The sequence below is a fragment of the Actinacidiphila rubida genome, from assembly GCF_900110255.1.
GTDB classification, from domain to species: domain Bacteria; phylum Actinomycetota; class Actinomycetes; order Streptomycetales; family Streptomycetaceae; genus Actinacidiphila; species Actinacidiphila rubida.
Map to the genome: position 1 here is coordinate 1 of NZ_FODD01000009.1, position 55909 is coordinate 55909.

The 55909-nt window shown below is 73.4% G+C and carries 55 protein-coding genes, 2 rRNA genes and 2 riboswitches (1 of these 59 cut by a window edge); of the genes, 39 read left to right on the forward strand and 18 right to left on the reverse strand.

Annotated elements, in window-relative coordinates:
* From BMW99_RS10915 to BMW99_RS10970, 12 genes are all read left to right on the forward strand, one after another.
* Positions 1-94, forward strand: a 23S ribosomal RNA gene (locus tag BMW99_RS10915); the annotation flags it as partial.
* Positions 95-189: 95 nt separating this feature from the next.
* Positions 190-306 (forward strand): 5S ribosomal RNA (gene rrf / locus BMW99_RS10920).
* A gap of 114 nt (positions 307-420) precedes the next feature.
* Positions 421-1029: a CDP-alcohol phosphatidyltransferase family protein gene (locus BMW99_RS10925; RefSeq protein WP_069465863.1), complete on the forward strand. Its 609-nt coding sequence runs from the start codon at positions 421-423 to the stop codon at positions 1027-1029.
* Positions 1030-1052: 23 nt separating this feature from the next.
* Complete coding sequence (locus BMW99_RS10930) at positions 1053-3548, forward strand: mannose-1-phosphate guanyltransferase (protein ID WP_069465864.1); 2496 nt, start codon at positions 1053-1055, stop codon at positions 3546-3548.
* 83 nt (positions 3549-3631) lie between these two features.
* Complete coding sequence (locus BMW99_RS10935; protein ID WP_075016712.1) at positions 3632-4567, forward strand: DUF881 domain-containing protein; 936 nt, start codon at positions 3632-3634, stop codon at positions 4565-4567.
* Positions 4564-4896, forward strand: coding sequence for a small basic family protein (locus tag BMW99_RS10940; RefSeq protein WP_069465866.1), 333 nt, complete (start codon positions 4564-4566; stop codon positions 4894-4896). Before BMW99_RS10935 ends, BMW99_RS10940 begins: the two co-directional genes overlap by 4 nt.
* Positions 4897-4903: 7 nt before the next feature.
* On the forward strand, positions 4904-5905 hold the full coding sequence (locus BMW99_RS10945) for a DUF881 domain-containing protein (protein WP_245791365.1): 1002 nt from the start codon (positions 4904-4906) through the stop codon (positions 5903-5905).
* Positions 5906-5963: 58 nt separating this feature from the next.
* Positions 5964-6806: an FHA domain-containing protein gene (locus BMW99_RS10950; protein WP_245791366.1), complete on the forward strand. Its 843-nt coding sequence runs from the start codon at positions 5964-5966 to the stop codon at positions 6804-6806.
* A gap of 55 nt (positions 6807-6861) precedes the next feature.
* On the forward strand, positions 6862-7641 hold the full coding sequence (ftsR, locus tag BMW99_RS10955; protein WP_069465868.1) for a transcriptional regulator FtsR: 780 nt from the start codon (positions 6862-6864) through the stop codon (positions 7639-7641).
* A gap of 102 nt (positions 7642-7743) precedes the next feature.
* Positions 7744-8217, forward strand: a complete 474-nt coding sequence (locus BMW99_RS10960; protein WP_031518684.1) for a bifunctional nuclease family protein — start codon at positions 7744-7746, stop codon at positions 8215-8217.
* Between the two features lie 213 nt (positions 8218-8430).
* Positions 8431-9051, forward strand: coding sequence for a MerR family transcriptional regulator (locus tag BMW99_RS10965; RefSeq protein WP_069465869.1), 621 nt, complete (start codon positions 8431-8433; stop codon positions 9049-9051).
* Positions 9052-9128: 77 nt separating this feature from the next.
* Positions 9129-10541 carry a DNA polymerase IV gene (locus tag BMW99_RS10970; protein WP_075016713.1) on the forward strand — a complete coding sequence of 471 codons (1413 nt, stop codon included), beginning with the start codon at positions 9129-9131 and terminating at the stop codon, positions 10539-10541.
* Here BMW99_RS10970 and BMW99_RS10975 read toward each other — a convergent pair.
* On the reverse strand, positions 10457-10834 hold the full coding sequence (locus BMW99_RS10975) for a PRC-barrel domain-containing protein (protein WP_069465407.1): 378 nt from the start codon (positions 10832-10834) through the stop codon (positions 10457-10459). The two genes, BMW99_RS10970 and BMW99_RS10975, sit on opposite strands and share 85 nt — an antisense overlap.
* 152 nt (positions 10835-10986) lie before the next feature.
* Positions 10987-11095: riboswitch (glycine riboswitch) on the forward strand.
* 16 nt (positions 11096-11111) lie between these two features.
* Positions 11112-11220: riboswitch (glycine riboswitch) on the forward strand.
* Positions 11221-11281: 61 nt separating this feature from the next.
* On the opposite strand from BMW99_RS10975, the gene gcvP reads away from it, so the two are divergent.
* Complete coding sequence (gene gcvP, locus BMW99_RS10980) at positions 11282-14170, forward strand: aminomethyl-transferring glycine dehydrogenase (RefSeq protein WP_069465406.1); 2889 nt, start codon at positions 11282-11284, stop codon at positions 14168-14170.
* 122 nt (positions 14171-14292) lie between these two features.
* Here gcvP and BMW99_RS10985 read toward each other — a convergent pair whose 3' ends face one another.
* The gene (locus BMW99_RS10985) at positions 14293-14499 is read right to left on the reverse strand and encodes a DUF5999 family protein (protein ID WP_069465405.1); all 207 of its coding nucleotides are present in this window, start codon (positions 14497-14499) and stop codon (positions 14293-14295) included.
* A 267-nt stretch (positions 14500-14766) separates the two neighbouring features.
* Positions 14767-15354, reverse strand: coding sequence for a hypothetical protein (locus BMW99_RS10990; protein ID WP_069465404.1), 588 nt, complete (start codon positions 15352-15354; stop codon positions 14767-14769).
* A gap of 471 nt (positions 15355-15825) precedes the next feature.
* Here BMW99_RS10990 and BMW99_RS10995 point away from each other — a divergent pair, with 471 nt between their 5' ends.
* Both BMW99_RS10995 and BMW99_RS11000 read left to right on the forward strand, forming a co-directional pair.
* Positions 15826-17316: a glutamate--cysteine ligase family protein gene (locus BMW99_RS10995; RefSeq protein WP_069465403.1), complete on the forward strand. Its 1491-nt coding sequence runs from the start codon at positions 15826-15828 to the stop codon at positions 17314-17316.
* 161 nt (positions 17317-17477) lie between these two features.
* Positions 17478-18263 (forward strand): CPBP family intramembrane glutamic endopeptidase, encoded by a 786-nt coding sequence (locus BMW99_RS11000; protein ID WP_069465402.1) that lies wholly within the window; start codon positions 17478-17480, stop codon positions 18261-18263.
* Positions 18264-18464: 201 nt separating this feature from the next.
* Here the strand turns inward: BMW99_RS11000 and BMW99_RS11005 are convergent, their stop codons facing one another.
* Together BMW99_RS11005 and BMW99_RS11010 are read right to left on the reverse strand one after the other, a co-directional pair.
* Positions 18465-19286 carry a PhzF family phenazine biosynthesis protein gene (locus BMW99_RS11005; RefSeq protein WP_075016714.1) on the reverse strand — a complete coding sequence of 274 codons (822 nt, stop codon included), beginning with the start codon at positions 19284-19286 and terminating at the stop codon, positions 18465-18467.
* Between the two features lie 79 nt (positions 19287-19365).
* Positions 19366-19557 carry a DUF1059 domain-containing protein gene (locus BMW99_RS11010; RefSeq protein ID WP_069467258.1) on the reverse strand — a complete coding sequence of 64 codons (192 nt, stop codon included), beginning with the start codon at positions 19555-19557 and terminating at the stop codon, positions 19366-19368.
* A gap of 253 nt (positions 19558-19810) precedes the next feature.
* Between BMW99_RS11010 and BMW99_RS11015 the strand changes: the two genes are divergently transcribed.
* Together BMW99_RS11015 and BMW99_RS11020 are read left to right on the forward strand one after the other, a co-directional pair.
* Complete coding sequence (locus BMW99_RS11015) at positions 19811-20845, forward strand: class I SAM-dependent methyltransferase (protein WP_069467259.1); 1035 nt, start codon at positions 19811-19813, stop codon at positions 20843-20845.
* 75 nt (positions 20846-20920) lie between these two features.
* Entirely contained in the window at positions 20921-21673 is a 753-nt protein-coding gene (locus tag BMW99_RS11020; RefSeq protein ID WP_069466464.1) for a helix-turn-helix transcriptional regulator, read from the forward strand.
* A 73-nt stretch (positions 21674-21746) separates the two neighbouring features.
* Here the strand turns inward: BMW99_RS11020 and BMW99_RS11025 are convergent, their stop codons facing one another.
* Both BMW99_RS11025 and BMW99_RS11030 read right to left on the reverse strand, forming a co-directional pair.
* Positions 21747-22163: a VOC family protein gene (locus BMW99_RS11025; RefSeq protein WP_069466466.1), complete on the reverse strand. Its 417-nt coding sequence runs from the start codon at positions 22161-22163 to the stop codon at positions 21747-21749.
* 10 nt (positions 22164-22173) lie between these two features.
* Positions 22174-22548, reverse strand: coding sequence for a helix-turn-helix transcriptional regulator (locus BMW99_RS11030; protein WP_069466467.1), 375 nt, complete (start codon positions 22546-22548; stop codon positions 22174-22176).
* 201 nt (positions 22549-22749) lie between these two features.
* On the opposite strand from BMW99_RS11030, the gene BMW99_RS11035 reads away from it, so the two are divergent.
* Positions 22750-23376: a PadR family transcriptional regulator gene (locus BMW99_RS11035; protein ID WP_069466463.1), complete on the forward strand. Its 627-nt coding sequence runs from the start codon at positions 22750-22752 to the stop codon at positions 23374-23376.
* A 71-nt stretch (positions 23377-23447) separates the two neighbouring features.
* Here the strand turns inward: BMW99_RS11035 and BMW99_RS11040 are convergent, their stop codons facing one another.
* Positions 23448-24476: a LacI family DNA-binding transcriptional regulator gene (locus tag BMW99_RS11040; RefSeq protein WP_069466462.1), complete on the reverse strand. Its 1029-nt coding sequence runs from the start codon at positions 24474-24476 to the stop codon at positions 23448-23450.
* 194 nt (positions 24477-24670) lie between these two features.
* Between BMW99_RS11040 and BMW99_RS11045 the strand changes: the two genes are divergently transcribed.
* From BMW99_RS11045 to BMW99_RS11065, 5 genes are all read left to right on the forward strand, one after another.
* Positions 24671-26956: a glycoside hydrolase family 3 N-terminal domain-containing protein gene (locus BMW99_RS11045; protein ID WP_079138902.1), complete on the forward strand. Its 2286-nt coding sequence runs from the start codon at positions 24671-24673 to the stop codon at positions 26954-26956.
* A 121-nt stretch (positions 26957-27077) separates the two neighbouring features.
* Complete coding sequence (locus BMW99_RS11050) at positions 27078-27788, forward strand: pyridoxine/pyridoxamine 5'-phosphate oxidase (RefSeq protein WP_069466460.1); 711 nt, start codon at positions 27078-27080, stop codon at positions 27786-27788.
* A gap of 108 nt (positions 27789-27896) precedes the next feature.
* A complete protein-coding gene (locus BMW99_RS11055; protein WP_407640283.1) occupies positions 27897-28481 on the forward strand; it encodes a peptidase in 585 nt (194 codons plus the stop codon).
* 12 nt (positions 28482-28493) lie between these two features.
* Positions 28494-29552 carry an EamA family transporter gene (locus BMW99_RS11060; RefSeq protein WP_069466459.1) on the forward strand — a complete coding sequence of 353 codons (1059 nt, stop codon included), beginning with the start codon at positions 28494-28496 and terminating at the stop codon, positions 29550-29552.
* Positions 29553-30036: 484 nt separating this feature from the next.
* Positions 30037-31050: a DMT family transporter gene (locus BMW99_RS11065; RefSeq protein ID WP_075016715.1), complete on the forward strand. Its 1014-nt coding sequence runs from the start codon at positions 30037-30039 to the stop codon at positions 31048-31050.
* Between the two features lie 133 nt (positions 31051-31183).
* On the opposite strand, the gene BMW99_RS11070 is transcribed toward BMW99_RS11065, so the two are convergent.
* A complete protein-coding gene (locus tag BMW99_RS11070; RefSeq protein WP_075016716.1) occupies positions 31184-31867 on the reverse strand; it encodes an FMN-binding negative transcriptional regulator in 684 nt (227 codons plus the stop codon).
* Positions 31861-32574: a pyridoxamine 5'-phosphate oxidase family protein gene (locus BMW99_RS11075; protein WP_069464876.1), complete on the reverse strand. Its 714-nt coding sequence runs from the start codon at positions 32572-32574 to the stop codon at positions 31861-31863. Before BMW99_RS11075 ends, BMW99_RS11070 begins: the two co-directional genes overlap by 7 nt.
* Before the next feature lie 39 nt (positions 32575-32613).
* Here BMW99_RS11075 and BMW99_RS11080 point away from each other — a divergent pair, with 39 nt between their 5' ends.
* Complete coding sequence (locus BMW99_RS11080) at positions 32614-33945, forward strand: aminotransferase class I/II-fold pyridoxal phosphate-dependent enzyme (RefSeq protein ID WP_069464877.1); 1332 nt, start codon at positions 32614-32616, stop codon at positions 33943-33945.
* On the opposite strand, the gene BMW99_RS11085 is transcribed toward BMW99_RS11080, so the two are convergent.
* A complete protein-coding gene (locus BMW99_RS11085; RefSeq protein ID WP_075016717.1) occupies positions 33936-34997 on the reverse strand; it encodes a DMT family transporter in 1062 nt (353 codons plus the stop codon). The genes BMW99_RS11080 and BMW99_RS11085 overlap by 10 nt on opposite strands.
* Before the next feature lie 72 nt (positions 34998-35069).
* On the opposite strand from BMW99_RS11085, the gene BMW99_RS11090 reads away from it, so the two are divergent.
* Complete coding sequence (locus tag BMW99_RS11090) at positions 35070-35975, forward strand: LysR family transcriptional regulator (RefSeq protein WP_075016718.1); 906 nt, start codon at positions 35070-35072, stop codon at positions 35973-35975.
* Positions 35976-36002: 27 nt separating this feature from the next.
* Here BMW99_RS11090 and BMW99_RS11095 read toward each other — a convergent pair whose 3' ends face one another.
* Together BMW99_RS11095 and BMW99_RS11100 are read right to left on the reverse strand one after the other, a co-directional pair.
* The gene (locus BMW99_RS11095) at positions 36003-36515 is read right to left on the reverse strand and encodes a Rieske (2Fe-2S) protein (protein WP_069463841.1); all 513 of its coding nucleotides are present in this window, start codon (positions 36513-36515) and stop codon (positions 36003-36005) included.
* 78 nt (positions 36516-36593) lie between these two features.
* On the reverse strand, positions 36594-38717 hold the full coding sequence (locus BMW99_RS11100) for a S9 family peptidase (RefSeq protein WP_407640284.1): 2124 nt from the start codon (positions 38715-38717) through the stop codon (positions 36594-36596).
* Between the two features lie 38 nt (positions 38718-38755).
* On the opposite strand from BMW99_RS11100, the gene BMW99_RS11105 reads away from it, so the two are divergent.
* The 5 genes from BMW99_RS11105 to ung all read left to right on the forward strand — a co-directional run bounded on the left by BMW99_RS11105 (position 38756) and on the right by ung (position 42560).
* Positions 38756-39595 (forward strand): HipA family kinase, encoded by an 840-nt coding sequence (locus tag BMW99_RS11105; RefSeq protein WP_069463839.1) that lies wholly within the window; start codon positions 38756-38758, stop codon positions 39593-39595.
* Complete coding sequence (locus tag BMW99_RS11110; RefSeq protein WP_069463838.1) at positions 39592-39975, forward strand: DUF3037 domain-containing protein; 384 nt, start codon at positions 39592-39594, stop codon at positions 39973-39975. The genes BMW99_RS11105 and BMW99_RS11110 overlap by 4 nt, the downstream gene beginning before the upstream one ends.
* 174 nt (positions 39976-40149) lie before the next feature.
* Positions 40150-40911, forward strand: a complete 762-nt coding sequence (gene fabG / locus BMW99_RS11115; RefSeq protein ID WP_069463837.1) for a 3-oxoacyl-ACP reductase FabG — start codon at positions 40150-40152, stop codon at positions 40909-40911.
* Between the two features lie 20 nt (positions 40912-40931).
* Positions 40932-41714: an SDR family oxidoreductase gene (locus tag BMW99_RS11120; RefSeq protein ID WP_069463836.1), complete on the forward strand. Its 783-nt coding sequence runs from the start codon at positions 40932-40934 to the stop codon at positions 41712-41714.
* 165 nt (positions 41715-41879) lie between these two features.
* The gene (gene ung, locus BMW99_RS11125) at positions 41880-42560 is read left to right on the forward strand and encodes a uracil-DNA glycosylase (protein WP_176735499.1); all 681 of its coding nucleotides are present in this window, start codon (positions 41880-41882) and stop codon (positions 42558-42560) included.
* 11 nt (positions 42561-42571) lie between these two features.
* Here the strand turns inward: ung and BMW99_RS11130 are convergent, their stop codons facing one another.
* Positions 42572-43108 (reverse strand): hypothetical protein, encoded by a 537-nt coding sequence (locus tag BMW99_RS11130; RefSeq protein ID WP_075016719.1) that lies wholly within the window; start codon positions 43106-43108, stop codon positions 42572-42574.
* Positions 43109-43356: 248 nt separating this feature from the next.
* Between BMW99_RS11130 and BMW99_RS11135 the strand changes: the two genes are divergently transcribed.
* Entirely contained in the window at positions 43357-44268 is a 912-nt protein-coding gene (locus tag BMW99_RS11135) for a Gfo/Idh/MocA family protein (RefSeq protein WP_069466183.1), read from the forward strand.
* On the opposite strand, the gene lnt is transcribed toward BMW99_RS11135, so the two are convergent.
* Both lnt and BMW99_RS11145 read right to left on the reverse strand, forming a co-directional pair.
* Positions 44228-45763 (reverse strand): apolipoprotein N-acyltransferase, encoded by a 1536-nt coding sequence (lnt, locus tag BMW99_RS11140; protein ID WP_069466181.1) that lies wholly within the window; start codon positions 45761-45763, stop codon positions 44228-44230. The two genes, BMW99_RS11135 and lnt, sit on opposite strands and share 41 nt — an antisense overlap.
* A gap of 263 nt (positions 45764-46026) precedes the next feature.
* Positions 46027-46623, reverse strand: coding sequence for a histidine phosphatase family protein (locus BMW99_RS11145; protein WP_069466182.1), 597 nt, complete (start codon positions 46621-46623; stop codon positions 46027-46029).
* A gap of 253 nt (positions 46624-46876) precedes the next feature.
* Between BMW99_RS11145 and BMW99_RS11150 the strand changes: the two genes are divergently transcribed.
* On the forward strand, positions 46877-48316 hold the full coding sequence (locus BMW99_RS11150; RefSeq protein ID WP_075016720.1) for a dihydrolipoyl dehydrogenase family protein: 1440 nt from the start codon (positions 46877-46879) through the stop codon (positions 48314-48316).
* An 84-nt stretch (positions 48317-48400) separates the two neighbouring features.
* Here BMW99_RS11150 and BMW99_RS11155 read toward each other — a convergent pair whose 3' ends face one another.
* Complete coding sequence (locus BMW99_RS11155) at positions 48401-49084, reverse strand: SDR family oxidoreductase (RefSeq protein WP_069466995.1); 684 nt, start codon at positions 49082-49084, stop codon at positions 48401-48403.
* A 95-nt stretch (positions 49085-49179) separates the two neighbouring features.
* Between BMW99_RS11155 and BMW99_RS11160 the strand changes: the two genes are divergently transcribed.
* Positions 49180-49758, forward strand: coding sequence for a TetR/AcrR family transcriptional regulator (locus BMW99_RS11160; protein ID WP_069466994.1), 579 nt, complete (start codon positions 49180-49182; stop codon positions 49756-49758).
* Here the strand turns inward: BMW99_RS11160 and BMW99_RS11165 are convergent.
* Positions 49748-50380, reverse strand: coding sequence for a pyridoxamine 5'-phosphate oxidase family protein (locus tag BMW99_RS11165; RefSeq protein ID WP_075016721.1), 633 nt, complete (start codon positions 50378-50380; stop codon positions 49748-49750). The genes BMW99_RS11160 and BMW99_RS11165 overlap by 11 nt on opposite strands.
* 383 nt (positions 50381-50763) lie before the next feature.
* Between BMW99_RS11165 and BMW99_RS11170 the strand changes: the two genes are divergently transcribed.
* The 6 genes from BMW99_RS11170 to BMW99_RS11195 form a co-directional block, all read left to right on the forward strand.
* Positions 50764-52035 carry an ROK family transcriptional regulator gene (locus tag BMW99_RS11170; RefSeq protein WP_079176016.1) on the forward strand — a complete coding sequence of 424 codons (1272 nt, stop codon included), beginning with the start codon at positions 50764-50766 and terminating at the stop codon, positions 52033-52035.
* A 520-nt stretch (positions 52036-52555) separates the two neighbouring features.
* The gene (locus BMW99_RS11175) at positions 52556-53071 is read left to right on the forward strand and encodes a flavin reductase family protein (RefSeq protein ID WP_079176011.1); all 516 of its coding nucleotides are present in this window, start codon (positions 52556-52558) and stop codon (positions 53069-53071) included.
* Positions 53072-53106: 35 nt separating this feature from the next.
* The gene (locus tag BMW99_RS11180) at positions 53107-54213 is read left to right on the forward strand and encodes an ABC transporter substrate-binding protein (RefSeq protein ID WP_069461969.1); all 1107 of its coding nucleotides are present in this window, start codon (positions 53107-53109) and stop codon (positions 54211-54213) included.
* Positions 54210-55019 carry an ABC transporter permease gene (locus BMW99_RS11185; RefSeq protein ID WP_069461970.1) on the forward strand — a complete coding sequence of 270 codons (810 nt, stop codon included), beginning with the start codon at positions 54210-54212 and terminating at the stop codon, positions 55017-55019. Before BMW99_RS11180 ends, BMW99_RS11185 begins: the two co-directional genes overlap by 4 nt.
* Complete coding sequence (locus tag BMW99_RS11190; RefSeq protein WP_079138175.1) at positions 54995-55903, forward strand: ABC transporter ATP-binding protein; 909 nt, start codon at positions 54995-54997, stop codon at positions 55901-55903. Before BMW99_RS11185 ends, BMW99_RS11190 begins: the two co-directional genes overlap by 25 nt.
* On the forward strand, positions 55887-55909 hold the 5' end (the start) of the coding sequence (locus BMW99_RS11195; protein ID WP_069461971.1) for an LLM class flavin-dependent oxidoreductase. Its footprint extends 1363 nt past the window's final position; 23 of the gene's 1386 nt are visible here — the first part of the coding sequence; it begins with the start codon at positions 55887-55889; the stop codon falls past the right edge of the window. Before BMW99_RS11190 ends, BMW99_RS11195 begins: the two co-directional genes overlap by 17 nt.

The window sequence follows — 55909 nt, forward strand, 5'->3', positions numbered from 1 at the left end:
AGGCTCCCAGTAGACGACTGGGTTGATAGGCCGGATGTGGAAGCACCGTAAGGTGTGGAGCTGACCGGTACTAATAGGCCGAGGGCTTGTCCATGTATGCTCGCGTTCACTGTGTGGTTCTGAAACAACCAGCAACCACCCACCCCACCAGTAGTGGTGGGTTGTTGGGTGGGTGGTGTTTCATAGAGTTTCGGTGGTCATAGCGTTAGGGAAACGCCCGGTTACATTCCGAACCCGGAAGCTAAGCCTTTCAGCGCCGATGGTACTGCAGGGGGGACCCTGTGGGAGAGTAGGACACCGCCGAACAATTCTTGATAAATGGCCTGACCCCGGATCATCGATCCGGGGTCAGGCCATTTCTGCGTCTGGGGTAGAGTCGGCGCGCAACGTCCACGGTTCGTACTGGCAGGAGGGGCCCCGGTGGAGGTCCAGGAGACACGGGTGCAAACGGATCGGATCTTCACGATCCCCAACATCCTGAGTATGGCGCGCCTCGTGGGCGTTCCGGTGTTCCTGTGGCTGATTCTCTGGCCGGAGTTCGGCGGGCCCAAGCTGGACGGCTGGGCCCTCCTGCTGCTCGCCTTCAGCGGCGTGAGCGACTACCTGGACGGCAAGCTCGCCCGTCGGTGGAACCAGGTCAGCAGTCTCGGCCGGATCCTGGACCCCGCCGCGGACCGGCTCTACGTCCTCTCCACTCTGGTGGGCCTCACCTGGCGGGACATCCTGCCGCTCTGGATCACCGTGCTGCTGCTGGCGCGTGAGGCCATGATGGCCGTGATGCTGCTGATTCTGCGGAGACACCGCTACGGCCCACCCCAGGTGAACTTCATCGGGAAAGCGGCTACCTTCAACCTCATGTACGCCTTTCCGCTGCTGCTCCTGAGCGACAGCAGCGGATGGCTTGCGACCCTGGCGTCAGTTTTCGGCTGGGCGTTCGCCGGTTGGGGTACAACCCTGTACTGGTGGGCAGGGATCCTCTATGTGGTGCAGGTCCGGCGACTTGTCAGGGCGGATACCACGGCTGACTGAGTCACGAGGAGGACGTTTTCGTCATGAAGGCAGTAGTGATGGCCGGCGGCGAAGGGACCCGCCTTCGCCCGATGACCTCAAGCATGCCCAAGCCCCTGCTGCCTGTGGTTAATCGCCCGATTATGCAGCATGTGCTGACACTGCTCAAGCGGCATGGACTCACTGAGACGGTGGTCACAGTCCAGTTCCTCGCCTCCCTGGTGAAGAATTATTTCGGGGACGGCGAGGACTTCGGAATGGAGCTCACCTACGCCAACGAGGAAAAGCCGCTGGGGACGGCCGGAAGTGTCAAGAACGCCGAAGAGGCGTTGAAGGACGAAGCGTTCCTCGTGATCTCCGGTGACGCGCTCACCGATTTCGACCTGAGTGATCTGATCGCTTTCCACAAGGCCAAGGGCGCGCTCGTCACCGTCTGCCTGACCCGGGTGCCGAACCCTCTGGAGTTCGGCATCACGATCGTCGACGACGAGGGCAAGGTCGAGCGTTTCCTGGAGAAGCCGACCTGGGGCCAGGTCTTCTCCGACACGGTGAACACGGGCATCTACGTCATGGAGCCCGAGGTCTTCAACTACGTCGAGCCCGATGTGCCCGTCGACTGGTCGGGGGACGTCTTCCCGCAGTTGATGAAGGAGGGCAAGCCCATCTACGGCTATGTCGCCGAGGGCTACTGGGAGGACGTCGGTACCCACGAGAGCTATGTGAAGGCCCAGGCCGACGTCCTCGAGGGCAAGGTGGACGTCGACATCGACGGGTTCGAGATCTCGCCCGGCGTGTGGGTCGCGGAAGGCGCCGACGTCCACCCGGACGCGGTGCTGCGCGGCCCCCTGTACATCGGCGACTACGCCAAGGTCGAGTCCGGGGCGGAGATCCGCGAACACAGCGTCATCGGGTCCAACGTGGTCGTGAAGTCCGGTGCGTTCCTGCACAAGGCCGTCATCGCCGACAACGTCTACGTGGGCCCGCAGACCAACCTGCGCGGCTGCGTGATCGGCAAGAACACTGACGTGATGCGGGCCGCGCGGATCGACGAGGGCGCGGTCATCGGCGACGAGTGCCTGATCGGCGAGGAATCGATCATCTCGGGCAACGTCCGGGTGTACCCGTTCAAGACCGTCGAGGCCGGCGCGTTCGTCAACACGTCGGTCATCTGGGAGTCCCGCGGCCAGGAGCACCTGTTCGGCGCCCGCGGCGTGACCGGCATCCTCAACGTGGAGATCACGCCGGAGCTCGCGGTGCGGCTGGCGGGTGCGTACGCCACCACTCTCAAGAAGGGCGCGACCGTCACCACGGCCCGCGACCACTCCCGCGGTGCCCGTGCCCTCAAGCGCGCCGTGATCTCGGCGCTGCAGACGAGTGCCATCGAGGTCCGCGACCTGGAGAACGTGCCGATGCCGGTGGCCCGGCAGCAGACCGCGCGCGGCAGCGCCGGCGGCATCATGATCAGGACGACGCCCGGACGCCCGGACTCGCTCGACATCATGTTCTTCGACGAGCGGGGCGCCGACCTGTCCGCGGCCGGCCAGCGCAAGCTGGACCGCGTCTTCGCGCGCCAGGAGTACCGCAGGGCGTTCCCCGGCGAGATCGGCGACCTGCGGTTCCCCGCCACGGTCTTCGACTCGTACACCGGCGCCCTCCTGCGGGCCGTCGACATCTCGGGCATCGCCGACTCCGGGCTGAAGGTGGTCGTGGACGCGGCCAACGGCAGTGCCGGCCTGGTGCTGCCCAGCCTGCTCGGCCGGCTCGGCGTCGACGCGCTGACCGTCAATCCCGGCCTGGACGAGGCGCGGCCGACCGAGACCGAGGAGAGCCGCAGGGCCGGCCTGGTGCGGCTCGGGGAGATGGTCTCCTCGGCGCGTGCCGCTTTCGGTGTGCGCTTCGACCCGGTCGGCGAGCGGATGTCCCTCGTGGACGAGCTGGGCCGGATCGTCGAGGACGACCGGGCGCTGCTGGTGCTGCTCGACCTGGTGGCCGCGGAGCGGCGCAGCGGGCGCGTGGCGCTGCCGGTGACCACCACCCGCATCGCCGAGCAGGTCGGGGCCTACCACGGCACCCAGGTGGCCTGGACGACGACGTCCATGGACGACCTGACGCGTGTCGGCCGCGAGGAGGGCACGATCTTCGGCGGCGACGCCCGCGGCGGCTTCATCATCCCGGAGTTCAGCAGCGTCTTCGACGGCTCGGCCGCGTTCGTGCGGCTGATCGGCCTGGTCGCCAGGACGCAGCTGACGCTCAGCCAGATCGACGCCCGGATCCCGCGGGCGCACGTCCTCAAGCGGGACGTGCCGACGCCGTGGGCGGTGAAGGGCTCGGTGATGCGCCGGGTCGTCGAGCAGGCCGGGGAGCGGTCCGTGGACACCACGGACGGCGTGCGCGTGGTGGAGTCCGACGGGCGCTGGGTCATGGTGCTGCCCGACCCCGCGGAGGCCGTCACGCACCTGTGGGCCGAGGGCCCGGACGACGAGTCGGCACAGGCCCTCCTGGAGGAGTGGGCGCAGGTCGTGGAGGGTGCCGGCCGCTGACCGGACCATGCTCCGAGGCCTGATCGGCGCCCCTTGAGGGGGCCATTCGAGTGAGACGGCCGCGACGTGCGACGATGTGCGGCATGCCGCAGCAGCAACCCGATCGGAGCAGCCCCGTGCCCGGGGCTGCTCCGCGGCGCCCGGACGCGTCGATGTCGCTGCTCACCAATGTCATGGAGCACAGCCTCGACGACGGCTACGCGGAGGCCGCGGCCCGTCGCGGGGCCGTCGGGTCGTCCCGGCTGCCGACGTCCCTGAGCGGGCGTCTGTGGCTGGCCGCCGGGCTGGTGCTCGCGGCGCTCGTGGTGACGCTGGGAGCGGCGCAGGCGCAGTTCTCGGCGCCGACCGTGGCCAAGGAGCGGCAGAACCTCATCGACCGCATCCAGGCGGAGACCAAGAGCGCGGACAGCCTGCAGAAGAACGTGGACGCGTTGCGCGACACCGTCTCCGGCGAGCAGCAGGCGGCCCTGCGCGACCACGGCGGGGCGCAGAGCGCCGCGCTGCTGGAGCTGCTGGCGGGCGCGACGCCCGTCACCGGTCCCGGGGTGCGCCTCGTCGTGGACGACGCCAAGGAGGCCTCTCAGGGGTCCACCGGCGGCCCGCGGGAGAGCAGCAGCTTCTCGGACACCGGGCGGGTCAGGGACCGCGACATGCAGCGCGTGGTGAACGGCCTGTGGGCCTCCGGCGCCGAGGCGATCTCGATCAACGGGCAGCGCCTCACCGCACTGTCGGCCATTCGGGCGGCGGGGGAGGCCATACTGGTCGACAACAAGCCGCTGGTGCCGCCGTACACGGTGCTGGCGATCGGGGACGGGAAGCGGTTGAGCAGCACATTCCAGGACAGCGCGGACGGCCAGTACCTGCAGGTACTCAAGGACGACTACGGCATCCGCGCCGGCATCGACGTCCAGGACAAGCTCGACCTGCCCGCGGCGCCGAGCATCGTCGTGCGCTACGCGACGCCGGTCCCCGGCAACCAGAAGGCCGACAGCGCCGGTAACGGGAAGGGTTCGAAGTGATCGCCGTACTGGGCCTCGTCGTGGGCATCGTGGTCGGCCTCGTGGTGCACCCCGTGGTGCCCTCCGGGGTCGAGCCGTACCTGCCCATCGCCGTGGTCGCCGCGCTGGACGCCGTGTTCGGCGGTCTGCGGGCCATGCTCGACGGGATCTTCGACGACAAGGTGTTCGTCGTGTCCTTCCTGTCCAACGTCGTCGTCGCCGCCCTGATCGTCTTCCTCGGCGACAAGCTCGGCGTGGGCTCCCAGCTGTCCACCGGCGTCGTGGTCGTCCTCGGCATCCGGATCTTCTCCAACGCGGCCGCGATCCGCCGGCACGTCTTCCGGGCGTGACGCGGACATGAGCGACGAGCACACCCCCCACGAGCCGGACGAGCGTCCCCGCCGGCCCGGCGAGCGCCCGCCCGCGGCGGACGCGCGGTCCGCGGCCGGCGACGAGCGCGCGGGCCAGGAGGAACGTTCCGCGGCCGCGGAGCGCCCCGGGCGGGACGAGCCGGCGGCCGGCGACGGCGCGGGTGCGGACGGCGCTGACGGCTCCCCTCGTGGGGCCGGCGGCGGCGCTGCGGGCGGCGGCGACGGAGACGGCGGGTCCGCACGCGACGGCGGGAACGGCGGGGACACGACCCGCAACGGCCGGCGGCGCCTGGCCGACGGCCTGTGGCCGCCGCGGCTGTCGCGGGCCCAGCTGATCGTCGCGCTCCTGCTGTTCGTCCTCGGCCTCGGCCTGGCCATCCAGGTCCGCACCACGAGCGACAACGGAGCCCTGCGCGGCGCCCGCCAGGAGGACCTGGTGCGCATCCTGACCGAGCTGGACAACCGCAGCCAGCGGCTGGAGGACGAGAAGCGGGGGCTGGACAGCCAGCGCTCGCAACTGGAGTCCAGCTCCAACCAGGCGGCCGAGGCGCTCAAGCAGACGCAGCAGAAGGAGGCCGAGCTGGGCGTGCTGGCCGGCACCGTGCAGGCCCAGGGGCCGGGGATCACGCTGACGATCACCGACCCGCACGGCAGCGTCCAGGCAGACTCCCTGCTGGACACGCTGCAGGAGCTGCGTGCCGCGGGCGCCGAGGCCATCCAGATCGACAACGTGCGCGTCGTCGCGGACACCTACTTCACCCAGGGTGCCGACGGGGTCCTGATCGACGGGCACAAACTGTCACAGCCTTACGTCTTCAAAGTGATCGGCAATCCGCAGGACCTGGAACCGGCGCTGAACATCCCGGGAGGGGTGGTGCAGACGCTGGAGAAGGAGCAGGCCACGGCAGATGTGGTGCGTTCGCAGAAGATCGTCGTGGACGCCTTGCGGCCGTCGAAGCAGCCTGACTACGCTCGGTCATCCCAGTGAGCCAGGGGGTCCGGGCATCAGTGGGGTGCTGAGTGGTGGAAACTGTGAGTAGCGAGGGTTGGTCCTGCCCCACGGGCGGGTCTGCTTCTTTCAAGGGGAATCGCCCGTGAAGTTGTTTGGGAAGTTGTTCGGCAGGAACGCGCGGCAGTCGGCAGACCCGACGCCGACGGCGCGCCATCGTGCTCCGCGGCACGTGGCCGACGAGGGTCTGGGCGGTCCCGGGGACCGTCCGCTCTTCAGGAACGACGTGCCGGGAGGCGGCGGGGACTTTTCCGGCGCGCACGGCGTGGCGCCTGTTGACCCCGCTTCTGCCGGACGCATAGGTTTCGGTGATCCAGCGACGTCAGCCACGGGCGGAGGGGTCGGCTTGCCGGTATGCAGCAGGTGCGGTCACACCAACGCGGAGGCGAGCCGCTTCTGCTCGAACTGCGGTGCGCCGCTGAGGACCGGAGGCGTGCCCTACGAGCGCGCCTCGGAGACCACGTCCACCATCTCGATCTCCGGTATCGAGGCGTACGAGGCGGAGGCCACCGGCCAGACGCCGGTGCCGTCGCTGTCGCCCGAGGCGCAGGCCGCGGTCGCCGCGCTGCCCCCGGGGTCGGCGCTGCTGATCGTGCGCCGCGGCCCGAACTCCGGCAGCCGGTTCCTGCTCGACGGTGAGCTCACCACGGCCGGCCGCCACCCGCAGAGCGACATCTTCCTGGACGACGTCACCGTCTCGCGGCGGCACGTGGAGTTCCGGCGCGGTGGGGACGGCGGGTTCACCGTCTCCGACGTGGGCAGCCTGAACGGCACCTACGTCAACCGGGAGCGGATCGACTCGGTGCCGCTGTCCAACGGCGACGAGGTGCAGATCGGCAAGTACCGGTTGGTCTTCTACGCGAGCCAGCGGGGCATCTGACCCCGCCCGGCTCACCGCCGGGTCCTTCCCGGCGAGCCCCCGAGGGAAGGTGTGCATGCCGAGAACGCCAGGCGGTGCCGGAGACGGCACCGCCCTGCCGGCCGCGGAGGGCACGCTGCTGAGCATCGGAGCGGTGCTCAGCCGGCTGCAGGACGAGTTCCCCGAGGTCACCATCTCCAAGATCCGCTTCCTGGAGGCGGAGGGCCTGGTGGAGCCGCAGCGCACCCCCTCGGGGTACCGGAAGTTCGGCTCGCGGGACGTGGAGCGGCTGGCGTACGTGCTGCGGGTGCAGCGCGACCACTACCTGCCGCTGCGGGTGATCAGGGAGCACCTGGACGCCCTGGACCGCGGCGAGCCGGTGCCGACGCTGGCCGCGGTCGCCGAGGGACGTGCCAGTGCCGCCCTGCCCGGCCCCGCCGGTCCGCCGGACGCGCTGGGCGAGGCGGTGCCCGAGGAGGGTTCCGGGGAGCTCCGGGTGGGCCGGGACGAGCTGCTGGCCGTCACCGGCGCCGACGCGGCCGAGCTGGCCGAGTGGGAGTCCTACGGCCTCGTCGCGGCAGGCCGGGACGGCGGGTACGACGCCGAGACGGTGAACATCGCGCGGCTGATCGTGGCACTGGGCAGGTTCGGCCTCGAGCCGCGCCATCTGCGGGCCGTGAAGGCCGCCGCGGACCGCGAGGCGGGGCTCGTGGAGCAGGTCGTGGCACCGCTGCGCCGGCACCGCAACCCGCAGACCCGCACCCATGCCGAGACCACGGCCAGGGAACTGGCCTCGCTGTCCGTTCGGCTGCATGCCGCGATGGTCCAGTCGGCTTTGCGCGTAAGGCTTCACTGACCCGCAATTCCGGGCCTGTCGGGGCCTGAGCGGGGTGCCGGGAGGCCTCGCCACGGGGTGCCCGACTACCCAAACCCGGCGGGCACGGCCTAGGGTTGCTGTGTGAACGAGCTCGACGTTGTGGGTGTCCGGGTCGAAATGCCCTCCAACCAACCGATCGTGCTCCTGCGTGAAGTGGGAGGCGACCGGTACCTGCCCATCTGGATCGGGCCGGGGGAGGCCACGGCCATCGCCTTCGCGCAGCAGGGCATGACCCCTGCGCGACCGCTCACCCACGACCTCTTCAAGGACGTGCTGGAGGCGGTCGGCCAGACCCTGACCGAGGTGCGCATCACCGACCTGCGGGAAGGTGTCTTCTATGCGGAGCTGGTGTTCGCCAGCGGGGTCGAGGTCAGCGCCCGTCCGTCCGACGCGATAGCGCTGGCGCTGCGCACCGGGACGCCGATCTACGGCAGTGACGGGGTGCTGGACGACGCGGGGATCGCCATCCCGGACGAGCAGGAGGACGAGGTCGAGAAGTTCCGCGAGTTCCTCGACCAGATCTCGCCCGAGGACTTCGGTACCAGCAACCAGTAGCCGGCGGTCACGCAGGGCAAGGTTGCTCCGCCGTACGGGCATTCGGGGAGTCGTTCCCGGTGTGCGGTCGGATGAAACCACTCGTGGGGTGAATATCACTCGGCGTGCCGAGTGTGGCGATCGTTGACGCACCCCGGGGGACTGCCTACCGTCAAGGTGGAAAGTCTCGTGGCACATGCGCGCTGCCGCGAGGCGCTAAGGACGGAGGGCGGCGTGAGAAGCACCGGCGACGGTTGGGTGCCCGGCGGTCCGCTGGCTCTCCACGGGCCCCTGGCCCGCACTGCTCCGGGCGACTGCGACGGTTCCGGCGGGGCGGGCGGCTCCGACCCCGAGACCACGGGAGAGCAGATCGGCTACCGCGGGCCCACGGCCTGCGCGGCGACCGGGATCACCTACCGCCAGCTGGACTACTGGGCCCGCACCGGCCTGGTCGAGCCCAGCGTGCGGCCCGCCTACGGCTCCGGCACCCAGCGGCTGTACGGCTTCCGCGACGTGGTCGTGCTGAAGATCGTCAAGCGCCTGCTGGACACCGGCGTCTCGCTGCAGAACATCCGCACGGCCGTGCAGCACCTGCGGTCGGTGGGTCCGTCCGAGCTGGCCCGGATGACGCTGATGAGCGACGGCGCGACGGTCTACGAGTGCACCTCGCCCGACGAGGTCGTCGAGCTGCTGCAGGGCGGCCAGGGCATCTTCGGCATCGCGGTCGGCGTGGTCTGGCGGGACGTGGAGAGCGCCCTGTCGCAGATGCACGGCGAGCGCGTCGACACCGGCGAGACCCTCGTCGGCCACAATCCCGAGGACGAGCTGGCCAGGCGGCGCAACCGGGCGGTCTGAGCACCGCGAGCGGCGCGCCGGCGGCACACCGTACACGTGTACGGCCGATGTCGGCGGGGTGCGGGACGATCGATGGTGTGAGAAGTGCGCCGACGATCCTCCATCTGGACATGGACGCGTTCTTCGCCGCGGTCGAGCAGGCGGCCAAGCCGAGCCTGCGGGGCAAGCCGGTCGTGGTCGGCGGCCTGGGCAACCGCGGCGTGGTGGCGACCGCGTCCTACGAGGCACGGGTGCACGGCGTCCACTCCGCGATGGCCACGGCCCACGCCCGCAGGCTCTGCCCCAACGCCGCCTACCTCATCCCGCGCTTCGGCGTCTACCGGCAGATCAGCGAGATCGTGATGGCGCTGCTCGCCGAGGTGTCCCCGCTGATAGAGCCGCTGAGCCTGGACGAGGCGTTCGTCGACCTGGAGGCCGGCGAGCTGGCCGGCGACCCGCGGGCGGTCGCCGTGGGCCTGCGCTCCCGCATCCGCGCCGCCACCGGCCTGACCGCCTCGGTGGGCCTGGCCGGGTCCAAGCTGCTCGCCAAGATCGCCTCCGAGCAGGCCAAGCCGGACGGCCTCGTGGTGGTCCGCCCCGGCAGCGAGCGGGCCCTGCTCGACCCGCTGCCGGTGCGCACCCTGTGGGGCGTGGGACCCGCCACCGCCGAGCATCTGCGCAAGGCCGGCATCCTGACCGTCGCGGAGATCGCGCAGGCCGGCGAGGCCGAGCTGGTGCGGCTGCTGGGCAAGGCGCACGGCACCTCGCTGCACGCCATGGCCGCCGGGCTCGACAACCGGCCGGTGGTCGCCGACCGGGACGTGAAGTCCATCTCGGTGGAGGACACCTTCGACAGCGACCTCCACGACCGCGCCCACGTCCGCTACGAGATCGACCGGCTCGCCGACCGCTGCGTCCAGCGGCTGCGCGGCGCGGGGCGCTCGGGGCGGACCGTGGTCGTCAAGGTGCGGCGCTACGACTTCTCGACGCTGACCCGCTCCGAGACGCTGCGGGCGCCCACCGACGACCTGTCCGTCGTCCGGGAGACCGCGCGCCGGCTCCTGGAGGCGGTGGACACCACCGGCGGGGTGCGGCTGCTCGGCGTCGGCGTCGCGGGACTCGCCGACTTCACGCAGGAGGACCTGTTCGCCCAGCACGCCGGCGCCCAGGAACCGGGGGAGGAGATCGTGCCCGAGCTGCCCGCCGCGCCCCCGCCGCAGCCGGAGCAGGTCCACCGCTGGCTGCCGGGGCAGGACGTGGTGCACGAGGAGTTCGGGGCCGGGTGGGTCCAGGGCAGCGGGGTGGGCCGCGTCACCGTCCGGTTCGAGGTGCCCTCGGACACCGCGCCCGGCCGGGTGCGCACCTTCCCCGTCGACGATCCGGCGCTGGCGCACGCCGAACCGCTCCCACTGGTGCCGCCCGGCGGTCAGTCGCCGCCGGCCACCTCGCCGAAGTCGTGGTCCGGCGGCTCGTCCGGGCCGGGGCCGGAGCGCGGCACGTCCATGTCGTAGTGGTGGTAGAGCTGCAGTTCCTGTTCCGGCGACAGGTGGCGCCCCACGCCGAAGTCGGGGGCGTCCCGGATCAGGGCCCTGCGGTAGGGCACTCGCAGCACGTCGTTCACGAGTTCGCTGGGCTCGAGCGGCACGAAGGCGTCACGGGTGAACAGGCCCGTGCGCACTGCCGCCCACTCCGGCGACCCGGTCGCGTCGTCGAGGTACACCTCGTCCACCGTGCCGATCTTCGCGCCGTCGCTGTCCAGGGCGCGGCGTCCGATCAGGCTGCGCGGGTCGATGTCGCTCTGCACGGGACCTCCAGCCAGCCGAGGACTCGAATACTGCTCGATACCAATCAAAGCCACATCGGAGGCGCTGTCGACTCGGGACGGCACGCCGTGCTGAGCAGCGGTCGCGCCCCCCGGAGGTGCGCCGGCGCGCTGGTAGGCTGGTGAACGGCTGCAGACCCCTTGCGGGAGAGCTTCCGGATCGTGCCGTCATGGGCGTCGCGGGAGCGCCGAAGGAGCAACCCCTCCCCGGAATCTCTCAGGCACCCGTACCGCATGGACGAGGTCACTCTGGAAAGCAGGGCACGCCTCGGGAGCGACGCAGCCTCCGGGACACGGTCCTCACCGACGGTGAAAGCCGCCCCTCACCGGGCGGTGAAGCTCTCAGGTCCGATGACAGAGGGGGAGGCCGTACGGGTGTTCGCTCCGCAGCACCCCCGAAGGTCGTCGCAGACCAGGAGGCCTCCTCACATGACTGACCGCCGCACCCCCCTCGCCGAGCTGGAAGCCGGCGTGCCGTTCGCGCGCCGCCACATCGGCCCCGACGCCGAGGCGCAGGCCAAGATGCTCGCCCAGGTCGGCTTCGGCTCGCTCGACGAGCTGACGGCCGCGGCCGTGCCGGACACCATCAGGAGCGCCGAGGCGCTCGGCCTGCCCGCCGCCCTCACCGAGGCCGAGGTGGTCGCGGAGCTGCGCGCGCTGGCCGACCGCAACCAGGTGCTCGCGCCGATGATCGGCCTGGGCTACTACGGGACCTTCACCCCGCCGGTGATCCTGCGGAACGTCATGGAGAACCCCTCCTGGTACACGGCCTACACCCCGTACCAGCCGGAGATCTCGCAGGGCCGCCTGGAGGCGCTGCTCAACTTCCAGACCATGGTCGCCGACCTCACCGGGCTGCCGACCTCCGGCGCCTCGCTGCTGGACGAGGGCACCGCGGCCGCCGAGGCGATGGCGCTGTCGCGCCGCGTCGGCAAGGTCAAGGACGGCGTGTTCCTGATCGACGCCGACGCCTTCCCGCAGACCATCGCGGTCATCGAGACCCGCGCCGAGCCCACCGGCGTCGAGGTCGTCGTCGCCGACCTGAGTGACGGCATCCCCGCCGAGGTGGCCGAGCGCGGCGTCTTCGGCGTGCTGCTGCAGTACCCGGGTGCCTCCGGCGCCGTCCGCGACCTGCGCCCGGTCATCGAGCAGGCGCACGGCATCGGCGCGGTCGTCACCGTCGCCGCCGACCTCCTGGCGCTGACCCTGCTCACCTCGCCCGGCGCCCTCGGCGCCGACATCGCCGTCGGCACCACCCAGCGCTTCGGCGTGCCCATGGGCTTCGGCGGCCCGCACGCCGGCTACATGGCCGTTCGCGACGCCTACGCCCGCAACCTGCCCGGCCGTCTCGTCGGCGTCTCGGTGGACGCGGACGGCGACAAGGCGTACCGCCTGGCCCTGCAGACCCGCGAGCAGCACATCCGCCGCGAGAAGGCCACCAGCAACATCTGCACCGCGCAGGTGCTCCTCGCCGTCATGGCGGGCATGTACGCGGTCTACCACGGCCCCGACGGCCTGGCCTCGATCGCCCGCCGCACGCACCGCTACACCGCGCTGCTGGCCGCAGCCCTGCGCTCCGCGGGCCTGGAGACCGAGCACGCCGGGTTCTTCGACACCCTCACCGTGCGGGTGCCGGACCGGGCCGCCGAGGTCGTCGAGGCCGCCCGCGCGGCCGGCGTCAACCTGCGGCTGACGGACGCCGACCGCGTCGGTGTCGCCTGCGACGAGACCACCAACCGCGCGCAGCTCGCCTCGGTGCTCGCCGCCTTCGGCGCGCCCGCCGCCGACCTGGACGCCCTCGACGCGGCGACCGGGGACGCGCTGCCGGCCGCGCTGGCCCGCACCGAGCCATACCTGACCCACCCGGTCTTCCACCAGCACCGCAGCGAGACCGCGATGCTGCGCTACCTGCGCCGGCTGGCCGACCGCGACTACGCGCTGGACCGCGGCATGATCCCGCTGGGCTCCTGCACGATGAAGCTCAACGCCACCACCGAGATGGAGCCGGTGACCTGGCCCGAGTTCGGCGCGCTGCACCCCTTCGCGCCCGCCGAGCAGGCCGCCGGCTACCTGGAGCTCATCCACGGCCTGGAGGACCAGCTCGCCGAGGTCACCGGCTACGACAAGGTCAGCCTGCAGCCCAACGCCGGCTCGCAGGGCGAGCTGGCCGGCCTGCTCGCGGTCCGCGCCTACCACCGTGCCAACGGCGACACCGGCCGCACCGTCTGCCTCATCCCGTCCTCCGCGCACGGCACCAACGCAGCCAGCGCCGTGATGGCCGGCATGAAGGTCGTCGTCGTGCGGACCGGCGAGAACGGCGACGTGGACGTCGACGACCTGCACGCCAAGATCGACCAGCACCGCGACACCCTCGCCGTGCTCATGGTGACCTACCCCTCCACGCACGGCGTGTTCGAGGACAACATCACCGACATCTGCGCGGCCGTGCACGACGCCGGCGGCCAGGTGTACGTCGACGGCGCCAACCTCAACGCGCTGGTGGGTCTGGCCCGCCCCGGCCGGTTCGGCGCGGACGTGTCGCACCTGAACCTGCACAAGACGTTCTGCATCCCGCACGGCGGCGGCGGCCCGGGCGTCGGCCCGGTCGCGGTCCGCGCCCACCTCGCGCCGTACCTGCCGAACCACCCGCTGCAGCCCACCGCGGGTCCGGAGACGGGCGTGGGGCCGGTCTCGGCGGCTCCCTGGGGCTCCGCGGGCATACTGCCGATCTCCTGGACCTATGTGCGCCTCATGGGCGCCGAGGGGCTCAAGCAGGCCACGCAGATGGCCGTGCTCGGCGCCAACTACGTCGCCAAGCGCCTCGAGCCGCACTTCCCGGTGCTCTACACCGGCCCCGGCGGCCTGGTCGCGCACGAGTGCATCATCGACCTGCGCCCGCTGAGCAAGGACACGGGCGTCAGCGTCGACGACATCGCCAAGCGGCTCATCGACTACGGCTTCCACGCCCCGACCATGTCGTTCCCGGTCGCCGGCACCCTGATGATCGAGCCCACGGAGTCCGAGGACCTCGCGGAGCTGGACCGCTTCTGCGACGCGATGATCGCCATCCGCGGCGAGATCGACCGGGTAGTGGCCGGCGAGTGGCCCGCGGACGACAACCCGCTGCACAACGCGCCGCACACCGCGGCGGCCCTCGGCGGCGAGTGGACGCACGCCTACAGCCGGCAGGAGGCCGTGTTCCCGGCCGGTGTGTCGGCGGCGGACAAGTACTGGCCGCCGGTGCGGCGCATCGACGGCGCCTTCGGCGACCGGAACCTGGTGTGCTCCTGCCCGCCCCTGGACGCCTACGGCGACTGAGGCGCGTCCCGGGCCGCCGGCGGCCGCCCGCCGCCGGGCATGGCAGAGCCGGTTCCTCCAGGAGCGGGGAACCGGCTCGGGTGTGCGACCGCGCTGCGTGCGCGGGGGGAGGCCCGGGGGCCTCAGGCCGCCTTGGTGATCCGGCCGCTGTCCAGCGGGCGGTGCGGCGCGATGATCCGGCCGTCGGGGAGCAGCTCCCCGGTGTCGTCGAAGAGCAGTACTCCGTTGCACAACAGGCTCCAGCCCTGCTCGGGGTGGTGGGCCACGGTGCGGGCCGCCTCCCGGTCGGAGCAGTCGGCGGCGGGGCACTGCGGTTGGTGCTGGCACATGGTCGTCGGTGTCTTTTCGTGTGAGTGGTGAGTGGTGCGTTCGGTCGCGCTGCCTGCCTCGTTCACGTCCGTCCCCCCGATCGTGCGCGGCGGTCCCAGTGTTGTCCTGCCGGGGTGATTCCGCAGGGATTTCCCCGAGCCGGTCCTCATTGGAGGATGACGCGTCACTCGCGCGGGCGGTTGCGCGCCGCCACGCGGTACTGTGCCCCCTCGCCGGATCGGCGAGGGGGCACAGTACCGCGTTCGGGGGCGCGGGCCCCGCGCCGGTCAGGCCGGAGAGCCGGCCAGCGGCGGCGGTGCCAGCCGTACGTTGAGTACCGGCGCCAGCTCCACCAGGCGGTACACCCGGTGGGAGGCGATCCCGGGCGGTGCCGGCGCCAGCGGGATGAGCAGGTCCGCGGGGTCGGGCTGGGCGGTGGCCGCGTCGGCGCGCGGCACCGCGTGCAGCCACAGCGCCAGCATGTACAGGCCGGGCACCGACAGCAGGTGCGGCTGGTACGTGGCCGGCAGGGCGTCCGCCTGCCGCAGCGCCCGCTCCGTGGACACCAGGTACGGGCCCTCGGAGAAGCGTGAGAACACCCATCCGTCCGGTGTCGCCACCGTCTCGCCCGCCGCGGCGACCCGCGCCCCCACCCGGATATGGAACCGCCAGCCGGTCAGCCGCGCCTGGGGAAGGGCACCGGGAACCGATGCCGGTTCGAACACATGGACAGGCAGCGGGTGTTCGGCGTCCAGCGGCCCCTCCGCGGTACGCAGGGCCGGGGTACGCGCCTCCAGGACCGCGGTGGGCGAACTGAGCGCCGCGAGGACGCTCAGGAGGGCAGGAGCGGGTGCAGGGGGGACAAGCAGCGGCATGATGTCGCCTCTCACTCTGGAGACACAACGGGAGACACAGGTGGTGCGGGGTGGGGATGCGGACGGCGCCGTGGGTCCTGGGGGGATGTCCGGCACGGGCACGTCCGGCGAGGGCGGAGTCTTTGCCTTGTGCGCGGAGTTTATACGACGCGTGTTCGCTCCGTGTTTCGTCTAGTCGCTGCCAGTATTACGCGCAAGGCGAGAATTCGCCTTCTTTGACAGGCGGCTCCCCGGCATTCCCGCAGGGTATGGGGCGACCGGTGCATTTTTCTGCCTGTCACGGTCGGCCGGAACCCGTCGGTCGATTTCGACGGGGTTTACGCAGGTCTCCCGCGCCTGAATGTGCCGCTGTCAGGTGCCGCGTGGTGCTGCACAGAGCAAGCGTAGCGTGCAGGACCGATCGGGTGTGGCGTTATCGATCATTTGGGTGGGCATCCTCCGTGGGGGACCGCTAGCGGGAGGGAAGCTCCGATGGGGGAGAAGGTCGTGGCCGGTGCGTTCGACCTGGCCGACCGCCGGATGTACCGGCGCAAGCTGCAGCAGTGTCTGCTGGGGCTGGAGCGGCTGTTGGACGAACGGCGATTCGAACGGCCACGCAATCTCATGGGCCTGGAGATCGAATTGAATCTCGCCGATTCCGCCGGGCTGCCCCGCATGATGAACGAAGAGGTGCTGGAGCGCATCGCGAGCCACGATTTCCAGACCGAGCTGGCACAGTTCAATATTGAAGTGAACATCGCGCCCCACCCGCTATCGGGCCGGGTCCTCGACCGGCTGGCGGAGGAACTGCGTACCGGTCTGGGCTACGCCGACCGGATGGCGCGTGAAGTGGGTGCACACATCGTGATGGTGGGAATTCTGCCGACTCTTGAGGCGCAGGACCTCGTCTCGGCGAACCTGTCCAGGGCCGACCGGTACACCCTGCTCAACGACCGCATCCTGGCTATGCGGGGCGAGGACATCACCGTCGACATCGAAGGTGTCGAGCACCTCGTCTACACCTCCTCGTCCATCGCGCCCGAGGCCGCCTGCACCTCCACCCAGCTGCACCTGCAGGTCACGCCGGGCCGCTTCGCCGCCGTGTGGAACGCCGCACAGGCGGTGTCCGGCCCGCAGATCGCCGCCGCGGCCAACTCCCCGTTCCTGTTCGGCCGCGAGCTGTGGCGCGAGACGCGGCCGCTGCTGTTCCAGCAGGCGACCGACACCCGCCCGTTGGAGCTGCGGGCCCAGGGCGTGCGGCCGCTCACCTGGTTCGGGGAGCGGTGGATCGACTCGGTGTCCGACCTCTTCGAGGAGAACGTGCGCTACTTCCCCTCGCTGCTGCCGATCTGCGACGAGGAGGACCCGCTGAAGGTGCTCGACGACGGCGGCATCCCGCGGCTGCGCGAGCTGACCCTGCACAACGGGACCATCTACCGCTGGAACCGGCCGGTCTACCAGGTCGTCGACGGGGTGCCGCACCTGCGGGTGGAGAACCGCGTGCTGCCCGCCGGGCCGACCGTCGCCGACGTCCTGGCCAACGCCGCGTTCTACTACGGCCTGGTGCGGGCCCTGGCCGAGGCGCCCCGCCCGCTGTGGCAGCGCATGCCGTTCGACGCCGCCGCGGCCAACTTCGACGCGGCCTGCCGGGACGGCATCGGCGCCGTGCTGCACTGGCCGCGCGGGCGCGGCAGCGCGCTCGCCGAGGTGCCGGCCGCCGACCTGATCCGCGACGAGCTGCTGCCGCTGGCCGCCGCGGGCCTGGACGCCTGGGGCATCGACCCGGTGGACCGCGACCGCTACCTGGGCATCATCGAGGAGCGGTGCCGGCGCCGTACCAACGGCGCCGAGTGGCAGGCCGAGGTCTTCCACCGCCTGCTGGAGCGCGGCGCCGACCGCCGGACCGCCCTGGCCACCATGACCCAGCGCTACCGCGACCTGACGGAGGCGGGAGAGCCGGTCCACACCTGGCCCACCGGCTGAACCGCCCTCCCGTGTCACCGTCCCCGCGCCGCTCCCGGCCCGACGGCACCGCCTGAGGTGGGGGGTGGCTCCGCCCGGCGGAGCGGGATCTTCGTATCTTTTGCGGAGACCCTTTTCGCGTGCGGACGGCGCGCAGGCGGGACGACGACACTGGAGGGCCCGTGCACGCTGAGTCATACGAGCTGGAGACGCGGCTGGAACCGCGGACGCTGCGCAGCGAGACGCTGATCGTGCTCGGCCTGTCGCTGGGCGCCAGCGGGGTCTCCGCGCTCATCAGCTTCATCGGCTCGGTGACCCGCCCCGGCGCGCTGAAGAACCAGTCGGCCACCCTCGTCAGCTCCGCGGCCCCGGGCCGTCCCTGGCTCGACCTCGCCTGGCAGCTCTTCGGCATCGCCAGCGCCCTGGTGCCGGTGGCGCTGGTGGCCCACCTGCTGGCCCGCGAGCGCGTCGGGATGCCGGTGATGGGCTTCGACCGGACCCAGCCGCGCCGCGACCTGCTGCGCGGCACGGTCGTCGCGGCCGTCATCGGCGGGATCGGGCTGGCCTTCTACCTCGGCGTGCGGGCGGCCGGCTTCAACCTGACCGTCGTGCCGGAGTCACTGCCGAACGTGTGGTGGAAGATCCCCGTGCTGGTGCTGTCCGCCGTGCAGAACGCCGTGCTCGAGGAGACCATCGTCGTCGGCTACCTGCTGCGCAGGCTGGGGCAGTTGGGCTGGACGCCGGCCGGCGCGCTGGCCGCCAGCGCGGTGCTCCGCGGCTCGTACCACCTCTACCAGGGGCTCGGCGGCTTCTTCGGGAACATGGCGATGGGTGTGGTCTTCGTCCTGCTGTACCGGCGCTGGGGCCGGGTGGGTCCCCTGGTCGCCGCGCACTCGCTCATCGACACGGTGGCCTTCGTCGGCTACGCGCTGCTGGCCGGGAAGGTCGGCTGGCTGCCCACGGGCTGAGCCGCGCCCGGGCGCCTGCCTGACACATCCCGCCTGCCCCGCGGGGCCTGGCGCGCACGCTGTCCCCCCGCCTGGCGGCCGGGAGGTGCCCCCACCTTCCGCCTGGCGATCGCACCACCAGGCCCCCCGGGCCTCGCCCTGCGGGCGGATGGCGCTGTGTGTCGGACAGCCCCGGGCGCCGGGTGCGGGCGGTGCTGCCGGTCAGGGCACCGCGTGCAGCTCGCCGTCCACGACGGTGACCGCGGAGCCCGTCAGCAGCACGCGGTCGCCGAGCAGGCGGGTGGCGACCAGCCCGGACCGCGCCGACGCCTGGAGGCCGGTCAGCACGTCGCTCCCCAGCCGCGCGGACCAGAACGGGGCCAGCGCGGTGTGGGCGCTGCCGGTGACCGGGTCCTCGTCGATGCCTACGGCGGGGAAGAAGCCGCGCGAGACGAAGTCGTAGCCGCGGCTCCGGTCGTCCGCCGCCGCCGTGGCGATGATCCCGCGCTCCGAGAGCCGGGCCAGCGCCGCGAAGTCCGGGGTCAGCGCGCGCACCGTCGCCTCGTCGGCGACCTCGACGAGCAGGTCGCCGCAGTCGGGTCCGGTGTCGAGCACGCGCAGGGGCTGCGCGCCGAGTGCCGTGGCGAGGCCGTCGGGGGCGGTGGTGGGAGTCAGCGGGGCGGCGGGGAAGTCCAGGGTGATCGTGCCGTCACCGCCGGTCTCCGCGGACAGCACGCCGGCCCGGGTGCGGAAGCGGATCGTGCCGCCGTCGGCTCCCGTGGTCCGCAGCACGTGGGCGGTGGCCAGGGTGGCGTGGCCGCACAGGCCGACCTCGGTCACCGGGGTGAACCAGCGCAACGCCCACCCGGCGTCCGGTGCGCCGGTCAGGGGGTGGGCGAAGGCGGTCTCGGAGAGGTTCATCTCCGCCGCCACCTGCTGCATCCACGCCTCGGGCGGGAACTCGTCCGAGCCGACCAGAAGCACCCCCGCGGGGTTGCCGCCGAAGGGCCGGTCGGTGAACGCGTCGACGATTCTGATCCGCATGCGGCGACTCTAGGGGCTGGGAACGGCCGTCGCCGCCCGTTCGCGGGCGGCGACGTGGGGAAGATCCCTTGCCCGTGGTTCAGGCGTGCTGCGGGACCTCGTCCTTGAGCGTGGCCCTGATCTGCTCGCGCAGTTCCGGCCCGTCGGTGTGGCCGTGCACGGACACCGCGTGCTCGCTGGCGGCACGCATCACCTCGTCCTCCTCACCGGCGATGGTGAGGCTGCAGTTCGACTCGCTGGGGTATTCACGGCAGTCGGCGACTTTGCGCATGACGCACCTCCTCCTTGCCCTCGAGTCTAGGCCGACGAGTCCGCCCGCACCTGTGCAGAGCATCGTCGATCGTGACGAAAGCCCTCTGGTACGGACAAGTCCGTATTGTGCGGCGGTCGCGGCCTCTGCTGGAGTGGAGGACGAGGAGGTGGGCGTCATGACCGCCACCGCAGGAAACGGGCAGGGCGCGGCAGCCGCGGACCAGGACGCGCGGCGGGGAGCGCAGGCCCAACAGCCCACGGAAGAACAGGTGATGGAGTTCCTGGAACAGGTCATCACCGACGGCGCCGCCGCGATGGCCGGCCTGTGCACGTCGCTCGGCGACCGCCTGGGTCTGTACACGGCGATGGCCGGGGCGGGACCGCTGACCTCCGCCCAACTCGCCGACCGCACCGGCCTGTCCGAGCGGTACGTCCGCGAGTGGCTCGCCGCCCAGGTCGCCGGCTCCTACGTCGACCACGACCACGCGAACGACACGTACGAACTCCCCCCGGCGCACGCGGCGGTGCTGGCCGACCCCGACGTCCCGACGTACGCGGCGGGCATGTTCACCATGCTCCAGGCCCTCTACGGCACGGAGGACGTGCTGATGGACGCCTTCCGCACCGGTGAGGGCGTGGGCTGGGGCGAGCACGCCCCGGCCCTGTTCGAGGGCACCGCGAAGTTCTTCCGGCCCGGCTACGCGGCCTCGCTCGTCCCCGAGTGGCTGGCATCGATGGACGGTGTGGTCGAGAAGCTGCGCGGCGGCGCCAAGGTCGCCGACGTCGGCTGCGGCTTCGGGCACTCGACGATGCTGATGGCGAAGGCGTTCCCGCGCTCGCACTTCCACGGCTTCGACTTCCACCGCCCCTCGATCGAGGCGGCCCGCGGTCTCGCCGCCGAGCAGGGCGTCAGCGACCGCGTCGAGTTCGACGTGGCCACGGCCCAGGACTTCCCCGGCGACGGCTTCGACCTGATCACCTTCTTCGACTGCCTGCACGACATGAGCGACCCCGGCGCCGCCCTGCGGCAGGCCGAGCACGCGCTGGCCGACGGCGGGCAGTGCATGCTCGTCGAGCCGAACGCCTCCGCGGACGTGGAGGAGAACGTGCACCCCATCGGCCGCGGCCTGACCTCGGCCTCGGTGGCGGTCTGCCTGCCGTCCGCACTCGCCCAGCACGGCCCGCAGGCGCTGGGCAACCACGCGGGCGAGGAGCCGATGCGGCGGATCGCCGACTCGGCCGGTCTGCACCACTGGACGCTGACCGCCGAGAGCCCGGTCAACCGCGTCTACGCGCTGGCCCGCTGAGCGCCGCGGCGCCGGCGGCCACCACGCGCCCGGTCCCGCCTTGACCGGGCCCTGCCCGCTGGTCACGCTGGAGGTATGACCACGGCCGGGGAGGCCGCGCTGCGGCGGGTGCTCGCCGTCTTCGACCTCCTGATCGACGCGGTCGACGAGGACACGCTGGTCCCGGCGCTCCTCCCGCTGCTGCTGCGCGCCGTTCCGGGCGACAGCATCGTCTGGGCGCCGCACCCGGTCCGCGCCGGCCCGGTGAGCCTGCCCGCGGACCTCCTCGACGCCCCGCTGCTGGCCGCGTTCGAGCGCGGCGCCGGCGCCGACCCGCTGGTCGCCCACACCACCAGGGGCCCCGGTTTCCCTGTGCGCCGCTCCGACCTGCAGAGCCGCGCCGACGTCACGGCGATGGCCGTCTACGACGAGGTGTACCGGCCGCTGGGCGCCGAGCACCAGCTGGCGATGTCGTTCCCGGGCGGCCGCAGCGGAGGGGTGCCGCGCACGGTGTGCCTGGCCGTCAGCCGGCGGCACGGGGACTTCACCGACGCGGACCTGGCGACCGCGGCGATGCTGCGCGACCGGCTCGGCCGGGCGATGGGCCGGCTGGCGCACGCGTCCGGGCCGGCGGACGCGCGGTCCGCCCCCGCCGGGGTCCGCGCGCTGGTGACCCGGCGCGAGGCGGCGGTGCTGACCCTGCTGGCGCACGGTCTCACCAACGAGCAGATCGCGCACCGCCTGGCGATCTCCCCGCGCACCGTCGACAAGCACCTGGAGCACGCGTACCCGAAGCTGCGGGTGTGCGGCCGGGTCGAGGCGGCGAACCTGTGGCGGGCCGGCGCCTGACGGGCGGGCCCGCGACGGACCGGCGCCTGACGGAACGGGCCCACGTCGGACCGGGAAGCGCCAGGTGCGGTGCCTACCGGGCGCGCGGCTGGTGGAAGCGCACCTGGTTCCCCGCGGGGTCGCGGAACGCGCAGTCGCGGACGCCCCACATCTGGTCCATCGGTTCCTGCATCACCTCCGCGCCGGCGGCGCGGACCCTCTCGAACGTCGCGTCGACGTCGTCGGTCCTGAAGATGACGCCGCGCAGCAGGCCCTTGGCGAGCAGATCGGCGGCGGCCTCGCGGTCGGCCTCGGGGGCGTTGGGATCGGCGACCGACGGTTCGAGCACGATCTCCACGCCGGGCTGGGAGGGGGAGCCGACGGTCACCCACCGCATCCCCCCGAACCCGACGTCGTTGCGGACCTCCAGTCCGAGGGTGTCGCGGTAGAAGGCGACGGCCTGGTCGTGGTCGTCGACGGCGATGAAGCACTGAGCAAGCGAGATGTCCATGCCCCTCACGCTACGAAGCGCCGGACGGCCTGGCTTCTCCGTTCCTGACCGGCCTGGTGTGGATCTTGGCGATGCAGGCCGGGACGGCCGCGCCCTCGCTGTGGTCGCGGGCCCGGTAGGCGCTCGGGGTCTCGCCGACCAGCTCGGTGAAGCGCGAGCTGAACGACCCGAGCGAGGTGCACCCGACCGCCATGCACACCTCGGTGACGCTCTGGTCGCCGCGCCGCAGCAGCGCCTTCGCGCGCTCGATCCTGCGCGTCATGAGGTAGCTGTACGGCGTCTCGCCGAAGGCCGCGCGGAAGCTGCGCTGGAAGTGGCCGGGCGACATCAGGGCGAACCGCGCCAGTGCCGGCACGTCCAGGGGCTCCGCGTAGTCGCGGTCCATCAGATCGCGGGCCCGGCGCAGGCGCACGAGATCGGAGAGGTCCTGCTGCACACCGGCCACCGTACCCGGATTCCGGCGGACCGCGGGTTCGCGCAGGCCAGGAGGGATGCCCCGGCCGGCCGCCGAGGGGTGTTGCCTTCCGACAGGTTCCGATATATCGTTGACGTGTCGCGAACGATCAACGATGGAAGGAGCGACATCATGCGTACCCAAGGACATGAACACGATCACCACCACGGGCACTGCGGCCCCGGCCATCACGGGTGGGGCGAGCGCGAGGCCCGCAGGGCGGCCTTCGGGCCGTTCGGACCTCCCTTCGGCGGCGGGCCCTTCGGCCCGGGAGGCCGGGGCAGGGGCGGGCACCGCGGCGGCGGCAGGGCGAGGCGCGGCGACGTCCGCGCGTCGATCCTGGCGCTGCTCAAGGACCGGCCGATGCACGGCTACGAGATGATCCAGGAGATCGCCGAACGCAGCGGCGGCGCGTGGAAGCCGAGCCCCGGCTCGGTCTACCCGACGCTTCAGCTGCTGGAGGACGAGGGCCTGATCACCAGCGCGAGCGAGGGCGGCAAGAAGCTGTTCACGCTCACCGAGGCCGGCCGCACCGAGGCCGACTCCGGTCCCGAGGCCCCGTGGGAGGAGCCCGGCCGCGGCGTCGACTGGGACGCCCTCAACGAGATAAGGAAGGCCGGCGGCGGACTCGTCGAGGCGTTCCGCCAGGTGTGGGCCACCGGCACGCCCGAGCAGCGCGACAAGGCGCTGGTCGTGGTGAACGAGGCCCGCAAGCGGCTGTACCTCATCCTCGCGGACGAGGACACCGAGCAGGACTGACCCGTGAACGGCCCGCGGTGCGGCACGGCCGTCCCGCGGGCCCCGCAGACCGGTCGAGCCGGTCCGGAGCGCTACGCCCCGGACCGGCTCGATCCGCGTATCACCAGCCTGGTGGGCACGATCCGCGCCTGCGCCGGCTGCGCGCCCGCGCCCGGCTCCGCGTCCAGCAGCCCGCGCAGCGCCGCGACCGCGGCCTCGCCCAGGGCCCGCTGGTCCTGCGCAACGGTGGTGAGCGCGGGCCGCACCAGGGATGCGGCGTCGATGTCGTCGAAGCCCACCACCGCCAGGTCCCGCGGTACCGCGAGGCCCGCGTCGGCGGCCGCGTGCAGCGCGCCGATGGCCATCTGGTCGCCCGCCGCGAAGATCGCGGTCGGCCGCTCGGCGACCTCCAGCAGCCGGCGCGCCGCCGCCTGCCCGCTGGCCAGGAAAAAGTCCCCCTCGGCCACGTACGCCTCGGGCACGCCGAGCCCCAGCCGGGCGCACGCCCTGCGGTAGCCGGCCAGCCGCTCGGCCGCCGGGGGCAGGTGCAGCGGCCCCGTGATGGTGGCGATCCGCCGGTGCCCGAGCGCGTACAGGTGCTCCACCGCCGCCTCCGCGCCCGCCGCGTTGTCCGAACTGACGCGGACCGTGCGGGGCCCGGTGAACGCGGTGTCGATGCCCGCACACGGCACCGTCGAAGCCGCGAGCAGCCGCAGGAAGCGGTCGTCCGGAGGCGTGGTCAGCACGATCACGCCCTCCAGGTTGTGCCGCCTGACCGCCTGCAGATGCGTGCCCTCGGGGTCCTCGGGGGCGGGCGTGGTCAGCAGCATCAGGTGGTAGTCGGCCTCCGAGAGCGCGGTGCGCACCGCGCTCAACAGGCCCAGCAGGAAGGGGTTGTGGAGTCCCTGCGCCTCCTGACCGCTGTCCCAGACCAGGCCGATGGTGTCCGAGCGGCGCCGCACCAGGGTGCGGGCCGGCTCGTTGGGCGCGTAGCCCAACTCCGTCGCCAGCCGCCGGATCCGCTCGCGGGTGGCCTCGCTGACCTCGGCCCGGTCGTTGAGCGCCCGCGAGACGGTGGCGGTCGAGACACCGCTGCGGCGGGCGAGTTCACGGATGTTCACGAAGTACCCGTTCTGCGTGAGTGGACAGGTGGCCGACCTGCGGGGAGGCGTCGCATCCAGCGTGAACGAAAACACCTCCTGCGTACAGTCTTGACGATCAGTGAGCACGAGGACAGACTGCCGCCCGTTTGGAAACGTTTACGGCACACAGGTCCCGGCCTGCCGGGACCCCTACGCGGAACGGGACTCCTGACATGCCAGCAAAACCACGAAGACTGCGGGCCCAAGGACTGCTCACGCTCGCCACCGCCGCCGCGTGCGTGGCGGCCGTCGCCTCGGTTCCCGCCCAGGCCGGCGACAACCCGACCTACACCAACCCGAACGCGCCGATCGACGTGCGCGTCAACGACCTGCTCCACCGCATGACGCTGGCCGAGAAGATCGGTCAGATGGACCAGATCTCCGTCGTCCGCATGCAGGGCGACTGCCAGTGGAGCGGCGGCGACTTCACCGACTCCTGCATGAAGAGCGTGCTCGTCGACAACGCGGCCGGCTCCGTGCTCTCCGGCGGCGGCGCGGGTCCCGCGGTCAACACGCCCGAGAACTGGGCGAAGATGGTCAACGCGGTGCAGAAGTACGCCGTCACGAACTCGCGGCTGCACATCCCCGTGCTGTACGGCGTGGACGCCGTGCACGGGCACAACAACGTCCTGGGTGCCACGATCTTCCCGCAGGAGATCGGCATGGGCTCGACCTGGGACGCCTCGCTGGCCGGCGCCGCGGGTGCCGCCACCGCCCGAGCGGTCGCCGCCACCGGCATCGACTGGAACTTCGCGCCGGTCACCGACATCGCCCGCGACCAGCGCTGGGGCCGCTACTACGAGACCTACGGCGAGGACCCGCTGCTGTCGGGCACGCTGGCCGCCTCCGCCGTCAAGGGCATCCAGGGCGCCGACGGCGCCAAGAAGGTCGCCGCGACCGTCAAGCACTTCGCCGGCTACGGCGAGCCCGGCAACGGCCACGACCGCGTGCCCGGCGACGTCTCGATCCGCTACCTGCAGGACACCCTGCTGCCGTCGTACAAGCAGGCCATCGACGCCGGCGCGAAGACCGTGATGGTCAACTCCGGTGCCATCAACGGCGTTCCGGCCACCGGCTCGCGCTACCTGCTGACCACCGTGCTGCGCAAGCAGTTCGGCTTCCAGGGCGTCGTCGTCAGCGACTGGCAGGACGTCCGCGCGCTGCAGACCTCCTACCACGTCGCCGCCGACTACCCCGAGGCGATCGCCAAGGCCGTCAACGCGGGCCTGGACATGGCGATGGAGCCCTACGACGCGCAGGGCTGGAGCGACGGCCTGAAGACCGCCGTCGACCGCGGCCTGGTCTCCGTCCAGCGGATCGACCAGTCCGTCGCGCGCATCCTCACGCTCAAGTTCCAGCTCGGGCTCTTCGAACACCCCTACGTGGACGCCTCGAAGGCCGACGCCGCCGTCCTGGGCGCCGACACCACGCTCGCCCGCCAGGCTGCCGACGAGTCCCAGGTGCTGCTGCGCAACGACGGCAACGTGCTGCCCGTCTCCTCGTCCGCCAAGAAGATCGTCGTCGCCGGCTCCTACGCCGACGACATCAACGACCAGCTCGGCGGCTGGACGGTCGGCTGGCAGGGCGTGCCCGACGGTGTGCAGGCGCCCGGCACCACGGTGCTGCAGGGCATCAAGGCCGCCGCGCCGTCCGGCACCCAGGTCGTCCAGGCCAAGACGGCGGACGACGCGGTCGCCCAGGCCAAGGACGCGGACCTGACGGTCGTCGTGGTCGGCGAGAAGGCCGCCGCCGAAGGCGCCGCCGACAGCCCGCGGCCCGAACTCAGCGCCGACCAGCAGGCGTTGGTCAAGTCACTCAAGGCCACCGGCAAGCCGGTCGTCACCGTGGTCATCGCCGGCCGCCCGCTGGTGCTCGGCGACGCCGACGGCACGCAGGGCCTGCTGATGTCGTGGCTGCCCGGCAGCGAGGGCGGCAAGGCCGTGGCCGACGTGCTGTTCGGCGCGGTCAATCCCAGCGGCCGGCTCAGCGCGTCCTGGCCGAAGGACATCGGCAACGAGCCGCTGTACTACCAGCAGCTGCCCGGGACCAACGGCGGCCCCGAGTCCTCGTACGACGCCGCCTACCCGTTCGGCGCGGGACTGTCCTACACCACCTACACCTTCGCCTCGATCAAGGCCGCTTCGGCGACCGCCCGGGCCAAGGACACCATCCACCTGTCGGTCGGCGTGTCCAACTCCGGCTCCCGCGCGGGCGACCTGGTGGTGCCGGTCTACGTCTCGCAGCCGTCCAGCGACGTGCTGTCGCCGTCCCGCAAGCTCGTGGCCTTCGCCCGGGTGCACCTGGACGCCGGGCAGTCCCGCACGGTCGCCCTCGACGTGCCGCCCAGCAGGCTGGCGGTCACCCCGGGCGACATCGACGGCAGCGCACCGCAGGCCGTCGCGAGCGGGGACTACGTCTTCACCGCCGGCACCCAGACCACGACGGTGACGGTGCACTGATCCCGTGCCGGGCCCCGGCCCGGCCGGACACCCACCCGGCGCGCCGGGCCGGAGGCGGAACGTCCCGCCACCGGCCCGGCGCGTGGTGTGTGATGGTCCTCCGGCACCGAAGGGAGGCCCGATGGACGGCGAGGAACCCGGGGACGGCGGCGGCCGCGACACGGCAGCCGACGACGAGGCGCTGCTGGCCCGGATGCGCGCCGCCCCCGTCCTGGCCGGGCCGCTGCCGCGGTTCGCCCCCGAGGACGCCCCGAACACACCGGGACCGCTGTTCGCCCGCTGGCTCGACCGGGCCCTGGCCGAGGGCGTGCCCGAACCGCACGTCGTGACGCTCAGCACCGCGAGCCGCGACGGCGTGCCCAGCGCGCGCGTACTGATGCTGCGCGGCGTCGACACCGCCGACTGCGCCTGCCTGTTCGCCTCCGACGCAGAGAGCCCCAAGGGCCGGGACCTGGCCGCCAACCCCCGCGCGGCGCTGACCTGGTACTGGCCCGCGCACGGCCGGCAGATCCGGATGACCGGAACCGTCGGCACGCTCGGCGAGGACGCGGCCCGGCGCGACTACCTCGGCCGTTCCGCCGCCTCCCGCGCCGCCGGGTTCACCGGCCGGACGAGCCTGCCGCTCAGCGGCCCCGGCGAGTACGACCGCGCCCGGCGAGCCGCACAGGACCTCATCGCCGCGGAACCCGGCCGCGTGCCGGACGGCCACACCCTGTACCGGTTGCGGGCCCAGGAGGCCGAGTTCTTCCAGGCCGACCCCGCGCGCTTCCACCTGCGCGTGCGGTACACGCGCTCCGGGGACGGCTGGACCCGCACCTTGCTGTGGCCATGACTCATCCCCGCGAAGGAGGCGACACGCCCTCCGGCCCTCCTCCGGGGTGGGGAGGGATGGCCCGTTGAGGCGATGTGCCCGGCGGGCGGGCCTGATGGAGTGGAGGCCGTGTACAGCAGCCACGGACCGCCCCTCGACTTCGCCCGGCTCGCCGACGACAGGCGCCTGACGCCCGGCGTGCGCGCGGTGGCGGCCGGTGCGCGGCGCCGGGCGACACGGGACGGCGACCGGCTGGTCGACACCGCCCATCTGCTGCACTCGCTGCTGGAGGGCGACCCTGCCGCGCGCGAGGCGTGCGACGGCGGCACCGGGCGGATGCCGCGGGTGCTCGGCTATCTGGTGCAGCGCAGCATCGGCTACGGGCTGCGGTGGAGCGGCGCCGTGGAGGAGACGGGTGCCGTTCCGGCACTGGTGCCGGTTCCGGTGCCGCTGCCCGGGCCGGTTGCGGTGCCCCGACCGGCCGGGTGCGTGGCCGGGTCCGGCGCGGTGGAGGAGGGCGGCTGGAGCCCGGCCGCCGCGGCGGCGGTGCGCCGGGCCGTGCACCTCGCCCGGCGGCGTGGAAGGACCCGGGCCACGGGGCTCGACCTCTTGGACGCCCTCGCGGCCGACCCCGCGTGCCGGGCGCGCGAGGTGCTGCGTGCGGCCGGACTGGATGTCAGCCGCTACCGGGGTGACGGTCCTGTCGCGAGCTGACATCATGACCCGATGCACGTATCTCAGGGGAGGAGCGGGGGCCTTGGCCTCGCCCTGCTGTCGGCCGTCGCGTTCGGCGGCTCGGGCGTGGCGGCCAAGCCGCTGATCGAGGCGGGGTTCGACCCGCTGCACGTGGTGTGGCTGCGGGTCGCCGGCGCGGCGCTCATCCTGCTGCCCGTCGCCGTCCGGCACCGGGCGCTGCTGCCGCGCAGGCCCGGGCTGCTGCTCGGGTTCGGCCTGCTCGGCGTCGCCGGCTGCCAGGCGCTGTACTTCGTGGCGATCTCCCGGATCCCGGTCGGCGTCGCCATCCTCGTCGAGTACCTCGGCCCGGCGCTGCTGCTCGGCTGGGTGCGGTTCGTCCAGCGCCGCCCCGTGCACCGGGCCGCGGCGGCCGGCGTGCTGCTCGCGGTCGCCGGCATGGCGGGCGTCGTCGAGATCTGGTCCGGCCTCGCCTTCGACGCGCTGGGCCTGCTGTGCGCGTTCGGCGCGGCCTGCTGCCAGGTCGCCTACTTCGTCCTCGCCGACGCGCGTTCCGTGGACGGCGAGACGCCCGACCCCGTCGCTGTCATCGCCCACGGCCTGATCATCGGCACCGTCGTGCTCGCCGCCTTCGCCCGGCCCTGGGAGATCCCCTACTCCGGCCTGTCCCGGCGCGTGGCTCTGGGCACCCACGACGTTCCCGCGGTGCTGCTCATCGCGTGGATCGTGCTCGTCGCCACGGTCGTGGCGTACCTGACCGGAGTGATGGCGGTCCGCCGGCTGAGCCCGCAGGTCGCCGGCGTGGTCGCCTGCATCGAGGCCGTCGTCGGCACGGTCCTCGCGTGGGTGCTGCTCGGCGAGCACCTCGGCACGATCCAGGTCCTCGGCGGCGCCCTCGTCCTGTGCGGGGCGTTCGTCGCCCAGACCTCGGCGTCCGCGGCCACCCCACCCCACGACGACGTGCCGCTCGGTGCGGTGCCGGACCTCGGCTCCCTGCCGGCGTCCACCTCCGCGTCCGCCTCCGCCTCCGCGCCGGCATCGGCATCGGCCCCCGCGTCCGCCGAAGGCGAGGTCGAGGTGGCGGGCGCGTGACGCGCCGACCGGCGCGCGGAGTCGAGCCGGTGGGCGCGCGGGCGGTCCGGCCGCCGCCCCGGGCAGCGCGTGGTCGTGGGGTGCCGCTTGCGTCACGGAGGACCGCGGACCAGCCGCCCGGGTGAGGTGTCCCGCCGTGCCGGGCAGTGCCTCACCGGGTCACCGCCCGCATCGCAGGGGAGCTCCGGCCATCGGGAGCCGGCGACATGAAGTCGCCCGCCGGGGCCGGCCGTTGAGCTCGGCCTGTGCGTGCGTACCGTCCGCACGGCCTCAAGGTGCTGCTGGGGGATAGGGTGACGGCGTGCACTCCACTGTTCTTCCGCCGCCTGCCCGCTGAGCGCGGGCACGCTGCCACCACCGAAGATTCCGCCTGTCCCTGACCGGTCGGCGCACGACGTGCGACGGTCCCGGTCCGGCAGGCGAGTGAGTGCTGCCCGCAGACGGTGACGCCTTCACCCACCCCTTTCCCTGCGGGAGAACTCTCGTGTCCCTCACGCCTGTCCGGGCCGCACTGCCGGCCCGTCGCGCGCTCCTCTTCGTCGTCTTCGCCGCCACCGCCTGGGGCACCGCGGGCGCGGCCGCCGCGCTGCTCTACGACGGCAGCGGCCTCGGCCCGATCGGGCTGACCTTCTGGCGGGCGGCCGGGGGCTTCGTGCTGCTGCTCGGCGCCCGCGCCGCCCGCCGCCCGCGGGCGGCGGCACCCGCCGACCTCGCCGCGACCGCGGTCGACGCACCCCGGCGGCTCCGCGGCGCCGTGCGGATCGTCACCACCGGCGCGGGTCTGACGCTCTTCCAGGTGGCGTACTTCTGCGCGGTGAAGGCCACCGGCCTCGCCGTCGCGACGGTGGTCACGCTCGGCTCGGGGCCGGTGCTGATCGCCGTGACCGCGCGGCTGACGATGGGGGAGCGCCTCGGGCGCGGCGGCGCCTGCGCGGTCGCCGGGGCGCTGGGCGGGCTCGCGGTCCTCGTCCTCGGCGGCGGGAGCGCGGCGGTGCGGCCGGCCGGTGTCGCCCTCGCGGTGCTCTCCGCGGCCGGCTACGGCGCGATCACGCTTCTCACCCGGTGGTACGGCCGCCTGGGGACCGCGGCCGACCCGCTGGACACGTCCCTGTGGTCGTTCGGACTGTGCGCCGTCGTGCTGCTGCCCGCCGCCGCGGCCGAGGGGCTGCTGCCGCAGGCGGCGGATCTCACCCGGACTCTGCTGCTCCTCGGCTACCTGGCATCGGTGCCGACCGCCCTCGCCTACGCCCTGTACTTCGCGGGCGCCGCCGTGCTGCGCGCGGCCACCGTCTCGGTGATCGCCCTGATCGAACCGGTCTCGGCCGCGGCGATCGCGGTCGCCCTGCTCGGCGAACACCTCACGGCCGCCACGCTCGCGGGCACGGTGGTGCTGCTCGCCGCGGTCACGGTGCTGGCCTGGGAGGAGGCGCGCACCCCGGTGCCGGTCCCGGCGGTGGCCATGTCCTCCGAGCCCGTTGCGGAGGGCGGTGCCGCCTGACGTCGGGCGTCCGGCACGTGCGCCGTCCGTGCTCACGGCCGCCACGCGGGTGGGCGGGGTGCGGGCGGTGCGGGCCCTGGGCGGGGCCCGCACTCCGGTGGCCGTTCCGCGGCGGAGTGGCGGTGCCTCGCGCTCAGCGCTCGGTGCGCGCGGGGTCCGTCTCCGGCGCGTGCGGTTGCGGTGTGACGCGGCGGAGTTGGTGGGTGCGGGCGGCCGCGTCCCCGGGGGCGCCGCGTTCGGCCAGCAGGCCGGTGATCCGGTGACGGACCGACTCCGGCTTGTTGCCGCCGAACTTGAACTTGGCCCGGACCGCGGTGACGTCCAGCCGCACCACGCGCAGGCCCGGCAGCAGGCGGCCGAAGGGCGCTTCGCCGGCCGTCACGGGCGCGGTGCCGCCCTCGGGCTGGAAGTGCGCCGTCTGCCGTCGCAGCAGCTCCGCCTTCTCCCGCGGATCGTCCACGACGTGGGCCACGGCGAGGAGTTGGACGGCCGCGTAGTAGCTCGTCGGGGTGCCGTGGTCGGTGGGCTGGTCGGGGAGCGCGGTCCAGTGGCCGGGGACGAAGACGTAGTCGTCCACCACGCTCAGGGTCACGTGCGGGCTCGCGTCGAGGGCGGCCCACAGCGGGTTCGGGCGGGCCAGGTGGAGGACGGCCTCGCCGTGGTCGCCCGGCGCGGGGTCGTAGAGGAAGTGGACGGGCTGGACGAACGGCGGTGCGCCGTCGAGGCCGTTGACGGCGAGCTGCCCGAAGTCGTGGGAGGCCAGCCAGGTCCGCCACTCGTCGTCGTCCAGGGGCTCGTCCCAGGGGTGGATCAGCACGGGGCCTCCTCCGTCCGGGCCGTGCCGCGCGGGCCGCCCGGCGCGAGGTAGCCGGGGAGGCCGATCGAGGGGTCGAGGTCGTCGGCGGGGACCGGCGTACCGTACGAAGGACGCACCGGCACCACGCCCGTCCAGTACGGCAGTCCGGCGTCCTCCGGCTCGTCGCTCGGGCCGCCGGTGCGGACCTTGGCGGAGACCTCGCCGAGGTCCAGGCGCAGCACGGCGGTCGAGGCCAGTTCCTTGGCGTTGGCGCGGCGGGAGTCCGCCGACCTGCCGGGCACCGCCTGGTCGACGATCGCGTCGAGCGCGAGCGAGCGCTCCCCGGGGTCGGTGACCTGGTGGGCCGTGCCGTGCACCACGACCGAGCGGTAGTTCATCGAGTGGTGGAACGCGGACCGGGCGAGCACCAGGCCGTCGACGTGGGTGACGGTCAGGCACACCGCCAGCCCCGCCTCGACGGCTGCCGCCCGCAGCGGGCGCGCGCCCGTGGAGCCGTGCACGTACAGCCGTTCGCCGTGCCGCGCGTAGAGCGTGGGCAGCACGACCGGCGCCCCGTCGCGGACGAAGCCGAGGTGGCACAGGTAGCCGGCGTCGAGGATGCCGTGCACCAGCGCGCGGTCGTAGGCGGCGCGTTCGCGCAGACGCGTGGGTGTGGTGCGGGCGGTGGGAGGGTAGTCGGCGGCAGGCGGCGCTGGGTCCCGGGTCATGACTAGCGAAGTCCTTTGCACTAGTGCATAATGTCGTTTGTGCTAGGAGAGTATCGGATCACCGGCCGGGGCGCATCGGCTATCGCCGCCAGCATCGAGAGTGCCGTCGGGTCGGGTGCGCTGCCGCCCGGCGAGACCCTGCCGCCGCTGCGCGAGCTGGCCCGCGCGCTGGACGTCAACCCCAACACGGTCGCCGCCGCGTACCGGCTGCTGCGCGACCGCGGGGTGATCGAGACCGCCGGGCGGCGCGGCAGCCGGGTGCGGTCGCGGCCCGCGACCGCGCCTCGCGACGAGATCAGGATCGATGTGCCCGCGCGGGCCCGGGACATCTCCACCGGCAACCCCGACACCGCCCTGCTGCCCCCGCTGGCCGACGCCCTGGCCGCCGCCGCCGTGCACCACGCGCAGGCGCCGGTCCTCTACGGTTCGGCACCCGTCGACGCCGAACTGGGCGCCCTGGCCCGCGCCGCCTTCGACGCCGACGGCGTGCCCGACGGCCCGATCAGCCTCACCTCCGGGTCGCTGGACGCCATCGAGCGGGTGCTGGCCGCACACCTGCGCCCGGGCGACGCGGTGGCCGTCGAGGATCCGGGATGGGGGAGCGTGCTCGACCTGGTGCCGGCGATGGGCCTGCGTGCCGTCCCGGTCGGCGTCGACGACGAGGGGCCGCTCGTCGCGGACGTGGCCCGGGCCCTGGCCGGCGGCGCGCGGGCGCTGGTCGTCACCGACCGCGGCCAGAATCCGACCGGCGCCGCACTGTCCGCCGAACGGGCGGCCGAGCTGCGGGAGTTGCTGGCCGCCCACCGGGACGTCCTGGTCATCGACGACGACCACGTGCACGGGCTGACCGACCTGCCGCTGCACTGTCTGGCCGGTGCCACCGAGCACTGGGCCCTGGTGCGCTCGACCGCCAAGGCCTACGGGCCGGACCTGCGGCTCGCCGTCTCCACCGGGGACGCGCTGACCGTCGACCGGGTGCGCGGCCGGTACCGGCTCGGCGCGGGCTGGGTCAGCCACCTGCTGCAGCGCACGGTCGTCCACCTGTGGCGGAACGACGCCGTGGACGTGGACGCCACCGCCCGCTCCTACACCGCCCGGCGCGAGGCGCTGCTGCGGGCGCTCGCCGACCGGGGCGTCGCCGCCCACGGCCGCAGCGGCATGAACATCTGGGTGCCGGTCTCCGACGAGACCGGCGCGGTGGCCGGGCTGCTGCAGCACGGCTGGGCCGTCGCGCCCGGCGCCCGCTTCCGCGCCCGCTCGGCACCGGGGATCCGGCTGACCGTCTCACCGCTGGCGCACGAGGACATCGAGCCGCTGGCCGACGCCGTCGCCGCCGTGCTGCGCCCGGCCGGGGCGAGCCGCTACGCCTGACTCCGGAGCGCCTTGGGCCGCCGCTGCGTGAGGGCCGCGCCGATCAGGATGACCACCGCGCCGACCGGCTCGTTCCAGCTCAGCGACTCGCCGAGCAGGAGCACGCCGGCCGCGGTGGCCACGATCGGTATGAGGTAGGTGACCATCGCGCCGATCGTCGGCCCCTTCTCCGCGACCAGGCCGTACTGCACGAGGAACGCGATCCCGGTGCCGAGCGCGCCCAGTGCCAGCACCGACAGCACCGACTTCGCCGGATAGGACGTGGGCAGCGAGGTGAAGAACGGTGTCACCACGACGAGTTGCAGGGTGCCCAGCATCAACTGACTGGCGGACATGGCCAGGTTGGAGGCACCCGAGTTGGTCAGGGTCCGCCGCACGTACGCCCAGCCGACCGCGTAGCTGACGGCCGCGGTCAGCGCCATGACCGTGCCCTTGGGATCCTCGCCGGAGAACCCCTGCCAGGCGCCGAGCACGGTCAGCACCCCGGCGAAGCCCAGCCCCACGCCGGCGAAGCGCTGCCGCGACGGCCGGTCCTCCGAGAGCGCGACGACCGACACCAGCATCGAGAAGAGCGGCGTCGCCGCGTTGCAGATGCCGGCCAGCATCGACGGGATCGTCTGCTCGGCCGTCGCGAAGAGCGTGAACGGCAGCGAGTTGAGGAAGAAGGACGCGACGAGCAGGTGCAGCCACACGCGCCGTCCGCGCGGCAGCCGCTCCCGCTTGACCGCCACCGCGGTGGCGAGCACCGCGGTGCCGAACACCATCCGGCCCAGGGTGACCTGCAGGGGCGCGAACGCCTCGTTGCCCACCTTCATGAACAGGAAGCTGAAGCCCCACACCAGGCCGAGCGCGGCGAAGCGCACCCGCCAGTCGGTGAAGCCCCGCAGGACGCGCACGGCGGAGAGCGCCGAAGGAGCCGGGGCGGCGGAGGCGGCGGAGGGAGCGGAGGGAGCCGGCGCGGTCGACGCGGCCGGGGGCGGGGGTGCGGTGGGTGCCGTCGCGGGTGCGGGGGCTGCGGGCGCAGTGCTCGGGGTCTCGGCCGGTGCGGTCATGGCACCACGATGACGTGAGCGACGTCGTAGAACAAGCGAGAATTCGTACACAGACACCGTAGGATCGCTTACATGTTGAGCCTGGAGCGCCTCCGCATCCTGCACGCGATCGACACCTACGGGTCGGTGAGCGCCGCCGCGGACGTGCTGAGCGTCACCACCTCCGCCGTGTCGCAGCAGATGGCCAAGCTGGAGCGGGAGACCGGCCAGTCGCTGCTCGCCAAGAACGGCCGCGGGGTGCGCCTGACGGACGCCGGGCGCCTGCTGTCCGGGCACGCCGAACGGATACTCTCCCTCGTCGAGCTGGCCCACTCCGACCTGGAGGCGCACCGGGGCGCGGCGGTCGGCGAGCTGCGGGCCGGCGCGTTCCCCACGGCCGTGCGCGGGCTGTTCCCCGCCGCGCTGACCGAGCTGCGCCGCGCCCACCCCCAGCTGCGCACCGTCGTCCACGAGCTGGAGCCGCAGGACCAGCTGGCCCGGCTGGTCCGCGGCGACATCGACCTGGCGGTCGTCCTCGACTGGTACAACAAGCCGCTGTCGCTGCCCGGCGGCCTCGCCAAGGCCCCGCTGTTCGACGACATCGCGGACGTGGCGGTGCCGGTCGGTCACCGCCTTGACGGCAGGCCGCAGATCGAGCTGGACGAGCTGGCCGACGAGGAGTGGATCGCCTGGCCGGACGGCGGGTTCTGCCACGAGTGGCTGCTGTTCACGCTGCGCGGCAAGGGCATCGAGCCGCTCATCTCGCACCACGCGGAGGAGCACGCCACCGTGCTGGCGCTGGTCGCCGCCGGACTCGGCGTCGCCGTCATGCCGCGGCTGGGCCGCGACCCGATGCCCGAGGGCGTGCGGATCGTGCCGGTCCACTCGACCATGTGCCGCCACGTCTACGCGGTCTGGCGGGCGGACGGCGACCGCCGCCCCGCGATCCGGGTGGCGGTCGACGCGCTGCGGCGGTCGGCCGACCGGTACACCCGCTGACGGGGACCGGCCGGACCACCGCCGCGGTCAGGCCAGCGAGATCTCGCCGCCGGAGACCGTGACCTGCTGGGCCGCCAGTGGCGCCTGCGCCGGGCCGTTGGCCACGCTGCCGTCGGCGACGTGGAACTTGCTGCCGTGGCACGGGCAGTTGATGGTGCCGCCGGACACGCCGGCGACCGTGCAGCCCTGGTGGGTGCAGATCGCCGTGAAGCACTTGAACTGTCCCGCGGCCGGCTGCGTCACGACGACCTTCTGGTCGGCGAAGACCTTGCCGCCGCCCACCGGGATCTCGGAGGTCTTGGCAAGGGGGGTGCCGCCGCCGGAGCCGGAGGAGGAAGAAGGGGCAGCGGATCCGGACGGCGCCGCGGAGCCGGTGTCGGAGGAGTCCGTGGACGCCGCGCTCCCGCTGGGGCTGGCGTCGGAACCGGAGTCCGAGGAGGAGCCGCACGCGGTGAGCACGGCGGCGAGCCCCGCGCCTCCGGCCGCCGCGACGATGGTGCGGCGGGTGGGGGACTCGGGGATTCCTGGGGTTTCGGCCATGAGCTGCTTCCTGTCCACTGGTCGGGCCCGGCGGGCCGGCACGGAGCCGGCCCGCCGCGTCGTGTCACGCGTGACCGTTCATACGGCCTGCGGCGGCGAAACGTTCAGCGACGCGCGCAGGAAGTTCAACTGGTGCCGCAACAGCCCCTCCACCACCACCGGATCGGTGGGCCCGTGGGTGACGTCGGACATCGGAAGCACCTGGTGCGGACGGTGCGCGGCCAGCAGCGCCGCCGACATCCGCAACGTGTGCGCGGCGACCACGTTGTCGTCGGCCATCCCGTGCACCAGCAGCAGCGGCCGCCGCAGCGCCGCCGCCTCGTTGATCGGCGACGAGCGCTCGTAGGCCTCCGGGTGCTCGTCGGGGTGGCCGAGGAAACGCTCGCGCCAGTGCGTGTCGTACAGGCGCTGGTCGCTGGGCCCGGCGCCGCAGACCGCGGCGTGGAAGACGTCGGGACGGCGCAGCACCGCGGCCGCGGCGAGGGTGCCGCCGTAGGACCAGCCACGGATGCCGACCCGTTCCAGGTCGAGGTCGGGGCAGTGCGCGGCGGCCGCGTGCAGCGCGGTCACCTGGTCGTCGAGCGGGGCGGCGAGCGTGTCGAGGTGCACGCTCTTCTCCCACCGCGGGCCGCGCCCCGGCGTGCCCCGGCCGTCCGCGACGATCACCGCGAAGCCCTCCTCGGCGAACCACTGCGCCTCGCACAGCGGCCAGTTCCGGCCGCGCAGCACCAACCGCTGGGCGGGGCCGGCATAGGGCGCGAGCAGCACGGGCAGCGGTGCCGCGCCCGGCCGGTGCCACGAGGGCAGCAGCAGCGCGGTGCGGATCTCCGTGTCGCCGGCCCGCAGCCAGGTGACGCGCGGCGGGGTGACCGGCTCGGCCGCCAGGCACGCGATCGGCCGCGGGGCACCCTCGCCGGAGAGCAGCCGGAACCGCGGCCCGTCGTCGGTGCGCGAGGCGAGCAGGAGGGTGCCGGCCGCGCGCTGCCCGGTGTGCAGGCCCGGTTCCGGGCTCAGCCGCAGCGGTGCCTCCTGCGGGGTGTACGACCACAGGTGCGACTCGGTCGGCTCGTCGACGGCGGTGAACAGCACGGACTCGCCCGCGACCTGCTCGACGGACTGGATCTGCAGCCCCTCGGGCGTGACCGGCCGGCCGTCGACGGTGAGCCGGCGGGTTCCGCCGTCGTCGATGGTGTGCACCAGGGCGCCGGACGCCGTCCTGGCCGGTGTGCCCGGGACCAGCTGCACCCACGCGGGGTCCGTCCGTTCATGCAGCAACCGGGTGGCGCCGGTCCCGGGATCCGCCGCGAGCACCTGGACGGTGCGCTGGTCGCGGCTCTGCACGCTCAGCAGCGGACCGTGGGCGTCCCAGCCGGCGGTGGCGAGGTACTCGAACGCGGCCCGGTCCCAGACGACCTCGGTCCGGGTCCCGTCCAGCCCGAACACGGCCAGCGACACGTCCGCGTTGGTGGTGCCCGCGGCCGGGTACGCCGTCTCGCGCGGCGGCCGCGACGGGTTCGCGGCGTCGGCGATCCACCAGCGCTGCACCCGGGCCTCGTCCACCCGTGCGACCAGCAGCCGCTGCCCGTCCGGCGCCCACCAGTAGCCGCGGTGGCGGCCCATGGACTCGGCCGCGACGTGCTCGGCGAGCCCGTACCTCACGTCCGCGCGTTCGGGGACGGCCAGTTCGCGGCCCGGCCCGCCGTCGAGGTCCGCGACGTGCAGGGCGCCGCCGCTGACGTAGGCGACACCGCGCCCGCGCGGGGCGAGCCGCGGCTCCGTCACCGGGCCCGCGGTGGGCACCGGCCGCGGGCTCCCGTCCCGTGCCGGCTCCAGGCACCACAGGGCGCCGTCGAGCGCGAACACGACCGTGTCCAGGTCCGGGGAGGCGTCGTAGGCGACGATGCCCCGGGCGCGCTCGCGGGCGCGCTCCCTGCGGACGCGCTCGGCCTCCGGCACCTCGCCGGTGCCCGCGGCGAGCGCGGCCGGGTCCACCAGCAGCCGTTCCCGGTCGCCGTCGAACAGCCACAGGCAGCTGACGCGGTCCTCGGGACCGCGGGTGCGCAGGAAGAGGACGGCCGAGCCGTCGGCGGAGAGCGTGAACGCCCCGGGCACGCCGAGCGAGTAACGCTGCGTGCGGGCGACCTGCGCCGGGTACGCGGCGGCGGCCGGGGAGGAGGAGGGTGCGTCGGCAGAAGTGATCATGTCCATAACGGGGATCCTCCCCGCATTAGCCTGGGGGGATGTTGAGAGAAGTGACGGGCATCCGCTATGTGACGCCGCTGCGTGAAGGCGGCTCGGTGCCCGGTGTGGTCGAGGCCGACGACCTCGGTACCTACGTGGTGAAGTTCAGCGGCGCGGCCCAGGGCCGCAAGGCGCTGGTGGCCGAGGTGATCGCCGGTGAACTCGGCAGGCGGCTGGGCCTGCGCGTGCCCGAACTCGTGCGGTTCGACTTCGACCCGGTGATCGGGCTGGGCGAACCCGACCAGGAGATCCAGGACCTGCTGAAGGCGAGCGGCGGGCTCAACCTCGGGATGGACTTCCTGCCCGGCTCCCTCGGGTTCGATCCCCTGGTGTTCACCGTGGATCCCGCGGAGGCGAGCCGCATCGTCTGGTTCGACGCCCTCATCGGCAACGTCGACCGGTCGTGGCGGAATCCTAACATGCTGGTCTGGCACAGGGACTTGTGGCTCATCGACCACGGCGCCTCCCTCATCTGGCACCACAACTGGCGTTCCGCCGAGTCCGCGACGGCGCGCCCGTACGACGCGTCCGACCACGCCCTGTCCCGCTTCGACCCCGAACCCGCCGCGGTGGCGGGCGAGTTGGGCGCCCTGGTGACCGAGGACCTGCTCGCCGGGGTGACCGGACTCGTCCCCGACGAGTGGCTGGTCGACGAGCCCGGGTTCGACACCCCCGACGACGTGCGACGTGCCTACGCCCGGATCCTCGGCGCCCGTGCCCAGGACGTCCACCTGCGGATCACCACCGCGCCCGGGCGCCGCGAGAAGCAGCCGCCGCCCGAGTGGCTGAGGCCGTGGGTCGAAGGACACGCCGACAAGAAGAGCGGGGGCGCCGAGTGAACGGGCGGGACGTCTTCGAGTACGCGCTGGTGCGCGTGGTGCCGCGGATCGAGCGCGGCGAGATGATCAATGCCGGTGTCCTGGTGTACTGCAGGGCGCAGAGCTACGTCGGCGCGCGCGTGCACCTCGACGAGGCGCGGCTGCGCTGCCTCGATCCGGACGTGGACGTGGACGGCGTGCGGGCGGCGCTGCGCGGCTACCAGGGCATCTGTGCGGGCGGCGCCCGCGCGGGGCAGGCGGCCGAGGACGATCCGGGCCGCCGCTTCCGCTGGCTGACCGCGCCGCGCAGCACGATCGTCCAGCCCGGGCCCATCCACACCGGGCTGACCTCCGACGCGAACCACGAGGCGGACCGGCTGCTGGAACTGCTGGTGCGCTGAAGGCCGGTGCGGGGCGTGCCGCCCGCGGTTCGCCCGTGCCTTCGCACACATCCGCCGTGGTGGCGTTGACACTGGGTCACGGCACTCCTACGGTTTCGCGTACGGGACCTACTAAGCGGTCGCTCATGTGTCAGAGTGCATGGGCGGCCGCCTCACCGGGCTGAGGAGACACAGATGTCCACCACCGAGCAGCGCGTCGCGATCGTCACCGGCGCCGCCCGCGGCATCGGCGCCGCCACCGCGGTGCGGCTGGCCGCGGAAGGCCGCGCCGTCGCCGTACTCGACCTCGACGAGGGGGCGTGCAAGGAGACCGTCGAGGCGATCACCGCGGCCGGCGGTCGGGCGATCGCGGTCGGCGCCGACGTGTCCGACGAGGCCCAGGTCGAGGCCGCCGTGGCCCGCGTCGCCGAGGAGCTGGGCGCGCCCACCATCCTGGTCAACAACGCCGGCGTGCTCCGCGACAACCTGCTGTTCAAGATGACCGCCTCCGACTGGGACACGGTCATGGGCGTCCACCTGCGCGGCGCGTTCCTGATGACCCGCGCGGTGCAGAAGTACATGGTCGACGCCAAGTTCGGCCGCGTCGTCAACCTCTCCTCGTCCTCCGCGCTCGGCAACCGGGGGCAGGTCAACTACTCCGCCGCCAAGGCCGGTATGCAGGGCTTCACCAAGACCCTGGCGATCGAGCTGGGCAAGTTCGGCGTCACCGCCAACGCGGTCGCCCCGGGCTTCATCGCCACCGACATGACCGCGGCGACCGCGGCCCGGGTCGGCATGGGCTTCGAGGAGTTCCAGGCCGCCGCCGCCACCCAGATCCCCGTCCAGCGCGTCGGGCGCCCCGACGACGTCGCCAACGCGATCGCCTTCTTCACCGGCGACGCGGCCGGCTTCGTCTCCGGCCAGGTCATGTACGTGGCCGGCGGTCCCCTCAACTGACGCGCACGAAGGCCAACGACATGACTCAGCCCACTTCCGGATCCGGCCGTGCCGCCCTCGTCACCGGCGCCAGCCGGGGCATCGGCTACGGCATCGCCGAAGCACTCGTCGCCCGCGGCGACCGCGTCTGCATCACCGGACGCAACGAGGACGCCCTCAAGGAGGCCGTCGAACGGCTCAGCGCCGCCGCGCCCGGCGGCTCGGCGGAGCCGCGGGTCATCGGCGTCGCCGGCAAGGCGCACGACGAGGCCCACCAGGCGATCGCCGTCGAGCGCACCATGGAGGCGTTCGGCCGGATCGACTACCTCGCCAACAACGCCGGCACCAACCCGGTGTACGGCCTGCTGGCCGACCTCGACCTCGGCGTGGCCCGCAAGGTCTACGAGACCAACGTGATCTCCGCGCTCGGCTTCGCGCAGCAGACGTGGAAGGCGTGGCAGAAGGAGAACGGCGGCGCGATCGTCAACATCGCGTCCATCGCCGGTCTCGCGCCCTCCCCGTTCATCGGCGCGTACGGCATGAGCAAGGCCGCCATGGTCAACCTCACCGTGCAGCTGGCCGCCGAGATGGCGCCGGGCGTGCGGGTCAACTCCATCGCCCCGGCGGTGGTGAAGACGAAGTTCGCGGCCGCCCTGTACGAGGGCCGTGAGGAGGAGGCCGCGGCCGGCTACCCGCTGGGCCGGCTCGGCGTGCCCGAGGACATCGGCGGTGCCGCCGCGTTCCTGCTCTCCGAGCAGGCCGCCTGGGTCACCGGGCAGAACCTGGTCGTGGACGGCGGCCTGTTCCTGAAGGCCGGCGCCTGACGGGCGCCTGACCGCCCCGTGACGGGCGCCTGACGGGCGACGTCACGGGTCCGCCCGCGCACCGCAGTGCCCGCCCGCCGACCGCGGGCGGGCACTGTCGGTGGGTGGGGCTATGTTCGGGGACAGCAAACGGATCACCGACCGGAGGTTCCCGACGTGCCCATGATGCTGCCCGACTCCTGGCAGGCCGCCCTCGGCGGGGAGTTGGACAAGTCCTACTTCCAGGAGCTCACCCAGTTCGTCGCCGACGAGCGGTACGGGCACCGTGTCTTCCCGCCCGAGGAGCAGGTGTTCGCCGCGCTGGAGGCGACCCCGTTCGACCGCGTGAAGGTGCTGATCCTCGGCCAGGACCCGTACCACGGTGAGGGCCAGGGGCACGGCCTGTGCTTCTCCGTCCGCCCCGGTGTGAAGACCCCGCCCTCGCTGCGGAACATCTTCAAGGAGCTGCGGGACGAACTCGGCCACCCGATCCCCGACAACGGCTACCTGATGCCGTGGGCCGAGCAGGGCGTGCTGCTGCTCAACGCGGTGCTCACGGTGCGGGAGGGCGAGGCCAACTCGCACAAGGGCCGGGGCTGGGAGAAGTTCACCGACGCGGTGATCTCGGCCGTCTCGGCGCGGCCCGACCCCGCGGTGTTCGTGCTGTGGGGCAACTACGCGAAGAAGAAGCTCCCGCTGATCGACACCGAGCGGCACGCCGTGATCCAGGGCGCCCACCCGTCGCCGCTGTCGGCCAAGCTCTTCATGGGCAGCCGGCCGTTCACCCGGATCGACGAGGCGGTCAAGGCCCAGGGCCACGAGCCGATCGACTGGCGCATCCACGACCTGGCGGTGACCGCGGGCTGACGGCTCGCCGTTCAGCGCCGCCGGCGCGCGGGGCCGGGCGGCGTGCCGCCGAGCCCGAGCGGCCCGATGGCCCCGCGGCAGGCGCGGGCCGCGGCGCCGCCCGCGCCCCAACCCCCGTACTCCCGGCCCAGATCGCACGCCCGGGCCGCGGACGGCAGCGAGGGCAGGGGCGGCAGCGACGGCGGCGGCACGGCGGGCGCCGCACCGGTCCGGTGCGGCGCCCGCGGCAGCGCACCGTGGCGCGGTCCGTCACCGCCGGCGGCCACCGCCCGGCCCGACGGCAGGGGCGCGCGATCCGGGCCGGGCGGCCTCGCGCCCGTGGTGTCCAGCACCTGGTGGGCGGGCGGCCGGCGCGGCACGTCACCGTCCGCGCCCGGTGAGGCCCCCTGTTCACGGGCGGACGGCCGCGGGCCGCCGTCGTGCCGCGACGGGGAAGCGGTGACCGTCGCGCACCCGGCTGCCCCTACCGCCAGAACGGCCAGCACGGCCACCAGGAGGGGAAGGCGGTGGGGGAGCCGGCGGGCGAACGGCCGGGGCAGTCGGTGCACTTGATCCACTCTGCCCGGGCGCGTGCCCACCCGGTACTCCCCGTCCGAGTGACCGTTCGGCCCTCGCACGCCCGCACTTCACCCGCACGGGTGGCGCGGGGCGCAGGACCGGGACCCGGGCGCCCGGCGGATCGCCACCAGGGTGCCCGTATGCTGCGGTGACGCCCGCGCCGGGGACCTTCGCGGCCCGGCGCACGGCGGAACCGACGCACACGACAGGAGCACGCATGGCATCCGGCAGCGCCCCGCTGAGGATCGGCGTCATCGGCCTCGGCGACATCGCACAGAAGGCGTACCTGCCGGTGCTCGCCGCCCAGCCCGGCCTGGAGCTGCACCTGCAGACCCGCACTCCGGCCACGCTGGAGCGGGTCGGCGACGCGCTGCGGCTGCCGCACCGCCACACCACCCTGGACGCGCTCCTCGGCCAGGACCTGGACGCGGCCTTCGTGCACGCCCCGACGGAGCACCACGTGGCGATCGCCGAGCGCCTCATCGAGGCGGGCGTCCCCACCTACGTCGACAAGCCGCTCGCCTACGACCTGGCCGGCGCCCGGCAGGTCGTCGAACTGGCCGAGCGGCGGCGGGTGTCGCTGATGGTCGGCTTCAACCGGCGCTACGCGCCGGGCTACGCGCAGTGCCTGGACCAGCCGCGGCACCTGGTGCTGATGCAGAAGAACCGGGTCGGTCTGGCCGAGGCGCCGCGGACCATGGTCTTCGACGACTTCGTGCACGTCGTCGACACCCTGCGGTTCCTGGCGCCCGGCACCGTGGACCGGGTCACCGTCAACGCCCGCGTGCGGGACGGGCTGGTGCACCACCTCGTGCTCCAGCTGTCCGGTGACGGCTTCACCGCCGTCGGCTCGATGAACCGGATGAGCGGCTCGGTCGAGGAGAGCCTGGACGTCAGCGGCGACGACGCCCGCCGGCAGGTGGTCAACCTCGCCGAGGTCGTCGACCACAAGGGTCAGCCGACGATCCGCCGCCGGGGCGACTGGGTGCCGGTGGCCCGCCAGCGCGGTATCGAGCAGATCACCCTGGCGTTCCTGGATGCGGTCCGCGCCGGCACCGTGCTGGACGCGCGGGACGCGCTGCGCACCCACGAGCTGTGCGAGCGCATCGTCACGGAGATTGACCAGGCAGCGCCGGAGCCGGTCGCCTGACCAGCCGCGTCGCCTCGTAGGCGGCCGCCACCAGCACCAGCAGCAGCGCCAGGTGCGGCACCCAGTCCCCGAACCGGACGTAGGGGCTGACACCGGTGGCCAGCGGCACCTGGTACACGGTCGCGGCGACGCTGCGGGTGCCGACGCGGTGGCCCACGGGCCGCCCGTCGGCGTCGTAGACGGCACTGATGCCGGTGAGCGTGGCGTGCACCATCGGCCGCCACGTCTCCGCGGCCCGCAGGGCGGCCAGCGAGGCGTGCTGCGCCGGCGCCCAGCTGTCCTGGAACGACGACGTCGAGGACTGGGCGACCAGCACCTGCGCGCCGTCGCCCGCCAGGTGCCGGCTCATGTCGGGGAACGCGGTCTCGAAGCACACCAGCGGCGCGAAGCGCAGCCCGTGCGCGTCCATCACGACCTGCCGGGTGCCGGGCCTGCGGTTCTGGTCGGCGGCCTTGCCGACCGAGGTGGCCCAGCCGAGCAGCGACCTCATCGGGATGTACTCGCCGAACGGGACCAGCCGCATCTTGTCGTACGTCGGGCCGGTCACCCCGAGCGGGCCGACGAGTTCGGAGGTCTTGGAGATGCCCGAGCCGTCGGCCTTGGGGGCGTCGACGTTCACCAGCAGGTCGGCGCCGACCTCGGAGGACAGCGACGCCAGCCGGTTGGCGACGTCGGCGCGCGTGGACAGGTCGACGCCGATGCTGCTCTCGCCCCACACCACCAGGTCGGGGTGGGTGCCGACGAGTTGCTGGGTGAGCGCGATCTCGCGGTCCAGACGGCTGTCGCCGTCGGGCATGACGCCGGGCTGGACGACCGCGATGCGCACCGAGCCCGACTGCTGCGGGCGCGGCGCCCACAGGGCGACGCCGGTCGTGAGGACGGCGGCCGCGAGAAGGCCGCCGACCGCCGGCCGCCGTGCCCGCGGCAGCGCGATCAGCGCGGTCACCGAGGTGTTCAGCAGCACCACCAGGAAGCTGACGAGCCACACCCCGCCGACGGACGCCAGCCGCAGCGCGGGCCGCACCTCGTACTGGCTGGCGCCCAGCAGGCCCCACGGCCCGCCCAGGCCCTGCCAGGAGCGGACCAGCTCCACCATCAGCCAGCCGCACGGCACCAGGACCACCGCGGAGGCGACCTGGGCGGGGCCGGCGGCCGCGCCGAGCAGCCGTCGCACGAGCCAGCCCCAGGGCGCCCAGAGCGCCCCCAGGATCAGGGCGAGGACGACGATGAACACGTTCAGGCTCGGCAGCAGCCAGTGGTGGACGGCCATCATGAAGCCCGCGCCGCCGAACCAGCCGTCCAGCGCGGCGCGCCTGGCGGTGGGCGCCGAGCGGACGAGCAGCATCCACGGCACCAGCGCGACATAGGCCAGCCACCACAGCGAGGGGGCCGGGAACGCCAGCGCGGGCACCGCGCCGGCCAGGGCCGCCACGCCGCTGCGCACCCAGCGGGACGACAGGCGCGCGGTCAGGCGCTCCTGGACCGTCGCCGTCATCCGTGCTCCCTCACGTGCGTCCACCAGGTGCTCGCGCGCCGAGCCCGGGGTGATCAAGGCTCTTTACCCCCTCTCGCGGGGCGACACACCGCTGTGCGGGCGCGTCGTTCCCGGACGGTTCCACCGACGCCGCCATCCTCCTCCCCGTCCCGCTCCCGCGCGCCGACGGGGCGTGCTCGGCTCGCGGGAACCGTCGCGTGGCCCCTGCGGCGGGACGGGCACGCCGCCGCGGCGGCACCTCGCCGGGAGGGGGCGCGCCCGGGTCAGGGCAGGCGGTTCCAGGCGGTCAGGACGTGCCGGCCGTGTTCGAGGCCGAGGCGGCTGACGGTGCCCGTCGCGAGCTGGAACAGCGCGCCGTCGGCCGGCGGGAGGCCGAGCCGGCGGGCGGTCAGCACGCGGAGCAGGTGGGCGTGCGCGACGAGCACGACGTCGCCGCCCTCGCTGTTGGCGAAGGCCGCGTCGGCCCGGGCCAGTACCCGGTCGGCCCGCTCGCCGACCTGCTCGGGTGTCTCGCCCGGATGCCCCTCGGGGCCCGGCGCGACCCCGTCGTTCCACAGGTCCCAGTCGGGCCGGCCGCGGTGGATGTCGCGGGTGGTGACGCCCTCGTAGCCGCCGTAGTCCCATTCGCGCAGGTCGTCCTCGACCCGGGAGTGCTCCAGGCCGGCCAGCTTGGCGGTCTGGCGGGCGCGCTCCATCGGGCTGGTCAGCACGCACGCGATGTGCCGGGAGGCGAGCATCGGGGCCAGGCTGCGGGCCTGCTCCTCGCCGTGCGGGGTGAGCGGGAGATCGGTGTAGCTCGTGTGCTGCCCGGACAGGGTCCACTCGGTCTCGCCGTGGCGGATCAGAACCAGTTCGCCCATCGGGCACCTCCCGTGACGCCCCTCGGCGCCGCCGTCATGATCATACGTCCCGCTCCGGGACGAGGTGCGGCGCCGGGACCGTCACGCACCGCGCGACGGACGACCGGCTTCCGCAAAGACCACAACCCGCTGTGCGGCACGGGACTTCCCGTCATCCGGCGTGGCTACGATGACGCGCAGCGCCCGGGTTGCGGCATCCGCGTGACCTCGGTCTGATCGGTAGGACACAGGCGACGTCAGGACAGGAGCCGGCATGGACGACGAGACCCGCACTTACGACGTGGTGGTCATCGGAGCGGGCCCCGTGGGGGAGAACGTGGCCGAGCGCACCCGGTCGGGCGGGCTCAGCACGGTGATCGTGGAGAGCGAGCTGGTCGGCGGCGAGTGCTCGTTCTGGGCGTGCATGCCCAGCAAGGCACTGCTGCGGCCGGTCATCGCCCGGGCCGACGCCCGGCGGGTGCCCGGACTCGCCGGCCTGGCCGCGGGGCCGCTCGACGCGCACGCGGTGCTGTCCAGGCGCGACACCGTCGCCGCCAACTGGAAGGACGACGGGCAGGTCGCCTGGCTGAACTCGGTGAACCTGGACCTGGTGCGCGGCCACGGCCGGCTCGACGGGCCGCGCCAGGTGACCGTGACGACGCCGGACGGCGGCACCGTGCGGCTGGCCGCCCGCCACGCCGTCGTCGTCTCCACCGGCACCACGGCCGCGCTGCCCCCGCTGCCCGGCATCGACGACGTGCGGCCGTGGATCAGCCGTGACGCCACCAGTTCCAAGGACGTGCCCGGCCGGCTGCTCGTCGTCGGCGGCGGTGTCGTGGCCGTCGAGATGGCGACGGTGTGGCAGGCACTCGGCTCGCAGGTGACGATGCTGGTGCGCGGCTCGGGGCTGCTGCCGAAGATGGAGCCGTTCGCCGGGGAGATGGTCACCGACGCGCTCCGGGAGGCCGGCGCCGACGTGCGGTTCGGGGTGTCGGTGACGGCGCTGTCCCGCGAGGGCGGCCCCGAGGGCGAGGTGCGGGCCGTGCTCGACGACGGAAGCACGCTCGCGGCCGACGAGATCCTCTTCGCGACCGGCCGCAGGCCGCACACCGGCGACATCGGCATGGAGACCGTCGGGCTGAAGCCCGGGGACTGGCTGCCGACCGACGACACCCTGCGGGTCACCGCGATCGAGGACGGCTGGCTGTACGCGACGGGCGACGTCAACCACCGTGCCCTGCTCACCCATCAGGGCAAGTACCAGGGCCGGATCGCCGGCGCGGCGATCGTGGCGCGGGCGAAGGGTGAGCCGCTGGACGACGCCCCCTGGGGCGCGCACGTGGCCACCGCGGACCACGGCGCGGTGCCGCAGGTCGTCTTCACCGACCCCGAGGTCGCCTCGGTGGGCCTCACCCTGGAGGAGGCCGAGCGGAGCGGGCGCAGCGTCCGCGCGGTCGACTACGAGATCGGCAACACGGCCGGCGCCTACGTCTACGCCGAGGACTACCAGGGCAAGGCCCGCATGATCGTGGACCTGGACGCCGGCATCCTCCTCGGTGTGACGTTCGTGGGGCCGGGTGTCGGCGAGCTGATCTACTCGGCGACGGTCGCGGTGTCGGGCCAGGTCCCCCTCGCCCGGCTGTGGCACGCGGTTCCGGCGTACCCCACGATCAGCGAGGTCTGGCTGCGCCTGCTGGAGACGTTCCGCGGCTAGGGTCCGTCGTCCGGATCTCCATGCCGCGGGCCCCCGCCCCTCGCGTTCCCGGGGGCGGGGCGTCCGGCGCCGGAGCGGGCCGGGTCAGACCGCCGGCGGCAGCGCGAGCGAGGCCTTGACGGACTCGGTGAGGGCGTCGGCCAGGACCTCGGGCCGGCCCTCCTCGAAGCCGTCCAGCGCGACGCGGACGACGTCCGCGGTGCTGGACTTGGGCGCGTCGATGTGCGCGGCCAGGTCGGTGTCGACGTAGCCGACGTGCAGCCCGGTCACCTGGGTGCCCTGATCCGCCAGCTGGATGCGCCAGGCGTTGGTGAGCGACCACTGCGCGGCCTTGGCCGCGGAGTAGGCCGCGGCGGCGGGCTGGGTGACCCACGAGAGCACGCTGTGCACGGTGAGGATGCCGCCCCCGCCGTTGCGGGCCAGCACGGGCGCGAACGCCCGGTTCATGGCCAGGGTGCCGAGCACGTGCGTCTCGTACTCGCGCAGGTAGTCCTCCGTGGAGCCGTCCAGCAGCGAGGCGCCGGTGGAGATGCCCGCGTTGTTGACCAGGAGCGTGACGTCGCCCGCCTGCTCGGCGGCGGCCCGCACGGACTCCGGGTCGGTGATGTCGAGCTGGAGCGGCACGGCACCGGGGGCGGTCACCTTCCGCGGGTCGCGGGCCGCGGCGTACACCTTCGCCGCGCCGCGTTCCAGCAGGTCCGTGACGAACTGCGCGCCGATGCCGCGGTTGCCGCCGGTGACGAGAGCGATCGAGCCGTTGATCTTCATGGGTGCGTCCTTGCCGAGAGGAGGAAACAGATCGGTTTCCTCTCACTGTAAACCGATCTGTTTCCTCTGTCGAGGCCCGGCGCTAACCTGGGTGCATGACCACCACCACGCCGAAGCCCAGCCCCCGCGACCGGCTGCTCGACGCCGCGGCCGAGCTCTTCTACCGCGAGGGCACCGGCACCGGTATCGACGCCCTGTGCAAGGCCGCCGGAGTCTCCAAGCGGTCGATGTACCAGCTGTTCGGCAGCAAGGACGACGTGCTCGCGGCGGCCCTGGAGCGCTGGGCGCCCGCCATCGAGGCGCGGCTGCTGCCCGCCCCCGGGGAGCCGGCCGGAGCCCGCGCGCGCATCCTGTACGTCTTCGAGCGGCTGGAGGAGGCCGCCGCCGCGCCGGAGTACCACGGGTGCCCGTTCCTTGCGGCACAGGTCGAGCTGAAGGACCCCGGGCACCCCGGCAGCGCCGTCGCCGCGGCGCGCAAGCGGCAGATGCAGGCCTTCTTCCAGGCCGAGGCCGAACGCGGCGGCGCGGCCCGGCCCGACGTGCTCGCGCGGCAGTTGATGGTCGCCTACGACGGCTCCTCGGTCCGCGCGGGCATCGGCGCCGACGACCTCGACGGCGGGCTCGCGGTCCACCTCGCAGCCGTGCTGCTGGACGCCGCCGGCGTCAGCGCCTAGGAGTGCGCACCCCGAAGTAGTCGCCGCCCTTGCGGCGCGCGCTGTCCGTGCCCCAGGCCCGCCGCAGGCGCAGCGGCGCCCGCACCAGCCGCGGGATGTGCTTGGAGCACTGGATGTACGCCTCCTGCACCTCGGCCTCCACCCACACCACCGGACGCCGGCCGCGGTTGCGGTCGGCGGGCAGCCCCGGGTGCAGCTCGCGCATCTCGCCGTCCGGCACGACCCGCGCCCGGCCGTTGACGTGCAGCCCGATCCGGTCGCGGGAGAAGTCGATCAGCAGGATCCCGATGTGCGGGTTCTCCCGGATGTTGCCGAGCGAGGCCATCACACCGTTGCCCCGGTACTCCGGATAGCACAGCGTCTTGGCGTCCAGCACGTGCAGCACCCCGGGCGGCCCGGCGCGGAAGCCCGCGTCGCACTCACCGCGTCCGTCCGACGTGGCGACGAGGAACATCTCCTGGTCCGCCGCGAACTCCCGCATGCGGGTGTTGAGATGGTCGAGCACCTGGTCGGCGTAGAACCGGTCGGCACGCTCCCGCGTACCCAACTCCGCCTGCAGCGCGCGCTCTCCGGCGCTGCCGGGGTGCGGTGGCACCGCTCCCGCACCCGAACCGCTGAACATCGGCCGACCCCCTCACCGTCGAGTGGAATCCGTGGTCGAGCGGACAGCCACGCTAGCCCCGGCCCGGGCCGTCCCCGGGCGGTTCCCGCCATCACCCCCCGCGGGCGGGCCCGGCGTGGTACAGGCCCCCATGTCCACGATGCGGTCAGCTGTTTGACCGGTTTCGGCGCCACCGGCTACGTTGCGCGGCATGCAGCGCACCACACATCTGACGACGCGGGGTCACGTCGACCTCAAGCGCGTGTGCTCCGCTGCGTGTCACCGGTTCTGAGCGCACCGCTCCGCACAGGAGCGCCCCCGGGAGCGCCCGCCCGCCGCCTGCCGTGTCGCCGGCGGCCGGCCGTCCGCGGCTCCCGTCCGCCCGGACCCGGAAGGCATCCGCCGTGACACCGTTCCCCGACCGTCCGCACCGCCCCGCCTCCCCGACTCCGCTGCGCCGGGCCGACGTCGTACCCCCGCAGGGGCCGCGCCGCTCCTCGGCCGCCGGCGCGGTGCTCGGCGCGATCCTCGACCACGGCCCGGTGGCCCGCAGCACCGTGGCCCGCCTCACGGGCCTGTCGCCGTCCGCGGTGACCGGCCACAGCGCCCGGCTGGTCGCGCGCGGCCTCGTGCGCGAGCGGCCCGAGACCGCGGGGCCGCGCGGACTCGGGCGCCCGCACGTCCCGTTGGAGATCGACACCGGCGGCCACCTGGTCGCCGGCCTGCACATCGCCGTCGCGCACTCCACGGTGGCGCTCATGGACCTGCGCGGCACGATCGTCGCCGAGGACCGGCGGCCGCACCACCGCCCGGCGCCCCGCGACGTGCTCGACGGCGTCCCCGCCCGGCTGTCCGCGCTCGCCGCCGCGCACGCCGCGGGCCGCACGGTGCTCGCCCTGGGCGCTGCCACCGGCTCGTGGGTGGACCCGGAGGCGGGCGTGATCGTCGACCATCCGTGGCTCGGCTGGCGCGACGTGCCCGTGCGCGATCGGCTCGCCAGGACGACGGGACTGCCGGTGCACGTCGACAGCCACTCGCGCGCCCTGGCCCGCGCCGAGCAGCTGATCGGCGCGGTCGCCGCCCGGGACAGCAGCGTCCTGCTCTTCGTCGGAGCCGTGGTCGACGCCGCGTTCGCCACGGCGGGCGCGGTGCACCGCGGGCCGCGCTCCGCCGCCGGCAGCGTCGCCCACCTGCCGCTCGCCGACGGCGAGGAGGCGGGCGACGGGCCGGCCGAGCCCTGTCGCTGCGGCACTCCGCGCTGCCTCCAGTCCGAGGTGTCGGAACCGTCCCTGCTGCGCCAGGCCGCGGCGCGCGGTCTGCGGGTCGCGGACTTCCCGGACCTGCTCGGCCTCGCCCGGGCCGGCGACCGCACCGCGGTGGCGCTGTTCCGGCGCCGGGCCCGGCTGGTCGGGCGGGTCGCCGCCCTGCTGCTGGACATGTTCGACCCCGAGGTGCTGGTGGTGGTCGAGCCCGGCACCGGCGCGCTGCCCGAGTGCCTGGCCGACCTGCGGGCCGAGGTCGGCGCGCGCTCCTGGGTGTGCGACGACCCCGAGCGGGCCGTGGTGCCCAGCAGCTTCACCGGTTCCGTGCTGTCCGTCGCGGGCTGCGCCGTGGCCCTCGGCGCCCTCTACGCCGACCCGCTCGGCCCGTGGTCCGCGCTGCCCGCGGTGTCCTGACGGCGTGTGAGCGGGACCACGGGAAAGCCCCTTTAATTCAGCGAGTTGCATTGTTGACCGCGTTCCGCCGGCGACAGGACAATGGGACCATGACCAGCGAGCAGCGAATTCAGGGACGCCGGACCGCACCGGTGCGTTCCCGCCGCACCGCCGCGGGTCCGGTGGCCGCGGCCGTCCGGCGCCGCTGTTGTCGCCGCTGCTGCGAGTGTCGGGACCACAGCCTCCGTCGTGCTTGTCGCACGGCTCTGCCGGAAGCCGCCCGCCGCGCCTGAACTGCGCTTTCGCTCAGGCTCAGATGACCGGTCGGCCTGACCGGCCGGCTTGTCGGGTGAGCCTGTCGGGCCGGTCTGTCGGGCCGGTCCGGCGCCGCGGTTCGTGCCGGCCTCGTGCCGTCGCCATCGGCCGTACTCCTTACCGCAATTCGCGTCGCCACCGAACTCCCCGGTTCCGCACGCCATTTCGCGATGTCACGCTCCCATGCCCGCATTCCGCCATGCCCATTTCTCTGTACCAGGGGGAGATGTTGTCCGTCGCCTTGTCCTCGCTTCCCACGCCGGGTATCGACCCGGAGCGCTTCAAAGAGATGTTCCGCAACCACCCGGCCGGGGTCGTGGTCGTCACCCTCGACGCCGGCCGCGGGCCCGCCGGATTCACCGCGACCTCGCTCACTTCGCTGTCCCTGACCCCTCCGCTGGTGTCCTTCGGCATCGCCGTCACCGCCTCGTCGTGGCCGCACGTCGAGCGCGCCGGCAGTGCGGTGGTCAACTTCCTGGGCGCCCAGCAGGAGGACGTGGCACGCCGGTTCGCGACCAGCGGCATCGACCGGTTCGCCGCACCCACCCGATGGCGCCGCCTCCCCGAGGGCGAGCCCGTGCTCGACGGTGTCAGCGGCTGGCTGCGCCTCGGCCTCGACCAGGTCGTCCCGGCCGGCGACCACCGCATCGTCGTCGGCCGGGTCGAGGACTCCTGGCTCGGCACGGACCGCAGCCCGCTGCTGTTCCACGACGGCGCCTACCACTCCCTCACCTCCCGCTGACCGGAACCGGCTTCCGGCCCACACCAGGAATCACGATGCCCACCAGCACTCCGCCCGTACCCGCGTCCCCCGTGCCGTCCCCCGTCTCCGCCTCCCCGGCGCCCTGGGCCCGCCGCTCCTTCCTCGCCCTCGCCACGGGCGCGGCCCTGGCCGCCGCCGGCTGCGCCCGCACCACGACCGCCGCGGACGCCGCCCTGCCCACCCGCGCCCTGCCGTCCGGGGCCCCACCGCCCGGCACCCGGCTCTCCATCGCCGTGCACACCTCCCAACTGCAGCTGGCGGACTCCGGCCTGGACGCGAAACTGCCGTTCACCGTGTCCGGCTGGCCCAACCTCAGTGCGGGCCCCGACGTGATCCAGGGCTTCCGGGCCCACTCGGTGGACCTGGCGAACAACGCCGGGATCCCGCCGATCCAGGCCCAGGCCATCGGCGTGGGCGCCCGCATCGTCGCGGTGCAGTCCCGCAACCACCCCCTCTACACGTTCGCCACGGCGCCCGGCACCGACATCGCCCGCGCCGAGGACTTCCGCGGGAAGAAGATCGCCTTCTCGCAGGGGCAGGCGCAGGGTGTGGTGGTGCTGCGGGCCCTGAAGGAGGCCGGGTTGCGCACCTCCGACGTGAAGCTCGTCGCGCTGCCCAGCACCCAGTTCCTCACCGCGCTCCAGGCGCGCCAGGTCGACGTCGCGCCGCTGGCCGAGCCCGTCCTCACCAAGTACCTGACGCAGTACGGCAAGGACGGCGCCCGCGGGGTGCACACCGACGTGGTGGACCTGCTGTCGATCCTCTGGGCGCCGGTCGAGGTGCTGGAGGACGACGCCAAGGCCGCCGCGATCAGGAGCTTCGTCCCGCTGTGGGCGCAGGGCGTGGTCTGGGCGTGGGAGCACGCCGACGCCTGGATCCAGGCCTACTACGTCAAGGACCAGGGTGTCAGCGCCGACGACGGGCGGCGCATCACGGCCTCGCTCGACCAGCCCCAGTTCCCGCTGTCCTGGGACCGGGCCATCGCCTGGGAGCAGCAGACCGCGGACCTCCTGGCCGAGGGCGGGTTCGTGCCGAAGGTGAAGGCCGAGGCGCTGTTCGACCGGCGGTTCGAGGGGCTCGCGGCGCGGTCCGTCCCGCAGAAGTACCGGGTGGCGTCATGACCGAGGCGCTGTCCCGCCCGCGCGGCACCCGTCGCCGGCTCGGCCCCGGCCGCGCCGTGCCGTTCGGGCGGCTGCTCGGGCCCCTCCTCCTGGTGGCGGTCTGGTGGGCCGCCTCCGCGCTGCACTACCTCGACCCGCGGATCCTCACCGGCCCCGGTTCCGTGGCGGCCACGGCCGCCGACCTCGTCCGCGACGGACGGCTCCAGGACAATGTGCTCATCTCGCTGCAACGGGCCGGGCTGGGGCTGCTGTTCGGCGTCCTCGCCGGGGTGGTGCTGGCGGTCGCCGCCGGCCTCAGCCGCTTCGGCGAGTACCTCGTCGACGGAACCCTGCAGGTCAAGCGGGCGATCCCGTCGCTGGCGATGCTGCCGCTGCTCATCCTCTGGCTCGGCATCGGCGAGCAGATGAAGGTCACCGTGATCGCCCTGGGCGTCGCGGTCAGCGTGTACGTCAACACCTACGCCTCCCTGACCGGCATCGACAGCCGGTACGTGGAGCTGGCCGAGAGCCTGGATCTGAGCCGGTGGCGGTTCGTGCGCACGGTGGTGGTGCCGGGGTCGCTGCCCGGCTTCTTCGTCGGCCTGCGGCTCGGCGTGACCGCGTCCTGGCTCGGCCTGATCGTGGTGGAGCAGATCAACTCCACCAGCGGGATCGGCTACATGATGTTCCAGGCACAGCAGTACGCCCAGTCCGACGTGATCATCGTCGGCCTGGTCGCCTACGGGATCTTCGGATTCGCCTCCGACGCGGCGGTCCGGGCGGTCGAGAGGAGAGTGCTGTCATGGCGCCGTACGCTGGCGGGCTGACCGCGAGCAGGGACGTCCCGGTCCACGACGCGCCCGCCACCGCCGCGGCCGCACCGCCCGCGGTGCGCACCACCGGCCTGGTCCGCTCCTTCGGCGGCCGCGACGTGCTCAGGGGACTCGATCTGACCCTGGCGCGGGGCGAGTTCACCGTGCTGCTGGGCCGCAGCGGCTCCGGGAAGTCCACGCTGCTGCGGGCCGTCGCCCGCCTCGACCACGGCGTGGCAGGCTCCGGCGGCCTGGCCGTTCCCGACCGGGTGTCCCTGTCGTTCCAGGACTCGCGGCTCCTGCCGTGGCTGCGGATCCTCGACAACGTGGTGCTCGGCATCCGCGGCCCGGGGGCACGCGAGCGCGGCGCCACGGCCCTGGCCGAAGTGGGGCTGGCCGGCCGGGAGCGGTCCTGGCCGCACGAGCTGTCCGGCGGCGAGCAGCAGCGCGCCGCACTGGCCCGGGCCCTGGTGCGGGATCCCGAACTGCTGCTCGCGGACGAGCCGTTCGGCGCCCTCGACGCACTGACCCGGATCAAGATGCACGGTCTGCTGAGGGAGTTGTACGAGCGGCACCGGCCGGCCGTGCTGCTCGTCACCCACGACGTGGACGAGGCGGTCGAACTCGCCGACCGGGTACTGGTCCTGGAGGACGGCCGGATCGCCGTGGACCTGGCCGTCCGCCTGCCCGTCCGCCGAAGCCGCCGCGACCCGCGGTTCCAGGAGTACCGCGACACGCTGCTGGCCGCCCTCGGCGTCACCGAACCCGGCGACCGGCCGCACGTCCACGGCGGGCCGACCGAGCACGCCGCGCCGCCGCCGTACGGCGACCCCGTCCACCCGCCGCAGCCGACCGACCGCCCCGACGAGGAGAAGGACAGCCATGACCCGCGGGACTGACCGCAA

Bases quoted from the DNA above. Each gene is read 5' to 3' on its own strand.
- BMW99_RS10930 (WP_069465864.1), top strand. From the start codon at position 1,053: ATGAAGGCAGTAGTGATGGCCGGCGGCGAAGGGACCCGCCTTCGCCCG.
- BMW99_RS11120 (WP_069463836.1), top strand. From the start codon at position 40,932: ATGACTCAGCCCACTTCCGGATCCGGCCGTGCCGCCCTCGTCACCGGC.
- BMW99_RS10995 (WP_069465403.1), top strand. From the start codon at position 15,826: ATGGGGGAGAAGGTCGTGGCCGGTGCGTTCGACCTGGCCGACCGCCGG.
- BMW99_RS11105 (WP_069463839.1), top strand. From the start codon at position 38,756: ATGTTGAGAGAAGTGACGGGCATCCGCTATGTGACGCCGCTGCGTGAA.
- BMW99_RS10935 (WP_075016712.1), top strand. From the start codon at position 3,632: ATGCCGCAGCAGCAACCCGATCGGAGCAGCCCCGTGCCCGGGGCTGCT.
- BMW99_RS11175 (WP_079176011.1), top strand. From the start codon at position 52,556: ATGTTGTCCGTCGCCTTGTCCTCGCTTCCCACGCCGGGTATCGACCCG.
- BMW99_RS11150 (WP_075016720.1), top strand. From the start codon at position 46,877: ATGGACGACGAGACCCGCACTTACGACGTGGTGGTCATCGGAGCGGGC.
- ung (WP_176735499.1), top strand. From the start codon at position 41,880: ATGCTGCCCGACTCCTGGCAGGCCGCCCTCGGCGGGGAGTTGGACAAG.
- BMW99_RS11180 (WP_069461969.1), top strand. From the start codon at position 53,107: ATGCCCACCAGCACTCCGCCCGTACCCGCGTCCCCCGTGCCGTCCCCC.
- BMW99_RS10985 (WP_069465405.1), bottom strand. From the start codon at position 14,499: ATGTGCCAGCACCAACCGCAGTGCCCCGCCGCCGACTGCTCCGACCGG.
- BMW99_RS11030 (WP_069466467.1), bottom strand. From the start codon at position 22,548: ATGGACCGCGACTACGCGGAGCCCCTGGACGTGCCGGCACTGGCGCGG.
- BMW99_RS11190 (WP_079138175.1), top strand. From the start codon at position 54,995: ATGGCGCCGTACGCTGGCGGGCTGACCGCGAGCAGGGACGTCCCGGTC.
- BMW99_RS11060 (WP_069466459.1), top strand. From the start codon at position 28,494: ATGCACGTATCTCAGGGGAGGAGCGGGGGCCTTGGCCTCGCCCTGCTG.
- BMW99_RS11075 (WP_069464876.1), bottom strand. From the start codon at position 32,574: ATGACCCGGGACCCAGCGCCGCCTGCCGCCGACTACCCTCCCACCGCC.
- BMW99_RS11005 (WP_075016714.1), bottom strand. From the start codon at position 19,286: ATGCGGATCAGAATCGTCGACGCGTTCACCGACCGGCCCTTCGGCGGC.
- BMW99_RS11025 (WP_069466466.1), bottom strand. From the start codon at position 22,163: ATGGACATCTCGCTTGCTCAGTGCTTCATCGCCGTCGACGACCACGAC.
- BMW99_RS11095 (WP_069463841.1), bottom strand. From the start codon at position 36,515: ATGGCCGAAACCCCAGGAATCCCCGAGTCCCCCACCCGCCGCACCATC.
- BMW99_RS11050 (WP_069466460.1), top strand. From the start codon at position 27,078: ATGGACGGCGAGGAACCCGGGGACGGCGGCGGCCGCGACACGGCAGCC.
- BMW99_RS10945 (WP_245791365.1), top strand. From the start codon at position 4,904: ATGAGCGACGAGCACACCCCCCACGAGCCGGACGAGCGTCCCCGCCGG.
- BMW99_RS11160 (WP_069466994.1), top strand. From the start codon at position 49,180: ATGACCACCACCACGCCGAAGCCCAGCCCCCGCGACCGGCTGCTCGAC.
- BMW99_RS11045 (WP_079138902.1), top strand. From the start codon at position 24,671: ATGCCAGCAAAACCACGAAGACTGCGGGCCCAAGGACTGCTCACGCTC.
- BMW99_RS11010 (WP_069467258.1), bottom strand. From the start codon at position 19,557: ATGCGCAAAGTCGCCGACTGCCGTGAATACCCCAGCGAGTCGAACTGC.
- BMW99_RS11020 (WP_069466464.1), top strand. From the start codon at position 20,921: ATGACCACGGCCGGGGAGGCCGCGCTGCGGCGGGTGCTCGCCGTCTTC.
- BMW99_RS11145 (WP_069466182.1), bottom strand. From the start codon at position 46,623: ATGGGCGAACTGGTTCTGATCCGCCACGGCGAGACCGAGTGGACCCTG.
- BMW99_RS11090 (WP_075016718.1), top strand. From the start codon at position 35,070: ATGTTGAGCCTGGAGCGCCTCCGCATCCTGCACGCGATCGACACCTAC.
- BMW99_RS11015 (WP_069467259.1), top strand. From the start codon at position 19,811: ATGGAGTTCCTGGAACAGGTCATCACCGACGGCGCCGCCGCGATGGCC.
- BMW99_RS11100 (WP_407640284.1), bottom strand. From the start codon at position 38,717: ATGATCACTTCTGCCGACGCACCCTCCTCCTCCCCGGCCGCCGCCGCG.
- BMW99_RS10990 (WP_069465404.1), bottom strand. From the start codon at position 15,354: ATGCCGCTGCTTGTCCCCCCTGCACCCGCTCCTGCCCTCCTGAGCGTC.
- ftsR (WP_069465868.1), top strand. From the start codon at position 6,862: ATGCCGAGAACGCCAGGCGGTGCCGGAGACGGCACCGCCCTGCCGGCC.
- BMW99_RS11085 (WP_075016717.1), bottom strand. From the start codon at position 34,997: ATGACCGCACCGGCCGAGACCCCGAGCACTGCGCCCGCAGCCCCCGCA.
- BMW99_RS11155 (WP_069466995.1), bottom strand. From the start codon at position 49,084: ATGAAGATCAACGGCTCGATCGCTCTCGTCACCGGCGGCAACCGCGGC.
- BMW99_RS11165 (WP_075016721.1), bottom strand. From the start codon at position 50,380: ATGTTCAGCGGTTCGGGTGCGGGAGCGGTGCCACCGCACCCCGGCAGC.
- fabG (WP_069463837.1), top strand. From the start codon at position 40,150: ATGTCCACCACCGAGCAGCGCGTCGCGATCGTCACCGGCGCCGCCCGC.
- BMW99_RS11185 (WP_069461970.1), top strand. From the start codon at position 54,210: ATGACCGAGGCGCTGTCCCGCCCGCGCGGCACCCGTCGCCGGCTCGGC.
- gcvP (WP_069465406.1), top strand. From the start codon at position 11,282: ATGACTGACCGCCGCACCCCCCTCGCCGAGCTGGAAGCCGGCGTGCCG.
- lnt (WP_069466181.1), bottom strand. From the start codon at position 45,763: ATGACGGCGACGGTCCAGGAGCGCCTGACCGCGCGCCTGTCGTCCCGC.
- BMW99_RS11035 (WP_069466463.1), top strand. From the start codon at position 22,750: ATGCGTACCCAAGGACATGAACACGATCACCACCACGGGCACTGCGGC.